This window comes from Streptomyces sp. NPDC048600 (assembly GCF_055587025.1).
Map to the genome: position 1 here is coordinate 114535 of NZ_JBVJGZ010000020.1, position 52857 is coordinate 167391.

Genomic DNA, 52857 nt, shown 5'->3' on the forward strand with positions numbered 1-52857 from the left:
GCGAACGCACGCTGCGCACGGGAGCGCTCCCCGAACGTCCCTTCGAGTACGCCGGCGAGGCCCGGCCCGTCGGCGCGGGTGCGCTGCTCGCCGAGTACCTCGACAACGGCAGCACCGAACTCGCGCCCTTCGTGGCACGGCTGGACAACGGGCTCCTCGAGGAGCTCGCCGGGCTGGTCACCGACGCGGAGAAGTCCCCGAACACGACGGTGCCCGCGCAGCGCCTGGCCGTGACCGCCGAGGAGGTCCCGCTCCTGCTGGACCCGGTCGACGACTGGTACACCGCCGCCCGTGCCACCGTCGCCTTCGCCGCGCCCGCCACCGCCGCCGCCCGCGGCGCCGCACGTGCGGTCCGGCCGGCCTGGACCGCGCTGTCGCATTCCGCCGAGGCCGAGGTGGAACGCGCCCTCGCCACCGCCCGGCAGCTCGTCGTCGACGTGGGCCGCGCCCAGCCGCCCGCCGTCACCGTCTCCGTCGACGTGCTCGGCGCGGCCAACCCCTCCCAGGTCGCTCCGCATGCCTGCGCCGCCGCCGTGGCCCTGACCTACCTCGCCCATGAGGGCGGTCTGCCCACCCCCGCCCAGCTCGGTGTGCTCCCGCTGGCCGGATGTGCCGACGGCAGCATCTGGCGGCCGTACGACCGCGTCGAACGCACCGCGGCCGTCGCCACCGAGGCCGGACTGCGCCGGCTGTGGCGCGACGAGCGCGGCTGGCGGCTGGAGAACGACGCCGACACCGACCCCACGCTGGAGGGCGCCGCCCGGCTGCTGTGGGGCGAGAGCTGGGAGCGGACCCGCCGCCGCTGGGCCCAGGAGACCCTCGACGTCAACGAGTGGAGCCTGCTGCACAGCACAGGCGAGGACGACGACTGGCTGCGCGGCGACGGCACCCCGCTGGTCGCCCTGAACCAGGCGGAGCTGCTCGCCGCCCATCTGCGCAAGTGGAACACCGCCCGCGTCATCCAGTCGGGCACCCGCAACAGCGGCAAGAGCGTGTGCGCCCGCCAGCTGGTCACCAAGCTGGAAGCCCTCCAGTGGCAGACGGTCGTCATCTCGCCGCGGCAGCGCCATCTGCCCACCGACGGCAGCCTGCGCGGCATCGTGCGGGCCGCGCTCATCGACGCCGCCGTGGTGCCCGGACGCCCCACCCTCGTTGTCCTGGAGGACCTGCACCCCCTCAACGACGGCCGGGTCGGCGAGGCCCTGGAGTCCCTCGGTGACCTCAAGGTCGGAGTGCTCGCGCTCACCCGCTACGTCGACGGCGCCACCAGCAACTGGGAGAGCAACGGCGTCATCGGGCACATGACCCCGCTGCCCCCCGACGAGATCCCCGACTTCGCCCACCGGCTGGTCAGGACGTACCCCAAGGTCTACGGGGCACCCGGCGGCGACGCCGACATCACCCTCGCGGTCGACGCCGCCCAGGGCGATCTGAGCGTCCTGGTGGAGCTGCTGCGCGACGGTGTCGGCGCCGGCCCGGCGCCGGACACCGGGCGCTGGGAGGCCGCCGCGCGCGTGATGCGCGCGCGGGCCGAAGGTGTCTGCGCCGGCCTCGGCGACGAGGCCCGTACGGCGGTGTGCCGGCTCGCGGCGGTCTCGATGGTGGACGACGGCGTCCCCGTCGCCCAACTGGCCGCCGTACCGCGGGAGACACTCACCGCACTGGGCGTCACCGAGTACCGCGGGCTCGCCCGGATCCCCAGCGAGGTGCGCGCGGAGGCCGTCCTCGTGTGTGCCGGCGGCGACGAACCGCTCGTCGGCCTGCTGCTCTCCCACCTGGAGAGCTTTGTGATCGACATCCTCCAGGAGGAGAACGGTCACGAGCGGGTGCGTGCCCTGCTCGCCAACCGGGCCGCCTACGCCCCTCTGCAGTTCGCCGACCTGCTGGACCGGGAGCCCGTCCGCAGGGCTCTCGCCGACTGGGCCGCCATGGCGCCGGCGCCCACCGCGCTGCGCCTGCTGCGGCTGTGCGGGCGGCGGAGCAAGTCGGACTGGATCGGCGCGGCCCTGTCGCCCGTCGTCACCCGGATCCCCACCACCCCCGGCCTGGCCGTGCGCGACCTGACCACCGCGCTGAAGTCGCTGTGGGACCACGAGTACCAGATGCCCGGCACCGAGGTTGCCGACCTGCTCACCTGGATCGGCCAGGAGCAGGACGGCGGCCTCGACGCGGTGCTCGCGCGGCCCGCCACCGTCCGGGACCGCTACCAGTTCGCCCGCTCCCTGCTGCGCCTCGCCGGCGACGACACCGTCCCCGTCGGCACCGTCTGCACCTGGCTGAAGAACCGGGCCGACGCCCTGGTCCGAGGGGCGAACCCGCAGCGGCCCGAGGATCTGATCAACATCCGCAAGCTGGACGACCTGATCCACCGCTGGTCCCGGGAGGCGGAGGGCCCGAGCCCCGAACTCGGCACCCAGCTGCGCCCGCTGGAGAAGCCGGGCGTGTCGATCCTGGACCACAACAAGCCCACCCGCGAGACGCCGCTGGCCGCCGTACTGGCCTGGATGTCCCTCTATCTGCACTACCGCAGCGCGGACAGCTGGGACGACCTGATCAAGGAGTACGAGGGCCAGCTCAAGGCCGGTCTGGCGCACGCCGACGCGATCCAGATCAGCAGCGCCCTGCACGACCTGGCCCGCAACAACCGCGGCCTGTGCAACCGCCTGCTGAACAACCTCCAGCCCGGCAAGGCGCTGGCGCGGGTCCTGCGTGCCGCCACCCCGGCAGAGGCGGCCATCCTCATCTCCACCGTGCGCAACATCCACGGCGCCACCATCAAGGGCCTGCTCTACCGGGGCGCCGCCGGTGGCAGCCCCACGGCCGACCCGGAACTCGCCCGCGACCTCGCCAGGTCCATCGACCACAAGGACGGACGCGGCGCCGGCATGCTCCTCAGCAGTGTCGCCAAGGCCGACGATCTGTACTGCGACACCCGCGACGGCTTCGGCCACCGGCTGGCCACCGAACTCGGGCCGGAGTTCGCCCGCAAGGTCATGAAGCACGAGCGCCGGCCCGCCGTGACCTACTACTTCCTGCGCGGCCTGTGGGAGGCCGGCGCCGACTACCGGGGCGAACTGGAGGAGCACGCCCTGGACCTGGTCGTCTCCAGTATCCAGGCGCAGCGCGGCACGGCCCGCCCGTGGGGTCCGCGCCTCGCCATGCTGCTGATCGAGGACGACTACTTCGGCCAGCGCTTCCTGGAGCGGCTCGCCGAACGCCTCGACAGCCGCCTGCTCGTCGACCGTATGCGCAACGCCTCGCTCGATCCGCAGAGCATGGTCCACACCCACCGGCTCGGCCTCGCCCTCGACCCGGACATCGGCAAGGAGTTCGCCAAGCGGGTCGAGCTGGACCGGGCCGTGGACACCAAGGTGAAGTGGGGCGCCGGTGACGTGGCGCAGAAGCTCCAGGTGATGGCGAGCACCCTGCGCGCGGGCGGCCGGCAGGGCGCGGCCTCCCTGGTGCTCAAGGTCTTCCGCGAGGTCAACCCGCAGTGGGACTGGGCACGCCGGCTGCACGACGTACGCGGCATCGGCGCCTTCACCACGGGCCTGAGCCAGCTGCGCAAGGTGGCCCCGCACGAGGCCGCGACCGCCGTGAAGGAACTGAGCACCCCGCAGGGCGACCAGGAGATCTCGTATCTCACCGATCTGCTGATCCGCAGTGTCGTCCACCCGCCCATCGCCGCCGACCTGCTGAGCGTGCTGGAGCGCTGCCAGCCCGGCCTCGGCAGGAGGGAACTGGCGTCCCTGCGCACCTCGCGGGGCAGCCGCTGGGCCACCTTCACCGAGATCTTCAAGTTCGGCCAGGACCCCATCACCCAGGGCGACGTCGGCCGCAAGCTCGCCCGGCTCGGCGTGGTCCCGGCCACCGAGCCCAAGGCGTGGATGCGGACCCTGGTCAACGACGTGTGGCACTCCACGCTGCACCTGCTGGCCAGCCCCCGCGCCATCACGGAGATCCTGCTGCTCAGCTACACCTGGCAGCCCCAGTGGGGCGAGCAGCTCGCCGAGACCGTCAACCAGGACCGGCTGCTGCGCCGTCTGACCCTGCGCATGCGGGCCGACCTGCGGGAGCTGCCCGCACTGGTGACGGGCCTGTGGCTGACCGGCCGGGACGACATCGTGGAGGAGATCGTCCGCGATCTGCGCCGGGTGGAACCCGCCGTGATCGTCGAGGCGATGGGTCTCGACGGCTCTGGCCCTCTGCTCAAGTCCCTGCGCCACGCCCAGCAGCCGGTGGAGTTCCTGCTCCCCGCGGTCGGAGGGCTGCTGGACCGCACGCTCCGGCGTCCGCTGGCGGTCGACGCCGAGAAGCACTGGACGCAGATCGGCTGGGCCGCGCAGGCGCTCGCCGACTGCGGCGGCGGGGAGTACCTGCCCCGCACCGAGCCCGCGCTGCGCCCGAACACCACCGCCTACCCGGCCGCGGTCGCCTGGGCCACCGCCTGGCTGCCGCGCACCGACTGGTCGGACGCCGCGGCCGCCGAGGCGCTGGACGCCTTTGCCCGCGAGGGCACCGCCCACTGGCACTCGCGGGACGCCTGCATGGCCCTGATCACGGCGGCCCGGCTGGGCCGGGTCCCAGCCGGCCTGCCCCTCGCCACGCACTGGCTGACGGCCACGGACGCGGGCCCCGAGCTGATCACCCTGCTGTGCCGGGAGGCGGACACCACGCCCGCCGTCACCGCGCACCTCAGGACCGCCGTGGTCTCCGGCCGGCTGCGCGGGCTGGTGAAGGCGCCCGGGGTGTCGACCCACACCGCCTACGAGGAACTGAAAAAGGAGATCAAGCGCCTCTGCCCGCCGCCCGTGACCCCGACTCCGGGGCCGCGACCGGGACTTGGGCTGTGAGCGGGGACCGCTGAGCCGGGCACCCGTCCGGTCGCGGACCGTGTCGCTGTTGGGCCGAACGGGTGACTTGGCGTAAGAATTGGCCGTGCAGGCGATGAGTGCGAGTCAGATCGGGGGGAGCCGGTGAACAGCCACGATGTCACCGATGAACAGTGGGAAGGGCTCGCCCAGGTCGTGCCGCTGCGTGGTCGCGACGCATGGCCGTCGTCGGTGGGCCACCGGGCCCTGCCGGAGGCGGTGACCGAGACCCGGCGCCGTTTCGTGGTGCTCCGGGTCAATGTCTTCGCGGACGCGCGTGAGGTGGCCGAGACCCTGATGGCCGGCATCCCGGTGCTGCTCGACCTCACCGGCGCGGAGAGCGACACCGCCAAGCGTGTGCTCGACTTCAGCACCGGTGTGGTCTTCGGCCTGTCCAGCGGGATGCACCGGGTGGACCGCAATGTGTTCCTGCTGACGCCGCCCGGCACCGAGGTGCGGGGGCTGATGGAGAGCGCGGGGGTCCCCGGCGTGTGACGGGGGTACCCCTGTGGTCGCCCGATCGTAGGAAGGCCGGGTTCCCGGCGTGTGACGCGGGTGCCCCTGTGGGCGCCCGATCGTAGGAAGGCCGGGTTCCCGGCGTGTGACGCGGATGCTCCCGTGGTCGCCCGATCGTAGGAAGGTCGGGCTTCCCGGCGTGTGACGCCGGTGTCCCCGTGGTCGCCCGATCGTAGGAAGGTCGCCCGGGTGGAACGGTTCGCCTGACGGCGGAGCCATACGGTCCGGATATGGCCGTACCCCCCGGATCCCCCTTCCTCCCGCCGTCCCGCACGGCGCGTTCCCGTCCCGAGTCCGTCCCGCTGCCCCGCGCGGCGGGCCCGGACGAGGGCATCGCCTCCCGCGCCCGAGAGACGCCGCCCGAACCGGCCGGCGACTTCGGCGCACCGCCGCGGACGGCGGCACCCGGGTCCTCACTCCCGCCCGCCGACGGCCAGGACCTGCGGCCCCGGCTCACCGAGCTGCGGCTGTCCGCGTTCGCCGGGCACCGCGGCGCCTCGTTCCCGCTCGGTTCCTGCACCCTGTTCGCCGGGCCCAGCGGCAGCGGGAAGACCACCGCGCTGCGTGCCTACGAGGCGCTGGCCCGGCTCGGCGGCGGGGCCGGGCTGTACGACGTCTTCCCCGACCCGGATTCCTGTGTGCCCGAGCGGGCCCGGCCCGACGCCCAGGGGCGGCGCGGATTCCGCATCGGCTGCACGGCCGACGGCCCCGAGGGCCCGGTGCGGCTCGACGTCGCCGTGCAGGCGGAGCCCGAACTGCGTGTCGTGGGGGAGCGGCTGAGCGCCGACGGGGTGGTGCTGCTGGAGACCGCCCTGCGCGACCCCGGCCGGCCCGTCGTGCACGCCGCCTGGCACACCGCGGGCAGCGCGCCCGTCACCCGGGCCCCGCTGCCCGACGACCGGCTCGGCACCGCGCTGCTCCCGCTGCGCGTGGCGGGCCGGACGGACGGGCAGCGCCGGGTGCTGGCGGCCGCGGAGCAGATGGTGGTGGCGCTGCGCTCGGTGTTCGCCTGCGACCCCCGGGCCGGCCGGATGCGCGAGCCGGTGCCGAACGGGCCCGGGCTGCTGCTGCCCGGCTGCGACAACCTCGCCGACGTGGTGTGGCGCACCCGCGCCGAGTGCGGGCGGCGCCATGCCCGGTTCGTCACGGCCGCCCGTGCCGGGTGCGCCGGACCCGTGCTGGACGTCCTCGCCGAGTCCGACGGCCGGGGCACGGTGCGGGCCCTGCTGGACCGGGGCGCAGGGTCGCGCACCGAACTCGGCAGGCTGGGCGACGGCGAACTGCGCTACCTCGCCCTCGCGCTGGTCCTGCTCACCGGGCCCGGCGTGCTGGACGCCGACCCGCCCGGCGAGGTGCCCGACGCGATGCGCGCGCTCACCGTGCTGGCGGACGGCTTCGACCGCTCGCTCGACCCCCGTCAGCGGACCGAACTGCTCCGGCTCGCCGCGCGGATGTCCCAGCAGGGTCACATCCGGTGCGTCGGCGCGGTGAGCGACGCGTCCTGGGCGGCGGAGGTGCCCGGTGTGACAGTGGTACACCTGGACAGGTGACAGACGATCAGCGGCCGCCGGACGTGGCCGGACTCCAGCGCAGGCTCGCCGCGTTCGCGGCCGCGCGCAACTGGCAGCCGTACCACACCCCCAAGAACCTGGTCGCCGCGCTCAGCGTCGAGGCCTCCGAACTGGTCGAGATCTTCCAGTGGTTGACCCCCGAGGAGTCGGCCCGGGTGATGGACGACCCCGACACGGCGCACCGGGTCACCGACGAGGTGGCCGACGTGCTGGCGTATCTGCTCCAGCTGTGCGAGGTGCTCGGCGTCGACCCGCTGGCGGCCCTCGACGCGAAGATCGACCGCAACGAGCTCCGTTTCCCGCCCCCTTGAGGGTCGACAGCCGCTGAGGAAACCACTCCACTTTCACTCTCCGCAGTCAAAATCCGACCTGAATCCGAATTGTTGTCCACAGATTTCCGTCTTCCTCTGGCTTTTCGTCGCACACGCCCTCACTCTGGGTAGTGAGCAGTGGAGTTCGGGCGGGCGGGTGCGGAGCACACGTCCGGACAGACGGGGGCAGCGCATGGACGCGGTGCGGCTCATCCTGACGAGCAGGCGCGCCCTGGCGGGGAGCGGCGAGGAGCACCAGATCATGGTGGAGGTGTGGCAGGCGCAGTCACTGGCCCAGGCGATCGGCAGCCGCCTGGCGGTCTTCGGCCCGCCGCAGTTGCGGGGCGAGGCGCTGGGCCTGACCGAGCTGGCGGGCCGCGGCTGCGGAGTCCTGGGCCAACCGGAGCTGGGACCGGGCGAACTGCGCGCCGCCCAGCTGACCGACCTCGGCGACGCCCGCCAGGCCCTTCTCGGCCTGGGCGGCCTCCTCGGCGAGGTGGGCATCGCCCTGGTGGGCGTCGCCAGCACCGCCGCGGACGAGGGCACGTACTGGCAGTGCATGGAGGCGATCGACGCGGCGGACGAGTCGAGAGACCGGGTCCTGGAGATGCTCAGACGCCTGGCCGACGGCGAGGAGGCCCTGGCCGCGACGTCCTAGACACGCCGCACGACGTCCTGGACACGCCGCACGACGTCCTGGACACGCCGCACGACGTCCTGGACACGCCGCACGACGTCCTGGACGCCCGGTGCGACGTCCTTCCCGCCGGGGGCATCTGCTGAAGCAGCCCCTTCGGCCCGGCTCCCTCGGACATCCACGGCCTCCGCCCCCCTGCGCACCGGACGGTCCGGCCCGCTCCGCCCGAGCCGACGATCATCGTCGGGGCGGGTCACGGTGCAGGATGGGGCGTATGGATCTACGCATCTTCACCGAGCCCCAGCAGGGCGCCACGTACGACACCCTGCTCGCCGTGGCCAAGGCCACGGAGGAGCTCGGCTTCGACGCCTTCTTCCGTTCCGACCACTATCTGAAGATGGGTTCCGTCGACGGACTCCCCGGCCCCACCGACGCCTGGATCACCCTCGCCGGACTGGCCCGCGAGACCAGGCGCATCCGGCTCGGCACCCTGATGACCGCGGCCACCTTCCGGCTGCCCGGCGTGCTCGCCATCCAGGTCGCCCAGGTCGACCAGATGTCCGGCGGCCGGATCGAACTCGGCCTGGGCGCGGGCTGGTTCGAGGAGGAGCACACCGCGTACGGCATCCCCTTCCCCAAGGAGAAGTTCGGCCGGCTGGAGGAGCAGCTGGAGATCGTCACCGGACTGTGGGCCACCCCGCCCGGCAAGACCTACGACTTCCACGGCACCCACTACGACCTCAGCGACTCGCCCGCCCTGGCCAAGCCCGCCCAGGGCAAGGTCCCCGTCCTGATCGGCGGCCACGGCGCCACCCGCACCCCGCGGCTGGCCGCCCGGTACGCGGACGAGTTCAACATGCCCTTCAGCTCTGTCGAGGACACCGACCGGCAGTTCGGCCGGGTCCGCGCCGCCGCCGAGGCAGCGGGCCGTGAGGCCGACGACCTCGTCTACTCCAACGCCCTCGTCGTCTGCGTCGGCAGGGACGAGCGGGAGATCGCCCGACGGGCCGCCGCGATCGGCCGCGAGGTGGGCGAGCTGCGCGCCAACGGCCTGGCGGGCTCCCCGGCCGAGGTCGTCGACAAGATCGGCCGCTACGCCGCGGTCGGCTCCAGCCGCGTCTACCTCCAGATGCTCGACCTTCACGACCTGGACCACCTGGAGCTGATCGCCTCCCAGGTGCAGCCGCAACTGCCGTGACCCCTGCCGGAGGTCCGGACGGCAGCCCCCCCCACGTCGGCCGCAACCCCGGCGAGAGGTCCGCACGCAGCCCCGCACTCCGGCCACAACCCCGGCGAGAGGCGCCGTGGACGGGCCCGGAAACCGCCCCGGAATAACCGAAGGCGCCGGTCACAGCCCTGTGCGACAGTAGAGCCGTCGTCCTGCCGAGCCCCCAGGATCACCGCGTCCCGGGGGCTTCGCCACGTACGGCACCACTCACTGTCCATTGGCCTGAGAGGCCCCGCCCATGTTCCTGACGATCACCACCACCGGCACGGCCGAACGCCCCGCCACCGACCTCGGTTTCCTGCTGCACAAGCATCCCGAGAAGGCCCAGGCGTTCTCCACGTCCTACGGCACCGCGCACGTCCTCTACCCCGAGGCGAGCGAGCAGCGCTGCACGGCCGCGCTGCTGCTGGAGGTCGACACGGTGGCGCTGGTCCGCAGGGGCAAGGGCCGGGGCGGCGCGCCCGACGCCGCGCTCGCCCAGTACGTCAACGACCGCCCGTACGCGGCGTCCTCGCTGCTCGCGGTCGCCCTCAGCGCCGTCTTCTCCAGCGCCATGCGCGGGGCGTGCCACGCCCGCCCCGAGCTGCCGGAGCAGCCGCGGCCGCTGAGGATCGAAGTGCCCGCGCTGCCCGCCCGGGGCGGCCCGGCACTCGTCCGCGGGCTGTTCGAGCCGCTCGGCTGGACCGTCACCGCCGATCCGATCGCCCTGGACGGCGAGTTCCCCGAATGGGGCGACTCGCGCTACGTCCGCCTGGTGCTCGAGTCGGAGTCGCTCACCCTCGCCGAGGCACTGCGGCACCTGTACGTCCTGCTGCCGGTGCTGGACGACGCCAAGCACTACTGGGTCGCCCCGGACGAGGTCGACAAGCTGCTGAGGGTCGGCGAGGGCTGGCTGCCCGGCCACCCCGAGCACAAGCTGATCACCAGCCGCTACCTCTCGCGCCGCTGGTCGCTGACCCGCCAGGCGCTGGAACGCCTGGAACTGGTCCGGCTCGCCGAGGCCGACGACAGCGAGGTCGAGGACCTCGACAACGCGGTCGGGGCGGAGACCGAGGAGGAGGAGCGGCCCACCCCGCTCGCCGTGCGGCGCCGGGAGGCCATTCTGGACCGGCTGCGCGCGTCCGGCGCCACCCGGGTGCTCGATCTCGGCTGCGGACAGGGCCAGTTGGTGCAGGCGCTGCTCAAGGACGTCCGCTACACCGAGATCGTCGGCGTGGACGTGTCGGTGCGGGCCCTGACCATCGCCTCCCGGCGGCTGAAGCTGGACCGCATGGGCGAGCGCCAGGCCTCCCGCGTCCGGCTGATGCAGGGCTCGCTCGCGTACACCGACAACCGGCTCAAGGGCTACGACGCCGCCGTGCTCAGCGAGGTCGTCGAGCACGTCGACCTGCCCCGGCTGCCCGCCCTGGAGTACGCGGTGTTCGGCGCGGCCCGCCCGAGGACCGTGCTCGTCACCACACCGAACGTCGAGTACAACGTCCGCTGGGAGAGCCTCCCGGCCGGGCACACCCGCCACGCCGACCACCGTTTCGAGTGGACCCGCGAGGAGTTCCGCGCCTGGGCCGCCACGACCGCCGAACGGTACGGCTACGCAGTGGAGTTCGTCCCCGTGGGACCAGAGGACCCCGAGGTGGGACCGCCCACCCAGATGGCCGCGTTCACGCTGTCGGACAAGGAGGAGAAGGCCGCATGACCGAGACGAACGAGCCCCGCCCGCAGGGACGCACCCTGCCCGTCACCGACCTCTCCCTCGTCGTGCTCGTCGGCGCCTCCGGCTCCGGCAAGTCCACCTTCGCCCGGCGCCACTTCAAGCCGACCGAGGTGATCTCCTCCGACTTCTGCCGGGGCCTGGTCTCCGACGACGAGAACGACCAGAGCGCCACCAAGGACGCCTTCGACGTCCTGCACTACGTCGCGGGCAAGCGCCTCGCGGCCGGCCGCCGCACGGTCGTGGACGCCACCAGCGTCCAGTCCGACTCCCGCAAGCAGCTGATCGCCCTGGCCCGGCAGCACGACGTGCTGCCCGTCGCGATCGTCCTCGACGTGCCGGAGGAGGTGTGCGCCGAACGCAACGCGGCCCGCACCGACCGCGCGGACATGCCGCGCCGGGTCATCCAGCGGCACATCCGCGAACTGCGCCGTTCCGTACGGCACCTGGAGCGCGAGGGCTTCCGCAAGGTGCACGTCCTGCGCGGCGTCGAGGAGGTCGAGCGGGCCACCGTCGTCACCGAGAGGCGCTTCAACGACCTGACCCACCTCACCGGCCCCTTCGACATCGTCGGCGACATCCACGGCTGCGCCGCCGAACTGGAGTCCCTGCTCACCAAACTGGGCTACGTCGACGGCACGCACCCGGAAGGCCGTACGGCCGTGTTCGTCGGCGACCTCGTCGACCGCGGGCCGGACAGCCCCGGTGTGCTGCGCCGGGTGATGTCCATGGTCAAGTCCGGTGACGCGCTGTGCGTGCCGGGCAACCACGAGAACAAGTACGGCCGTCACCTCAAGGGCCGCAAGGTCCAGCACACCCACGGACTCGCCGAGACCGTCGAGCAGATGGCGGGCGAGAGCGAGGAGTTCAAGGCCGAGGTACGGGAGTTCATCGACGGGCTCGTCAGCCACTACGTCCTGGACGGCGGACGCCTGGTGGTCTGCCACGCCGGTCTGCCGGAGAAGTACCACGGCCGCACCTCGGGCCGGGTGCGCTCGCACGCGCTGTACGGCGAGACGACCGGAGAGACCGACGAGTTCGGGCTGCCGGTGCGCTACCCGTGGGCGGAGGACTACCGCGGCCGCGCCGCCGTGGTCTACGGCCACACCCCGGTCCCGCAGGCCACCTGGCTGAACAACACCATCTGCCTGGACACCGGCGCGGTGTTCGGCGGCAAGCTCACCGCGCTGCGCTGGCCGGAGCGGGAACTGGTCGACGTACCGGCCGAGAAGGTCTGGTACGAGCCGGCCAGGCCGCTGCGGTCGGAGGCGCCCGGCGGACAGGACGGGCGGCCGCTGGACCTGGCGGACGTCAACGGGCGTCGTGCCGTCGAGACCCGGTACCAGGGGCGGGTCGCCGTCCGCGAGGAGAACGCGGCCGCCGCCCTGGAGGTCATGAGCCGCTTCGCGGTCGACCCGAGGCTGCTCCCGTACCTGCCGCCGACCATGGCCCCGACCCCCACCAGCCGGGTGGAGGGCTACCTGGAGCACCCGGCGGAGGCCTTCGCGCAGTACGCGGCGGACGGGGTCGGGCGGGTCGTGTGCGAGGAGAAGCACATGGGCTCGCGTGCCGTGGTCCTGGTGTGCAGGGACGCGGACGCGGCCCGGGAGCGGTTCGGTGTCGACGGGCCGTCGGGCTCGCTCTACACCCGCACCGGACGGCCGTTCCTCACCGACGGGGCGATGACCGAGGAGATCCTCGGCCGGGTGCGGACCGCGATCGGCGAGGCCGGGCTGTGGGACGAACTCGCCACCGACTGGATGCTGCTGGACGCCGAGCTGATGCCGTGGTCGCTGAAGGCGTCCGCGCTGCTCAGGTCGCAGTACGCGGCCGTCGGCGCCGCGTCCTCGGCCGTCTTCCCCGGCGCGCTGGCCGCGCTCGAGGGCGCGGCGGAGCGCGGGGTCGACGTCGGCGAACTGCTGGCCCGCCAGCGGGAACGCGCCTCGGACGCCGCCGCGTTCACGGCCGCCTACCGCCGCTACTGCTGGACCACGGACGGCCTGGACGGCGTGCGCCTCGCGCCCTTCCAGATCCTCGCGGTCCAGGGCCGCAGCCTGGCCGGACTCCCGCACGACGAGCAACTCGCCCTGCTGGACCGCCTCGTGGAGCACGACTCCACGAGCCTGCTGCGGACCACCCGACGGCTGTACGTCGACACCGGCGACGCCGAGTCGGTCGCGGCGGGTATCGACTGGTGGCTGGAGATGACCGGCCGCGGCGGCGAGGGCATGGTCGTCAAGCCGGTCGGCGCCGTGGTCCGCGACGCCAAGGGACGGCTGGTGCAGCCCGGCGTCAAGTGCCGCGGCCGCGAGTACCTGCGGATCATCTACGGCCCGGAGTACACCCGCCCCGACAACCTCACCCGGCTGCGGCAGCGCTTCCTGAACCACAAGCGCTCACTCGCCCTCCGCGAGTACGCGCTCGGCCTGGAGGCCCTGGACCGCCTGGCCGAGCGCGAGCCGCTGTGGCGGGTGCACGAGGCGGTGTTCGGGGTGCTGGCGCTGGAGTCGGAGCCGGTGGATCCGCGGTTGTGAGCCGCCCGGCTCCGGCGGGCCGGCACGCCAGAGCGATCGATTCCGGCCGTGGGTGACCGATACGGGATCCCTTGGCCGGCGTCGGCCAGGGGACCATCTCCTGATTCCCGGCCCCGGCCCCGACCGGGGTCGGTGATCCGTGATTCCCTGATGAACCGCAACCGGGCCGGGCCTCGCGCCGCCTGCCGGCCCGGCCGGAACGGCTGCGGCCGCGCGGGCGCGGGCCGTCGTAGGGCGCGGAACACAGGCGGCAGAACGCAAGGAGCAGACGCCAAAGGCAGAACGCAGCCTCACCCCACCAACCGCAACCGCTCCCCACACACCCCGACCTCCACCCCCTGCCCCCACGTCAGTTCCAGCGCGTCCGCCTCGATGCCGTCGCCGAAGACGATGAGGCGTTCGGACTCGACGGTCAGCCGGAGCCTGCGGGAGGCGGGGAGTTCGCCCGCGACCAGGGAGGTCCCGGTGGCGGGGGAGGGCCAGGCCTCGCGGACGAACCACAGCAGCCGGTCCTCGGTCGGCGCGGGCAGCGGGAGCCGCGCGCCCCGTTCCTGCCAGACGGACCGCAGCCACCCGGTCGCGCCGGTACCCGTGCCGACCAGCACCCCCGAGGAGGCCTGGGCCTCGACGACACCCCCGTCGTCCTCCAGGTCCAGGCGGTAGCGGGCGGTCTGGTGGCCGGCCGCGCCGAGGTAGATCTCGTTCAGCGCGACCAGCCGCTGGGTGTCGTCCGCGACGGCCTCGACCATGGTGAGCTCCTCGGCGGCCGGGCCCCCGGTGAGCAGCGCGGCGGTGTCCTCGGGGCGGTGGCGGACCAGGACGCCGGGGTTGCGGCCGGGGTCGGTGTCGATGCCGACGACCGGCTGCCCGGCGAGGTACTTGGCGACGTTCGCCACCAGCCCGTCCTGGCCGACCACGACCACGACGTCCTCCGGCGCGAACAGGAACCGGTCCAGGTCGGCCCGCTCCACCCGGGCTTGCCGCCAGGCCGCCGGCACCGCGGCGGCCACCTGCGCGAGCGCCCGGTGCGTACGGCGGTGCCGCTCGGCGACCTCCTCGATGTCCCGGCCCCGGGAGGCGAGGAAGAACGCGGCCTGGCCGTGGGTGCCGTGCCGGGCGACGAGCTCCTCGTACTCGGTGGTGCGGTGCACGAGGACCGCCCGGGGCGCGAGGCTCATGCTCCGTCCCGGCCGCTCACACCCAGCCTGGCGAGCAGGCCGGTGAGCACGTCGGGAGTGATGGTGACGCTCTCGATGCTGGGCAGGTTCTCGGCGAGCCGCGTGCCCGTGAGGGCGTGCAGGGTGGCCACGCCGTCCACCCCGGCGTCGGCGTGCACCCGCAGCCAGGCGGCCTGGGCCTGCGCCCGCGCCTCGCCGACCTCCCGCGCGCTCTCCGCCTCGGCCCGCGCCAGCCGTACGGCCCGCGCCGCCTCCGCCTCGGCGAGCTGCGCGGTGCGCCTGGCCTCGGCCTCGGTGAGCCGCAGCGACCGATCGGCCTCCGCCTCGGCCAGCTTCACCGACCGCGCGGCCTCCGCCTCCGCCAGCTTCACCGAGCGAGCCGCCTCCGCCTCCGCCAGCCGCACGGTCCGCGCGGCCTCCGCCTGGGCCCGTACGGCGTCCGCGGCCGCGGCCTCCTCCGCCTCCCGGCGGGCGTTGGTGCCGCGCTGCTCGACCAACTGCTCCTCGCGGCGGGCCAGTTCGATCTTGCTGGCGAGCTCGTTCTCGGCGATGGCGCGTTCGCGCTCGACGGCCACGGCCCGGCGCTCGTAGGTCGCGCGGTCCGCCTCCTGCTGGATCTGCTCACGGGCCGGGGTGCGCAGCGCCCGCTCCACCTCGGGCTCCGGACGCAGCGCCATCACGCGTACGGCCACCACCTCGATGCCGGTGGCCGGCAGCCGGGGCTCGGCGGCCAGACCCGCAGCCACCCGCTCGCGCACCGCCGCCACCCCGTCGACCAGGGCCGAGGACAGCGCTGTCCGGGTGAGGACGTCCAGCGCGTGCTGCTGGGCGGTCTCGGTCAGCAGCGTGCCGAGCTGCTCCAGCGGGGTGCCGCGCCAGGCGCCGGTGTCCGGGTCGACGGAGAAGTCCAGGCGTGCGGCGGCCAGCGCCGGGTCGGCGATACGGAAGGTGACGGTCGCCTGCACGGCGACGTCCTGGAAGTCGGAGGTGCGGGCGTGGAAGGTCATCGCCAGTTCGCGGTCGTCGACCGGGACCTCGGACAGGGCGGCGGTCAGCGGCCGGAACCAGAAGCTCAGCCCCGGCCCGTCGTGCACCAGGCGGCCCGAGCGGTGGTGGCGGATGTGCGCCGTGGGTGCGCCCCGCAGATGGCGCCAGCCAAGGCGCCGCGTGATGTCGGCCATGTGAGCCCCCCTCGCCAGTTTTCGTCATGGAGACGATAAAACGGAGGGCCGGTTGTCGTCAAGGGGACGAGAACAAGCGGGTACGGAAACGCGCGAGAAGCGGGTGAAGGCGGTCGCGGGTGGTCAGGATGGAGACATGGGATTCCAAGTCGACTCCGAGGCCGGGCGGCTGCGCCGCGTCATCCTTCACCGGCCGGATCTCGAGCTCAAAAGGCTCACCCCCAGCAACAAGGACGCCCTGCTCTTCGACGACGTGCTCTGGGTGCGCCGGGCGCGTGCCGAGCACGACGGGTTCGCCGATGTGCTGCGCGACCGGGGCGTCGCCGTGCATCTCTTCGGGGACCTGCTCACCGAGGCCCTGGAGATCCCGGTGGCCCGCGCGCTCGTCCTCGACCGGGTGTTCGACGAGAAGGAGTACGGCCCGCTGGCCACCGACCATCTGCGGGCCGAGTTCGAGTCGTTGCCGGCCCGGGAACTGGCCGAGGCGCTGGTCGGCGGCATGACAAAGCGGGAGTTCCTGGAGGGGCACGCGGAGCCGGTCTCCGTGCGCTTCCACGCCATGGACCTCGACGACTTCCTGCTGGACCCCCTGCCCAACCACCTCTTCACCCGGGACACCTCCGCCTGGATCTACGACGGCGTCTCCATCAACGCCATGCGCTGGCCCGCCCGGCAGCGCGAGACCGTGCACTTCGAGGCGATCTACCGGCACCACCCCCTCTTCCGCGACCAGTCCTTCCATCTCTGGTCCGAGGGGCAGGCCGACTACCCGTCCACCATCGAGGGCGGCGACGTGCTGGTCATCGGCAACGGCGCCGTCCTGATCGGCATGAGCGAGCGGACCACCCCGCAGGCGGTGGAGATGCTCGCCCACAAGCTGTTCGCCGCCGGGTCCGCCCGCACGATCGTGGCGCTGGACATGCCCAAGCGGCGCGCCCTGATGCACCTCGACACCGTGATGACCATGGTCGACGGCGATGTCTTCACCCAGTACGCCGGGCTGGGCATGCTCCGCTCGTACACCATCGAGCCGGGCGCCGGCGAGAAGGACCTGAAGGTCACCGACCATCCGCCGGAGCACATGCACCGCGCCATCGCGGCCTCGCTCGGGCTGAACGAGATCCGGGTGCTGACCGCCACCCAGGACGTGCACGCCGCCGAGCGTGAGCAGTGGGACGACGGCTGCAACGTGCTCGCCGTCGAGCCGGGCGTGGTCGTCGCCTACGAGCGGAACTCCACCACCAACACGCATCTGCGCAAGCAGGGCATCGAGGTGATCGAGATCCCGGGCAGCGAACTGGGGCGGGGCCGGGGCGGGCCCCGCTGTATGAGCTGTCCCGTAGAGCGAGACGCTGTGTGAGGGAAGGCGGGAGGGCTGTATAAAAATTCTAGCGGTCGTATAGAATTCCGCAGTCCTACCGCAGTCCTGCCCTCGTATCCCTGGAGCGCCCCATGGCGAATGTCCCGACCGCCCTCGCCGGGCGCGCATTCCTCAAAGAGCTGGACTTCACCGCGGCGGAGTTCCGGGGCCTGGTCGAGCTCGCCGCGGAGCTGAAGGCGGCGAAGCGGGCAGGGGCGGAGCAGCGGCGTCTGACCGGCAAGAACATCGCGCTGATCTTCGAGAAGACCTCGACGCGCACCCGCTGCGCGTTCGAGGTCGCCGCCGCCGACCAGGGCGCCCACACCACCTACCTGGACCCCTCCGGCTCGCAGATCGGGCACAAGGAGTCCGTCAAGGACACCGCCCGCGTCCTAGGCCGGATGTTCGACGGCATCGAGTACCGCGGGGACAGCCAGGCCAAGGTGGAGGAACTGGCCGCGCACGCGGGCGTCCCCGTCTTCAACGGCCTCACGGACGACTGGCACCCCACCCAGATGCTCGCCGACGTGCTCACGATGACCGAGCACAGCGCCAAGCCGCTGGACGCGATCGCCTTCGCCTACCTCGGCGACGCCCGCTTCAACATGGGCAACTCCTACCTGATCACCGGCGCACTGCTCGGCATGGACGTACGGATCGTCGCCCCCAAGACGTACTGGCCCGTCCAGGAGATCGTCGACCGCGCCCAGGAGCTGGCCGAGACCAGCGGGGCCCGCATCACCCTCACCGAGTCCGTCGCGGAGGGCGTGAGCGGCGCGGACTTCGTCGCCACCGACGTCTGGGTCTCCATGGGCGAGCCCAAGGAGGTCTGGGCCGAGCGGATCGCCGCCCTCGTCCCCTACGCCGTGACCATGGACGTGCTGCGCGCCACCGGCAACCCGGACGTGAAGTTCCTGCACTGTCTGCCTGCCTTCCACGACCTCGGCACCAAGGTCGGCCAGGACCTCCACGACATCTACGGCCTGACATCCCTCGAGGTGACCGACGAGGTCTTCGAGTCGGCCCACTCGGTCGTCTTCGACGAGGCGGAGAACCGCATGCACACCATCAAGGCGGTACTGGTCGCGACCATGGCCTGAACGCCCTCCCGGCGATCATGGCCTGACCCGCTCTTCCCGGCGGCCATGACCTGAGCCGCACTCCCCGGCGGCGGCCGGTGAGGCCCCCGCGACCATGGCCCGAGGCAACCATCGGCGTCCGGGGACTTACCCGCGCCTTATGCTGTCCGGCGGCCCGGCCCCACCCCGTCCGAGGCCGTCGCGCGACGACCCCGTCGCACCCCGCACCACCAGAAACGAGCACCACCCGCATGCCCGCTCCCCGTATCAAGTCCCCTGCCCTGCTGGTGGCAGAGTCGGGCGCCGACCGTGAGGGCCACGGTCTGAAGCGCACGATGGGACTGTTCCAGCTCGTCTGCTTCGGCGTCGGCGCGGTCGTCGGCACCGGCATCTTCGTGGGCCTGTCCGACTCGGTCGCCCAGGCCGGACCCGCGGTCGTCGTCTCCTTCGTCCTGGCCGCGATCACCTGTGTGTTCACCGCGTTCGCCTTCGCCGAGCTGGCCGGCGCGATCCCCGTCTCCGGCTCCTCGTACTCCTTCGCCTACGCCACCCTCGGCGAGACCACCGCCTTCCTCATCGGCTGGTGCCTGCTGCTGGAGTACGGCATCTCGATCTCGGCGGTCGCGGTCGGCTGGAGCCAGTACGTCAACGAGCTGCTCGAAAGCCTCCTCGGCGTGCAGCTGCCCGCCGCGCTGTCCGCCGGACCCGGCGAGGGCGGCGTCGCCAACGTCCCGGCCGTGCTGGTCATCGCGATGGCCTCCGCGCTGCTCATCCGCGGGGTGCGCGAGAGCGCGCGGGCGACGGCCGCCATGGCTGTGCTCAAGCTGGTCATCCTGATCGCCTTCTGCGCGATCGGCTACAGCGCCTTCAAGGACGGCAACCTCAGCCCCTTCACGCCGGCCGGCCTCGGCGGCATCGGCGCGGGCACCACCGCCGCGTTCTTCTCCTACATCGGCTTCGACGCGATCACCACCACCGGTGAGGAGGCCAAGAACCCGCGCCGGGACGTGCCGATCGCGATCCTGGTCTGCATGGCCGTCGTCACCCTGCTGTACTGCGCCGTCGCGCTGGCTGCGATCGGGGCCGTCGGCGCCGACGAGGTCGGGGGCCGTCCCGCCGCGCTGTCCCACGTCGTCAACCAGGTCACCGGCTCCACGGTCGGCGGCGGGATCGTCGCCTTCGGCGCGGTCGTCGCCATCGCCTCGGTGGTGCTGGCCGTGATGTACGGACAGACCCGCATCCTGCTGGCCATGTCCCGCGACGGCCTGATCCCGGCCGTCTTCGAGAAGGTCTCCCCGCGCACCGCGACGCCCGTCGCGGGCACCCTGATCGTCGCGGTCGTCTTCGCGCTCCCGGCGGCCTTCGCCTCCCTGGACGCGGTGATCAACCTGAGCACCATCGGCACGCTCGCCGTCATGGCCGTGGTGAACATCGCGGTGATCGCCCTGCGCCGCCGCGAGCCGGACCTGCCGCGCACCTTCCGGGTACCGCTGGTCCCGTTGTTCCCGCTGCTCGGCGTCGGTTTCTGTCTGTACCTGATGTACGAGACCGGCTGGACGACGTGGGTCCAGTTCGCCGTGTTCCTCGCGATCGGTCTGGTGGTCTACCGCCTCTACGGCCGCCGCAACTCGCGGCTGACCGCCGTCACGCCGGACGAGGACGCCGCTGAGGCGGTACCAGCGGCAGTCTGAACCACACCGCCTTGCCGGAGCCGGTGGGGCGGTGCCCGCAGGACGAGCTCAGGGCGCGGATCAGCAGCAGTCCGCGCCCGTGCTCCTGCCAGGGGTCGGGCATGGTGTCCCCGGCGTGCAGCAGATCGCCCGGCGGCGCCGGGTCGGGGTCGTGCACCTCGACATGGCAGCCGGTCGGCAGCAATCGCACGACCAGCTCTATCGGGGCGTCCCCGGAGGTGTGCTCCACGGCGTTCGCCACCAGCTCCGCCGTCAGCAGCTCGGCGGTGTCACAGTCCGCGCCGTTCTCCAGCTCGGCCAGGGCCGCACGGACCAGCGCACGCGCCACGGGCACGGCCGCGGTCGAGTGCGGCAGCGCGATGCGCCAGAAGGCCGGTGCGGCGGGGCGTTCGTGCAAGGCGAGTCCGTTCATGGCGCAGGCTTTCCCGAAGTAGACATCAGGCCGTCCTGCTTTCAATCTCAGGAATGGTACGGCGCCCCCCAGCCGGTCGCACGGCGGGCGTCGCACGGGACCGTCCGTCCCGCTACCGGGGCGCTTACCCCGGGCGACGCCAGGCCTCCCGCGCGCGAGCACACTGTTACCGCGTTATCGACTGGCCGAGGACGGGTGGTGACGTGTGTGACAGAAGCGGAGCACGACGGTCCGGGTGAGACCTCCCCGGACCCGGCCTCTCCCCGGACCGGGACTTCTCCCCGGACCGGTAGCTCTCCCCGCCCCGGGCCCCGGCCTGGACCTCTCGCCAGAAACGCATATCGCGTGACCCTGACGACAGTCACGAATCGGTGATACGTTCAGGGTGTAGAGCTCAGTGAGGCAGTGCCCGCCCGAGGAGGCCGCACCCCATGAGTCCCTTCACCGGCTCCGCCGGCCGCACGGCCGACTGGCGTCATCTGCGCCTCGACGTCACCGACGGCGTCGCCACCGTCACCCTCGCGCGCCCCGCCAAGCTCAACGCCCTCACCTTCGGCGCCTACGCCGACCTGCGCGATCTGCTCGCCGAGCTGTCGCGCGAACGCGCGGTGCGGGCGCTGGTGCTGGCGGGGGAGGGGCGCGGCTTCTGCTCGGGCGGTGACGTGGACGAGATCATCGGCGCCACCCTGTCGATGGACACCGCGCAGCTCCTGGACTTCAACCGGATGACCGGTCAGGTGGTCCGCGCGATCAGGGAGGCGCCCTTCCCGGTCGTCGCCGCCCTGCACGGGGTGGCAGCGGGCGCCGGCGCGGTCCTCGCCCTGGCGGCGGACTTCCGGGTGGCCGACCCGACAACCCGCTTCGCCTTCCTCTTCACCCGCGTGGGCCTCTCCGGCGGTGACATGGGCGCGGCCTATCTGCTCCCCAGGGTCGTGGGCCTCGGCCACGCCACCCGTCTGCTGATGCTGGGCGACCAGGTGCGGGCTCCCGAGGCGGAACGCATCGGCCTGATCAGCGAGCTGACCGACGAGGGCCGCGCGCACGAGGCGGCCACCGCCCTCGCCGGGCGCCTCGCCGCCGGCCCCGCCCTCGCCCACGCCCAGACCAAGGCCCTCCTCACCGCCGAACTGGACATGCCCCTGGCGGCGGCCGTGGAAATGGACGCGGCGACCCAGGCGCTCCTGATGAACGGCGAGGACTACGCGGAATTCCACGCGGCGTTCACCGAGAAGCGCCCTCCGAAGTGGCAGGGGAGGTAGCGATGTTCCCGACGCGGGGCACGGCAGCGCACCCCCCACGCATCGCGATCATCGGCGGCGGCCCCGGCGGCCTCTACGCAGCCGCCCTGCTGAAACGCCGCGATCCCACCCGCCAGGTGACCCTCTGGGAACGCAACGCCCCCGAGGACACCTTCGGTTTCGGCGTCGTCCTCTCCGACGAGACCCTCGGCGGCATCGAACACGCCGACCCCCAGGTCTACACGGCCCTCCAGGAGCACTTCACCCGCTGGGACGACATCGACATCGTCCTCCGGGCCGCCCGCCAGACCTCCGGAGGACACGGCTTCGCCGCCCTCGGCAGAAAACGCCTCCTCCAGATCCTCCACACCCGCTGCGAGGACCTGGGCGTCACCCTCAACTTCCGTACACCCGCACCCGATCCGGTCGGCCTCATGGCGACCCACGACCTCGTCATCGCCGCCGACGGAGTGCACAGCACCACCCGCGAGAAGTACGCCGACGCCTTCCGCCCCACCGTCGAACCGCACCGCTGCCGCTACATCTGGCTGGCCGCCGACTTCGCCTTCGACGCCTTCCGGTTCGAGATCGCCGAGACCGAGCACGGCGTGATGCAGCTGCACGGCTACCCGTACTCCGACGACGCCTCCACCGTGATCGTCGAGATGCGCGAGGAGGTCTGGCACGCGGCCGGTTTCGACGAGATGGACCCGGCCGAGTCCGTCGAGCGCTGCGCCAAGATCTTCGGCGACGCGCTCGGCGGCCGGCCGCTGCGCTCCAACAACTCCGCCTGGACGACGTTCCGTACGGTCGTCTGCGAGCGCTGGTCCCACGACAACCTGGTCCTGCTCGGCGACGCCGCCCACACGGCCCACTTCTCCATCGGCTCGGGCACCAAGCTCGCCGTCGAGGACGCCCTCGCACTCGTCGCCTGCCTGGAGGAACAGCCGGACACGGCGAGCGCGTTGGCGGCGTACGAGGAGGAGCGCAGGCCCGTCGTGGCGTCCACCCAGCGCGCGGCCAGGGCCAGCCTGGAGTGGTTCGAGGACCTCGCGCGCCATCTCGACCAGCCGCCACGCCAGTTCGCGTTCAACCTGCTCACCCGCAGCCGCCGGGTCACCCATGACAACCTCCGGCTGCGGGACGCCCACTTCACCGAGTCCGTGGAGCGGGAGTTCGGCTGTCCGCCCGGCACGCCTCCGATGTTCACCCCGTTCCGGCTGCGCGGGCTGACCCTGCGCAACCGGGTCGTCGTGTCGCCGATGGACCTGTACTCCGCCCAGGACGGCGTGCCCGGCGACTTCCACCTCGTCCACCTCGGCGCGCGGGCGCTCGGCGGGGCCGGGCTGGTGATGACCGAGATGGTGTGCGTGAGCGAGGAGGGCAGGATCACCCCGGGCTGCGCCGGCCTGTACACGGGACGGCAGGGCGAGGCGTGGAAGCGGATCGTCGGATTCGTGCACGGGCAGTCGCCCGGCACCGCGATCGGTGTCCAGCTCGGCCACTCCGGGCGCAAGGGCTCGACGAAGCTGATGTGGGAGGGCATGGACGAGCCGCTGCCCGACGGCAACTGGCCGCTGGTCGCCGCGTCCGCGCTGCCGTACCGGCCGGGCAGCCAGACCCCGCGCGCTCTGTCGCGGGCCCAGCTCACGGACATCCGAGAGCAGTTCACGGCCGCCGCGTCACGGGCCGCGCGGGCCGGGTTCGACCTGCTCGAACTGCACTGCGCGCACGGCTATCTGCTCTCCGGCTTCCTCTCCCCGCTGACCAACCGTCGCACCGACGCCTACGGCGGCTCGCTCCCGCGGCGGCTGCGCTTCCCGCTGGAGGTCTTCGACGCGGTGCGCGCGGTGTGGCCGCCGGAGCGGCCCATGACCGTCCGTATCTCCGCCACCGACTGGGCCGAGGGCGGCACCACCGCCGAGGACGCCGTCGAGATCGCGCGGGCCTTCGCCGCGCACGGCGCCGACGCGATCGACGTCTCGACCGGGCAGGTGGTGGCCGAGGAGCGGCCGGAGTTCGGGCGGTCGTACCAGACGCCGTTCGCCGACCGGATCCGCCACGAGGCGCGCGTCCCGGTGATCGCCGTCGGCGCGATCTCCTCCTGGGACGACGTCAACTCCCTGATCCTCGCGGGCCGTACGGACCTGTGCGCGCTGGCCCGTCCGCACTTGTACGACCCGCACTGGACCCTGCACGCCGCCGCCGAGCAGGGCTACGCCGGGCCGGGAGCCGTATGGCCCGCCCCCTACCGCGCCGGCAGCCGCCGCCCCAACACGGGCCGCACGGACGCCCCCAAGCCGCGCCTGGGCCTGGGCCGTTCATGAGGACTCCGTCCTCCACGCGGCGTACACCGTTCGTCCGCGCCACCGCCGTGCCCAGTCGCGCAGTTCCCCGCGCCCCCAGGAGGGGCGTCGGGCACGTGCCCTGAAGGGGCGCGGGGAACTGCGCGGGCAACCACGACGTGCCCGCGGCTTGAACGGGCCGGCGGCGTGCGTGACCCGCGCCCTCAGGAGGCGCTTCGGGCATGTGCCCCGTAGGGGCGCGGGGAACTGCGCGAGCGACCACCACGCACCCGCGGACCGAATCACGCACCCCGCGCCCCGGGGACGCCGACGTGGCCGTCAGCCGCGCAGACCAGCGAACCCCGCCCCCGCCTCCCGCAACCGTTCGTCCAGCGCATGGAACACGCCCGCCGAGCGGACGCCCGGCCAGTCCGCGGGCAGCAGGTGCGCGGGCAGGCCGGGGTCGATGTACGGCAGGTGCCGCCAGGAGTCCAGGGCGAGCAGATAGTCGCGGTAGGCCTCCTCGGGAGGCGTGTCCGCGCGCCGCTGCCAGGCCTGCAGCACCGGCCCGTGCCGGTCGAGGAACGCCTCGTGCTCCTTGGCGACGGCCGCCAGGTCCCACCAGCGAGCGACGGACTCCACGGTCGGCGCGAAGCCGAGATGCTCGCCGCGGAAGAGGTCGACGTACGGCTCGAGCCGCAGCCGCTGAAGCGTGTGCCGGGTCTCCTCGTACAGCCGCGCCGGCGCGATCCACACCCCGGGCGCCGCCGTGCCGAAGCCCAGTCCGGCGAGCCGGGAGCGCAGTACATGCCGCTTCTGCCGCTCCGACTCCGGCACCGAGAACACCGCGAGCACCCAGCCCTCGTCCCCGGGCGGTGCCGTGGCGTACACCCGGCGGTCGCCGTCCTCCAGCAACTGGCGGGCGTCCGGCGAGAGTTCGTAGCCCGCCGCGCCCTCGGCGGTACGGGCGGGCAGCAGCAGCCCGCGCCGTTTGAGCCGGGACACCGACGAACGCACCGAGGGCGCGTCCACGCCCACCGCCGCGAGCAGCCGGATCAGCTCGGCGACGGGCACGGGGCCGGGGAACCGGCGGCCGTACGCGCCGTAGAGCGTGACGATCAGAGACCGTGGTGCATGCTGGTCGGACACGTTGATCATCTTAGGTCGTCGGCATCACGGCTGGTCACCCTCGGTGCGCAGCCGGAACCTCTGGAGCTTGCCGGTGGCCGTGCGCGGCAGCGCGTCGAGGAACACGATCTCCCGCGGGCACTTGTACGGTGCGAGCTCCCCCTTGACGAAGGCGCGCAGGGCGTCGGCGTCGCGCGGGGCGCCCTCGCGCAGCACGGCGAAGGCCACGACGACCTGGCCGCGGTCCTCGTCCGGCCGGCCCACCACGGCCGCCTCCACCACGTCCGGATGCCGCAGCAGCGCGTCCTCGACCTCGGGTCCCGCGATGTTGTAACCGGCCGAGATGATCATGTCGTCCGCGCGGGCGACATAGCGGAAGTAGCCGTCCGGCTCGCGGACGTAGGTGTCGCCGGTGACGTTCCAGCCGTCCCGCACATACACGCTCTGGCGGGGGTCGGCGAGATAGCGGCAGCCGACCGGGCCGCGCACGGCGAGGAGTCCGGGTTCCCCGTCGGGCACCGGCTCGCCGTGCTCGTCCTGCACACGCGCCTGCCAGCCGGGGACGGGGACACCCGTGCGGCCGGGGCGTACGGCGTCGTCGGCGGCCGAGATGAAGATGTGCAGCAGTTCGGTGGCGCCGATGCCGTTGATGATCCGCAGGCCGGTGCGCTCGTGCCAGGCCCGCCAGGTGGCCTCGGGCAGGTTCTCCCCGGCCGAGACGCAGCGGCGCAGCGAGCCCAGGTCGTGCTCGTCGGCCGCGGCGAGCATCGCGCGGTACGCGGTCGGCGCGGTGAACAGCACCGACACCCGGTGCTCCGCGATCGCGGGCGGCAGCTGTCCGGGCCCGGCCTGCTCCAGCAGTAGCGCGCTGGCACCGGCCCGCATCGGGAAGACGACCAGCCCGCCGAGGCCGAAGGTGAAGCCGAGCGGCGGACTGCCCGCGAACACGTCGTCGTGGCGCGGCTTCAGCACATGCTCCGAGAAGGTGTCCGCGACGGCCAGGACGTCACGGTGGAAGTGCATGCACCCCTTCGGGCGGCCGGTGGTGCCCGAGGTGAACGCGATCAGCGCCACGTCGTCGGCCGCGGTGTCCACCGCCCGGTAGGGCCCGTCCGGCGCCGGACGGCTCATCAGATCGTCCGGCCCGTCACCGCCGTACGTCGTGACCGACAGCCCCGGCACCTCAGCCTTGGCGAGGTCGTCCACCGCGCGGACGTCGCACAGGGCGTGGCGCACACGGGCGATCTCACACATCGTGCGCAGCTCGTGCGGCCGCTGCTGGGCGAGCACGGTGACGGCGACCGCACCGGCCTTCAGCACGGCCAGCCAGCAGGCCGCCAGCCACGGGGTGGTGGGGCCGCGCAGCAGCACCCGGTTGCCGGGCACCACGCCCAGCTCGCCGGTCAGGACGTGCGCGATCCGGTCCACGCGGGCGCGCAGCTCGCCGTACGTCCAGATCGCGTCCGGGGTCCGGAACACCGGACGGCCGTCCGGTGGCCCGTGCAGCAGCTCGGCGGCGCAGTTCAGTCGTTCGGGGTAGTGCAGCTCCGGCAGATCGAACAGGAGCTCCGGCCACTGTTCGCGCGGCGGAAGGTGGTCGCGCGCGAAGGTGTCGAGATGGGCCGACTCGTTCATGGCGGTTCGCCCCCTGGATCGAGGTGGCTCACACACGGCTCGGATGGGCAGCGCCCTTGGAGCGTATCGCCTTGGTGACGGCAGTCAAGGGAGCGCGATATGGTCGGGAGCAGGCCTGGCAGAGGGGACCGGCGATGACCGCATTCTCGCTCGAACCAGCACAAAGCGCCTGGTGTGCCGAACTGCGCGCCCTGGCCGCCGAACGGCTGCGCCCGCTCGCCGAGAAGGGCGAGGAGGGGCACGTCAACCGCGCGCTCGTGGCCGAACTCGGCCGACTCGGGCTGCTGGAGCGCCTGTTCACCTCGGGCGCCCTCGATCTCTGCCTGATGCGCGAGTCCCTCGCCTACGCCTGCACGGAGGCCGAGACCGCGCTCGCCCTCCAGGGCCTCGGCGCCCATCCCGTGCACGCGCACGGCAGCCCGGCCCAGCGCGAGCGCTGGCTGCCCCTGGTCACCGACGGGTCCGCCGTCGCCGCGTTCGCGCTGACCGAGCCCGGCGCGGGCTCCGACGCGGCCGCCCTCGCGCTCGCCGCCACGCCCGACGGCCCCGGCCGTCGGCGCCTCACCGGCGAGAAGCGCTGGATCTCCAACGCCCCCGAGGCCGACTTCTACACCGTCTTCGCCCGCACCGCGCCCGGCCCGCGCGGCGTGACCGCCTACCTCGTCCCCGCCGACCGGCCGGGCCTGACGGGCACCGCCCTCGACATGCTCTCCCCGCACCCCATCGGCAGCCTCGCCTTCGACGCCGTACCCGTCACCGACGCCGACGTCCTCGGCGAGACCGGCCGCGGCCTGCGCGTCGCCCTCGGCACGCTCACCCTCTTCCGGCCCAGCGTCGGCGCCTTCGCAGTCGGCATGGCCCAGGCCGCGCTCGACGCGAGCGTCACCCACACCGCCGAGCGGGAGGCCTTCGGCGGCACGCTGAGCGACCTCCAGGCCGTCGCCCACCAGATCGCGGAGATGGCTCTGCGCACGGAGGCGGCGCGCCTGATGGTCTACGCGGCCGCGGCGGCGCACGACCGGGGCGACAGCGACGTCCCGCGCCGTGCGGCGATGGCGAAGCTGCTCGCCACGGAGACCGCGCAGTACGTCGTCGACGCAGCGGTCCAGCTGCACGGCGCCCGGGCCCTGCGGCGCGGGCACCTGCTGGAGCACCTGTACCGCGAGGTGCGGGCGCCCCGGATCTACGAGGGCGCCAGCGAGGTGCAGCGCGGAATCATCGCCAAGGAGACCTACCGGGCGGCGGGGACCGACGGATGAGGCCTGCGCGGGACGTACGGGACGCGGACAGGCGGACGGGCGGACTGGTGCAAGGGGCTACAGGCCCGGGACGCGGAGGGTGGCCGGGTGATGGCGGATGTGACGAGGAGGGTGGCCGGGTGATGGCTGACGTGACCAGGAGGGCGGTCCGATGAGTGCCGAGCGCGTCAATCCTCCGGAGCTGTCCCCGCCCACCGGCTTCTCGCACGCCGTCGTGGCCACCGGCTCCCGTGTCGTGTTCCTCGCCGGCCAGACCGCGCTGGACACGGACGGCAAGGTCGTCGGGGACACCCTGCCCGAGCAGTTCGAACGGGCTCTCGGCAATCTGCTGGCCGCCCTCGAGGCGGCGGGCGGCACCCCGGCAGACCTCGCCCGGGTCACCGTCTACGCCACGGACGTCGCCGAGTACCGGGCCCGAGCCGCCGAACTGGGCCGCGTATGGCGGCGGTTGGCCGGACGGGAGTATCCGGCGATGGCCGTCGTGGAGGTCGTACGGCTGTGGGACGAGGCGGCGCGGGTGGAGCTGGACGGGTTCGCGGTGCTGCCGTGAGGCACCGAGGCCGGTCGCGCGGGACCGGCCCGGCCACGGCGGTCAACACGCCGACGAAGGGGTGACGGTCACCGCGGCCGGGCGGGCCGCCGGGTACCACAGGAAGCCCCCGCAACAGGAGGTTTCCCCTGATGAAGTACCGCTCCCTGCTCGGCGCCGCGGCCGGTGCCGCGCTGCTGCTCGCCGCCCCGGCCGTGCCCGCGACGGCCGACGCCGCCGAGAGCGTCACCGTCGACTCCGTCGGCCGGCTCGCGACCGACGGCACGGTCACCCTGTCCGGCACCTACCGCTGCACCGGCGCCGCCGGGCCGGTGTTCGTCTCCTCCAGCCTCAGCCAGGACCGGCCGTCCGTACGCCACGGCATCGGCGGCTCGCGGGCCGTCTGCGACGGGGCCGAGCACCGCTGGGTGAACTCCGGCCTCACGACGGACGGTTCGCTGCACGCCGGAGCCGCCGGGGTCGAGGCCGCGCTGATGGAACTGCACCCCGAGGGCGGCCTGCCGTTGCCGCGCTTCCACGCGACGCGCACGCAGGAGGTCGTCCTGACGGAGGGCTGAGCGGTCACACGAGGACGCGCACGACGCGCACGACGCGCACGACCGGCGCGACCTGCACGACCGGCACGAGGCGGCCGTCGGACTCCACGGAGCCGACGGCCGCCTTCGCGTGAAGGTGCCCGCCTGCGCGTGAAGACGCCCGCCTGCGCGTGAAGACGCCCGCCCGATCTGCGAGGCTCCGTGAGCGGTCCGGTCAGGTTCCGGCCCCCGAGGAAGTCGAGGACATGGTGGATGGATCCGGTTGGCGCGTCGGTACCGCCTCGGCGCCCGTACATCACGGCGAAATCCTCCAGGGCGTCTTCGCACACCAGGGCCGGCTCACCCGGGGACTGGTCACGCTGCCCTGCACCGTCCACACCACCCGGGCCTCCTTCGTCCCCGCGCGGGGCGGGGAGCTGACCGTCCTCCCCGCCTGGAAGGCCAAGGCCCGGCGTGCCGCGCGGCTCGCCGTCGAGGCCTGCGCCCGGCCCGGCGACGGACCCGTCGGCGGCCGTCTCGAACTGACCGGGGACGTGCCGCTGGGCCGCGGGTTCGGCTCCTCCACCAGTGACGTCCTGGCCGCGATCCGGGCCGTGCGGGACGCCCTGGGGCGCCCGCTGCGGGCCGAGACCGTCGCGCGGATCGCGGTCCGCGCCGAAACGGCCTCCGACTCCCTGATGTTCGAGGGGAGTTCGGTGCTGTTCGCGCAGCGCGAGGGCGAGGTCATCGAGGACTTCGGCCACCCCGTGCCGGCCGTCCGGGTCCTCGGGTTCGGCTCACGCCCCGAGAACGGGGGCAGAGGCGTCGACACCCTGTCCCTCCCGCCCCCGCGCTACGACGACACGGAGATCGGCGTCTTCGCCGGGCTCCGGACCATGCTGCGCGAGGCCGTCCACACCAAGGACGTCGCCCTGATCGGCGCGGTCGCCTCCGCCAGCACCGAGATCAACCAGCGGCATCTGCCCGTCCCGCTCCTGGACGACCTGCGTACCGTCGCCCGGGAGACCGGCGCCCTCGGCATCCAGACCGCGCACAGCGGCGACATCGCCGGACTCCTCTACGACCGCGACGACCCCGGGACGGATGCCCGCACCGACCGCGCCCGCGCCCTTCTGCACACCATCGGCATCCACGAGCAGTGGAGCTTCACGACGGGCGGCTGACCGGCATCGGATGTCCCGGGCATCGCACGGAGAGCCATCAGAGGGTAGAGGTGCGACGTGATCACCACGACCGAGACCGGACCCCTGTTTCCGGCCGACCGATGGTGAACCACCGGGGCGGGCCGATCGAGGTCGATGTGCCAAGTCCGTTGCAGATCAGTCGAGTTGGTGTTCGGTGACGGATGCTGTGCGCCAGACTGGCCCCCTACGTACCGCCGGACGGCGGGGCACGTCCCAACGGGTGGGGGCTGGGATGACCAGACGGGGACCGGTGGTGACGGCGGTGGCGGGGACCCTGCTGCTCGCCGGGTGCACGAGTGACGGAGACGGCGGTTCCGCCAGGTCGGCGACGACCGCTCCGACGCCGAGTGCGGCGGACGGGGCGGGCGGCCCCTCGTCCCCGGCGGCCACCGGGGACGAGGACGAGCCGTACACGATGGACGAGGAGCGGGCACCGAAGACCCGCGCCGAGGCGGTGGCCTTCGTCAGGGGGCTCACCGTGCGGCCGGACAACTTCGGGCCGGGGTTCCGCAAGGCGCAGCCGTTCGAGAGCGACCCGGCCGAGTGGGCCGTGCTGGACGGGGACTGCTCATGGCAGCGGCAACCGCTGCCCGGCACGGTCCTGGCCAGTCTCACCCGGAGGTTCGTGCTTCCGGGCGGAGGGGACAAGGGTCCGGTGCACGTGTCCCTGACCGTGACCGTCCACCAGGACACCACGGCCGCCCGCAGGGACATGGCCAGGTCCCTGGAGGAGGCGATGCGCTGCCCCGACCAGCGGCTCAACGCCACCGAGCGGTTGCGCGGACTGTACTCGCGGGCCGATCCGTTCTCCGAGGCGCGCAACGGGATCACCGACGACGACCTCGTCGAGACGGGCGAGTACCTGGTGGACGGCACGAAGGGCGCCCTGCAGTTCGACTGGTTCAAGTACCGGCTCGGTCCCGTCACGGTCGCCGCGACGGACCGGATCGGGGCGGGCCACAGTACCGAGGAGGCGACCGACATCGCCGGGGGCGTGGCGCAGGGAGTCGGTCACACCTCCGCCGAGATCGACAGCATCGGCGGCAACACGGCGAAGGACGCCGCCACCGCGGGGAGCGAGGAGAGTACGGGCACCGCCGAGGAGACGGAGGGTTCGCGATGAGCGAGCCGCTGAGGCCGACCGACCCGTCCCGTATCGCCGGCTTCCGGCTGCTGCGGCGCCTCGGCGCGGGCGGCATGGGCGTGGTCTACCTGGGACGCGACGAGGACGGCACACTCGCCGCGGTGAAGGTGATCCGGGGCGACAGCGCCCACGACCCCGCCTTCCGGGCACGGTTCACCCGCGAGGCCGAACTGGCCCAGCGGGTGACGAGCCGCTCGGTGGTGCCCGTGCTCGGCGCGGACGTGCAGGCGGACGAGCCGTGGCTGGCGACGGCGTTCGTGCCCGGCCCCTCGCTCGCCGAGGCGGTCGCCGCGCACGGCCCGCTGCCCCAGGCCGCCGCCCGCTCGCTCGGCAGGCTGCTGGCGGACGCGCTGGCGGACCTCCACGCGGCCGGGCTGGTCCACCGGGACGTCAAGCCCGGCAATGTGCTTCTGGCCCTCGACGGGCCCCGTCTGATCGACTTCGGGGTGGCCCGGGCCGAGGACGACACGGCGCTGACGGCCTCCGGCATGGTCGTCGGCAGCCCCGGCTTCCTCTCGCCCGAACAGGCCCGCGGCGAATCCGCGACCCCCGCGAGCGACGTCTTCGCCCTCGGCGGCGTCCTGGCCTACTCCCTGACCGGCCGCCCGCCCTTCGGCACCGGCGCGCCGGAGGCCCTGCTGTACCGCACGGTCCACGACGAACCCGGACTCGAAGGGATCGACGACGGCTCGCTGGCCCTCGTCTCCCGCTGCCTGTCCAAGGACCCGGCGGACCGGCCGACGGCCCGGGACGTACGACACCTCCTGGCCGACGACGCCCCTCTCGACGGGGCCTCGGCCGACGACGCCCCTCCCGACGGGGCCTCGGACGACGACGCCCCCGGCGGCGGAGCCCCACCGCCCGCCCCGGACGGTGCTCCCGGCGGCGGAGCCCGACCGCCCACCCCGGACAGTGCCCTTCACCTCCCCGACGCGATCGCCCGCATGATCGCCGCGCGCTCCGCCGAGAGCCTCGCGCTGCCCGGGATCGAGCCGACCGAGATCGACGGCTCCGGCAGCGCGACGGCGACCACCGGCGACGAACCCCGTGACGCGACGGCTCCCCGGCCGAACCGTCGTCGACTGCTGCTGGCCGGCGGGGCGTTGCTGCTGGCCGGGGGAGGCGCGGGTGCCGCCGCGCTGCTCACCGGCCGCGACGACGAGGGCGAGAAGCCCGCCGCCGCCCGCCCCGTGTACACCCTGGGCGTGCATGTCACCGACTCCGCCGAGCCGATCAGCCGGGTCAGCGAACGCGCCGCCCTGCTGGCCGTCGCCCAGCACAACGCCGTCCGCAACCGCCGGTACGACCTGAAGGTCCGCGTGCTGCGGGACCGCGGCGACGTGGCCGGCGCGCAGGACGTGGCCGGCCGGTTCACCGCCGACCGGAACGTCGTGGCCGTCCTCGGGCCGGTCACCGAGCTCCCGATGCGGTCGGCGGCGAAGGTCTACGGCCAGGCCGGGCTGACCCATGTGTCCAGCAGCACGGGCCAGTTGGACTACTTCGTCACCTCGCCCACGGCGTCCTTCCAGACCGGCGTGGCACATGTCGCGCTCGGCGGCTGGATCGCCCTGCACGCCCTGATCACCGAACGGCTGGGACACATCGGCGTGGTTCTGGACCGCTCCGGGGGTACGACCATCCAGGACCAGGCGTCCCTGCTCGTGCGGCAGTGGCGCGACACCCTCGGCGGCCGGGTGGTGCCCCGTGTCGTGGCCGAGGAGACCGGCGACGGCCCGGACGCCGTACGCGGGCTGCTCGCCTCCGGAGTGACCGCCTTCGCCTACCTCGGCCCGCTGGACGCCACCGTCGCCGCGGCCCGGCAGCTCGCCACGGCCGGCTTCACCGGTCCGCGCTGGATGCAACACCTGCTGTACGGCTCGGAGTTCCCGAGTCTGGCGGGCGCCGCGGGCGAAGGCTGGTACGTCGTCGACTCCGCGGCCGACCCGTCCGCGCTCACCACCAAGGCGGCGCGGGACTTCACCGCCGCGTGGCGGGCCCGCTACAGGGCCGCGCCGGAACCGTACGCCGCGGAGGCGTACGACTCGGTGCGCATGCTGCTCGGCGAGTTCGCCCGTACGGTACCCGCGAAGCGCGGCGCCCGCCCGGCGAGGGCCGAACTCGGCGAGCGCATGGCGAAGGCCACGTACCAGGGCATGGACCGGACCTACACCTTCGGCGACTACCACCAGTTCAACAGCGAAGGGGAGGGGTGGATGACCAGCACCTACGTGCATGAGGCGCGCGACGGCCGCTTCCGCCAGCTGGGTTCCCTCGCCGACCTCCAGGCCGCGACCGGCGCCGAGGGCTGAGCCCCGGGCGCACAGGCGGGCACGACCGGCGAACTGGAGAAGACCTGCAGAAGGGAGGTCCGCGGCGTGGACCGGCTGCTGCCGTCCGACCCGTCCATGATCGGCGAGTACCGGCTGGCGGCGAGGCTCGGCGCGGGCGGGATGGGCGTGGTGTACCTGGCGCGCTCCCCGCACGGCATCTGGTGTGCCCTGAAGTCGATCCGCCCCGAGCACGCCGACGACCCCGGGTTCCGCGCCCGGTTCCGCCGCGAGACGGAACTGGCGGCACGGCTGCGGGCCCGCTGGACCGTGCCGGTGCTCGCGGCCGACGCCGACGCCCGCTCCCCGTGGCTGGTCACGGCCTACGTGGCCGGCCCCTCCCTCGCCGAGGCCGTCGCCCTGCACGGCCCCTGGCCGGCGGAGCAGTCGCGCTGCCTGGGTGCCGCGCTGGCCGAGTCGCTGGAGGGGGTGCACGCCTGCGGCCTCGTCCACCGGGACGTGAAGCCCGCCAACATCCTGCTCGCCGCCGACGGTCCTCGCCTGATCGACTTCGGCATCGCCCGCGCGGTCGGCGTCACCGCGCTCACCACCGACGGGTCGGTCGTCGGGTCACCCGGCTATCTCTCGCCCGAGCAGGCCCGCGGCAGCGTGGTGGGACCGCCCAGCGACGTGTTCTCACTGGGCTGCGTCCTCGCCCACACGACCACCGGCCGCCCGGCGTTCGGCTCCGGCGGAGCGGCCGCGGTGCTGTACCGGACCGTGCACGAGGAACCCGACCTGGCCGGAGTGCCCGACGAACTCGCCGGGATCGTACGGCGGTGTCTGGCGAAGGAGCCGGAACAGCGCCCGGCGATCGGCGAACTCCGCGACCACTTCGGCCCGTTCGACGAACGGCACTGGCTGCCCGAGGGCGTGCCCGCCCTGGTCGCGGCCCGCGCGGCGCGGGTGCTGGAGCTGCCGGTGCCGCAGGGCACGGTCACCGAGGGGCATCCGGCGGCGGACGCGCTGGAGGCGCTGGACACGGTGGTACGCGAGGCCGGGCCGAGGGCAGGGGCCTCCCGGCGCCGGGCGCTGACCGTCGGCGGTGCGGTGTTCGGCGTGGGCGCGGCGAGCGTCGGGGGCTGGTGGCTCTGGAGCCGTCGCGGTTCGCCCGCGCCGACCGGTACGAAGCCCTTGCCCCGGAGGGTGATCGGACTCCTCGGCGAACGGGCCGACGCCGTGTTCACCGCGCACGAGCGCGGCGCCCGGCTGGCGGTGGGCGAACACAACCGTGCTTCGCGGCGCGCCTTCGACCTCGTCCTGCGCACCGCCGACGACGCGGGCACCGCCGAGGGGGCCGCCGCCGCGGTCGCCCGGCTGGCCGCCGACCCGGAGGTGTCCGTAGTGATCGGCGCGGGCACCAACACGACCGTACTCGCCGCGATGGATGCCTGCGCTCGGGGCCGTCTGGCCCAACTGGTCACGCGGGCCGACACCAACGAGCTCAACGCCGTCAACACCACGACGACCCTGCTGATGCGCTCGACGACGACCGCCGGACCGCCCGCGATCCTGCGCTATCTGAACCGCGTGGTGAAACCGGCCCGCGCCACCGTCGTCCACGACCTCACCGAAGCCGAGGAGAGCCTCCAGACGGTCCGCAGCATCGTCGTGCACAAGAAGCTCGACGGGAAGGCGACGGTCGAGGAGGTCGCCGCGGACCAGGACTTCGGCTCCGTGGCCCGGCGGATCGCCGACCGTGCCGACGACGCCGTCCTGCTGGCGGGTGTCGATCCCGGCCGGGCCGCGTCCCTGGCACGTGCCCTGCGCGAGGCCGGGTACCGCGGACCGTGCCTGGCGAACGAGCACGTGCTCGGCGCCCGCTTCCTCGCGGAGGCGGAGGGCTGGCTGATCGGCACGGGCTACACCGACGCCGCCGACCCCCGTCTCAAGTCCTTCACCGCGGCCCACCGCGACCGCTTCGGCACTGCCCCCGCCCCTTGGTCCGCCGAGGCCTACGACGCCGTACGCTTCGCCGCCCACGGCCTGACCGCCGCGGGCGACGACCCCCGTACCGCCCTGCGCGCCGAACTCCTGCGCGACCCCTGGCAGGGCGTCACCCGCAGGGTCAGCTACGACGACAGCTCCGAGTTCTTCAGGACCGACGAGGACGCGGGCGCCTTCCTCTACCGGGTGAAGAACCACACCCTCCACTTCGTGGCGCGCTCGGACGACATCGGCAGAACGGAGGGGTGAAGGTCAGCCCTGGGCGGCGTAGCCGACGAAGTCGTTCCACGCGGCGGGGGAGAGGGCGAGTTCGGGGCTCGACTGGTTCTTGGAGTCCCGGACATGGACCGCCTGCGTGCCGTGCGCCACCTCGACGCAGCTGTCACCCTGCGAGCCGCTGTAGCTGCTCTTGAACCAGGTCAGTTCGGACATGCTCATAGCGCTCCTCGCAATCGCTTCAGCAGGCCCACGGAATCCCCGGGGGTCAAGGAACTGGCCAGCTCCCGCGCACCCGTCACGCCGTACCGCTTCTGACTCGCTCCCATCGTCACGCTGGGCAACGCGTACTGTCCACCGTCTGTGTGCGTACGCTGACCCTGCGTACGCGGCGGGTGTCTGGTGAACGGCCCCGAGTCACCGCCAGATTGGGCGCATGACTCCACCGTCCACCCCCATGGACCGCCAAACCCCCGTCACCGTACGTGTGTTCACCAGGCGGTTCAGCTCCACGCCGCACGGCGCCCGCCTCGCCCGCCGTCTGGCGCTGTGCCAACTCGACGCCTGGGGCGTGCCGTACGGCAGCGAGGCCTCCGACACCGCCGCTCTGCTCGTCGCGGAGCTCGCGGCCAACGCCGTGACGCACGGGAGGGTCCCCGACCGGGACTTCGAGGTCGTCGTCAAGCTCGTCGGCCGGACCCTGTGCGTCGAGGTCTCCGACACCAGGGGCGAACGCCGGCCCCCGGCGCCCGGCTCGGCCCGCACCGCACCCCCACCGCTCGCGGAGACCGGCAGGGGCCTGCTGCTCGTGGAGGCCCTGGCCGACCGCTGGGAGGTCCTCGACCGCCTCCCCGTCGGCAAGACGGTCGTCGCCGAACTGGACCTCCCCGCCCAAGGCCGCCCGTCGGGCCTCTGGCCTCCTGGCCTCAGATGTCCCGGAAGATCTCGATCTGTGCCCCCACCGAGTTCAGCCGCTCCGCGAGATCCTCGTAACCCCGGTTGATGACATACACGTTGCGCAGCACGGACGTGCCCTCCGCCGCCATCATCGCCAGCAGGACGACCACGGCGGGCCGCAGCGCGGGCGGGCACATCATCTCGGCGGCGCGCCAGCGGGTGGGGCCCTCGACCAGGACGCGGTGCGGGTCGAGGAGCTGGAGGCGGCCGCCGAGGCGGTTGAGGTCGGTGAGGTAGATCGCGCGGTTGTCGTAGACCCAGTCGTGGATGAGGGTCTTGCCGGAGGCGACGGCCGCGATGGCGGCGAAGAACGGGACGTTGTCGATGTTCAGGCCCGGGAAGGGCATGGGGTGGATCTTGTCGATCGGGGCTTCGAGCTTGGAGGGGCGGACCGTGAGGTCCACCAGGCGGGTGCGGCCGTTGTCCGCGAAGTACTCGGGGCTGCGGTCGTGGTCGAGGCCCATCTCCTCCAGGACCGCGAGCTCGATCTCCAGGAACTCGATGGGGACCCGGCGCACCGTCAGCTCCGACTCCGTCACCACCGCGGCGGCCAGCAGGCTCATCGCCTCGACCGGGTCCTCGGAGGGGGAGTAGTCGACGTCGACGTCGATGGTGGGCACACCGTGCACCGTCAGCGTGGTGGTGCCGATGCCCTCGACCTTGACGCCCAGCGCCTCCAGGAAGAAGCAGAGGTCCTGGACCATGTAGTTGGAGGAGGCGTTGCGGATGACGGTGACGCCGTCGTGCCGGGCGGCGGCCAGCAGCGCGTTCTCGGTCACGGTGTCGCCGCGCTCGGTCAGCACGATCGGGCGGCCGGGCTGCACGGACCGGTCCACCATCGCGTGGTACTGGCCCTCGGTCGCGGCGATGTCCAGACCGAAGCGGCGCAGCGCGATCATGTGCGGCTCGATCGTGCGGGTGCCGAGGTCGCAGCCGCCGGCGTAGGGCAGCTTGAAGCGGTCCATGCGGTGCAGCAGCGGCCCGAGGAACATGATGATGGAGCGGGTGCGGCGGGCCGCGTCCGCGTCGATCGCGTCCATGTTCAGATCGGCCGGCGGCACGATCTCCAGGTCCACGCCGTCGTTGATCCAGCGGGTGCGCACACCGATGGAGTTGAGCACCTCCAGCAGCCGGTAGACCTCCTCGATGCGCGCGACGCGGCGCAGCACCGTGCGGCCCTTGTTGAGCAGCGTGGCGCACAGCAGGGCCACACACGCGTTCTTGCTGGTCTTGACATCGATGGCACCGGACAGCCGGCGTCCGCCGACGACCCGCAGATGCATCGGGCCCGCGTAGCCCAGAGAGACGATTTCGCTGTCGAGAGCTTCACCGATGCGGGCGATCATCTCAAGGCTGATGTTCTGATTGCCGCGCTCGATGCGGTTCACGGCGCTCTGGCTGGTTCCGAGCGCCTCGGCGAGCTGCGTCTGCGTCCAGCCCCGGTGCTGCCGGGCGTCGCGGATGAGCCTGCCGATGCGTACGAGGTAGTCGTCTGCCATGAGGTTGAGGCTATCTCAGATATGAGATGCCGCTCGCCGACAGGGCCATTCGGGTGACGTGTCGTTTGTTTACGGTACAAATGGGTTGAAGTCGGATTTCGTGCGTCGCCAACTCGCCCGCGATTCCTTGCCGCCACAACTCCCCTGATCCGCAAGCCAGTTGCTGTGACTCACGTCACTTGGCGTTCTCTTGGCGACGAGTTGGCGGCCGTGTCACGATTCCTGTACGCGCACCCTGCCCGAAAACAGTCGCTCGGCAGTGGACTGCGTTCTCCTGTGAGCCCGCCCGCTCCGGCCGTCGGCCGTGACCGCGCCACGGGCCCGATTTCCCCCTCCTCTCCGCCCGGACCCCGGGCGCCCTCGTCTCCTCGAACTGGAGACCGATTTGACCTGCCGTCGATCGCGTCCGAAGTCCCGAACGGCGGTCGGAACTGGAGAAGCCCATGAAGATATCCGTGTCCGGAACGTATTCCTCGGGCAAGACCTCGACCGTCATGGCGTTGTCGCACTACACGGGCGTCCCACGCTCCCTCGCCCGGACCATCCGGGAGATCATGCCCGAGGCCCTGCCCGGTGTGAGGCTCGCGGACGTGACGCCGCCGCAGTTCCTCCAGCTCACCCTGCGCCGCCACACCGGCCGCGCCGTCCAGGAAGCCCTGCTCGGGGACCACTTCGTCTCCGACGGATCCTCCCTCCAGGAGTGGCTCTACGGCGCGGCCCGCGTGCGCCACGGCATGAACCCCAACGCCACCGCCGAGATCGGGAGCGGCCCCGCGACCGCCACACCCGAGGAGATGGCGTTCTTCGGCCAGGTCGTCGAGCAGTACGGCCACGCCTTCAAGCAGCACGTGAAGGCGACCTACGACGCCTACGTCCATCTGCGCCACGAACTGCCCATCGCCGCCGACGGCCACCGGCCGATGAACAACGCCTTCCGCGCCACCGTCGACGGCATGCTGCTCGCCACGCTCGACGAGCTGCGGATCCCGTACCACGTCGTCGGCGGCTCCATGCCCGAGCGGCTGGAGACCATCGCCGGCCTCTTCGGCTGGACCCCCGTCATGAGCACCGCGGAAGCGATCGAACTGGCCCGGCGCGAGTACGGCCGCCAGGACTTCCGCATGGAGCACGAGCGGGTACCGGCCGACGCGTGAACTGCCCCGACCACCACCGAAGGAGACCAGCTCATGGAGCACAAGCCGCCCGTCATCGCCATTGCCTACCACTCCGGCCGGGGCCACACGGAGGTGCTGGCACAGTCCGTACGAGCCGGTGCCGAGGGCACGGGAGCCGAGGTGACCATGGTGACCGTCGATGCCATGGATGACGCCAGGTGGGAGGCCCTCGACTCCGCCGACGCCATCGTCTTCGGCGCACCCACCTACATGGGCTCGGCGTCGGGAAGGTTCCACGCCTTCGCCGAGTCCACCAACAAGCGCTGGGCCCGGCAGGCCTGGCAGGACAAGCTCGGCTCGGGATTCACCATCGGCGCCTGCAAGGCCGGCGACAAGGACTCCACCCTCGGCTACTTCGCGACCCTGGGCGCCCAGCACGGGATGATCTGGGTCAGCCTCGGCCTCCTGCCCGGCTGGCACCTCAGCCACGAGAGCGAGCACGACCTCAACCGCCTCGGCTACTTCAACGGCGCCGCCGCCACCGCCCCCGGCGACCTGCCCGCCGACGCCGTGCACAAAGCCGACATCGCCACCGCCGAGCACCTCGGCGAACGTGTCGCCCGGCTCACGGCGGTCCACCTCGCGGGGCGTGCGGCCCTGGCCGTCCGGTGACCGGCACCCCTCTCGGCGAGAACAGGAGCACCTGTGTCAACCCTGGAACTCACATCCATCGACGACTTCCTCGGCCCACGTGACAGCCGATTCCTCGGTGAGGGATTCAAACGGGTCGAACACACGCTGACCGGTCTCACCATCACACCCCCGGCCGCCGGGACCCCGGACGCGGCGGAAGCGGGCATCGAGGCCGCCGCCCATGTCACCCTCCCCGGCCTCTGGTCCCGCAAGGGCGACCGGCACCAGAAACCCCACCTCAGCTCCATCGACGTGATGCTCTTCGCCGCCCGGCTCACCGGCCTGTACGCGGCCCACACCCACGGTCTCGCCCCGGACAGCCCGTTCGAGGTGCGGTCGGTCGACATAAAGGCCGGCTCCACCCCGGACGAGGAGGGCCTGGAACAACTGCCGGTCAGCGGCCGGCTCGTCGCCGCCGGTACGAGCGGCGCGCTCCGGTCGACCACCCTGGACTGCCGGATCGGCTCCCTCACCGCCCGGGTGCACGCCCGGCACGCCGCGGGCCGCCGGCCGAGCACCACCCGCCGCACCTACCACCTCGCGGAGGAACTGCCGGGCCCCTGGAACGACGCGCCCTACGGCGTCCCGCACGGCGCCCGGCGGCAGTTGCTCACCGGCGTCGGCGTCACGGGAGGCACCGAGGACGACCACCGTGCCTCGGCCCGGGTCGCGCTGGTCCCGGACGGAGCGGAGGCCGCCCAGGACGACGCACCCGCCACGATGGTCGACGCCCTGGTCTCCGTGATGCAGCTCGGCCAGGTGCTCCTCTACACCCTGGACGGCGTCGAGCGCGCCCGGAGCAACAACCTCTGGATGCGGCGCGCCCGCATCCGGCTGGACGACACCGGGCCCGGGACCGGCGACGAGGTGACGGCCGGGCTCCGGCAGGCCCGTCTGCTGCCCGCCCCCACCGGCACCTGGCGGTCGGCCGAGGTGGCCGGTGCCCTGCACGGCGTACGGGTCCAGGTCGCCGTGGCGCATCTGCTCGGCCCGTCCGAGGCCCCCTCGGGCAGGGGAGAGGAGGGCCGATGAACGCGCCCGCGGCCGTGCTCGCCGGGCTCGGCGGCCATGTCCCGCCGCGCGCGGTGACCAACGAGGAACTCTCCCGCAGCCTGGACACCACCGACGAGTGGATCGTCCAGCGGACCGGCATCCGCCGACGGCACTGGTCCGAGCCCGGCACGGCCACCAGCGACCTCGCGGTCGAGGCGGGCCACCGGGCGCTGAAGTCCGCCGGGCCGGGCGCTCCCGGTGACATCGGCCTGGTGGTCCTGGCCACCGCCACCCCCGACCACCAGGTCCCCTCCACCGCGCCGGCCGTGGCCGCCCGCCTCGGCCTCGGCACGGTGGCCGCGCTCGACGTGGGCGCCGGCTGCTCGGGGTTCGTCTACGCGCTCGCCACCGCGTCCGCCGTCCTGGTGGCGGGACACGCCGAACGCGTCCTCGTCATCGGCGCGGAGACGTTCCGCCCCTACCTCAACCCGGCCGACCGCGGCACCGCGGTGATCTTCGGCGACGGGGCCGGCGCCGTGGTGCTGCGCCGCGGCACCGCCGACGAGCCCGGCGCGATCGGAGGCGTCGACCTCGGCTCGGACGGCAGCCTCGACGACCTGGTCGCCATCCCGGGCAACGGTTCCCGCTCGCGCTCCACCGACCGCGTACCCGACCCGGACGACCGGTACCTCCGGATGAACGGCAGGGAGGTCTTCGCCCACGCCGTCCGCCGCATGGCCCAGTCCTCCAAGGCCGCCCTCGACCGGGCGGGCTGGGACGTCGGCCAGGTCGACCATGTCGTCGGCCACCAGGCGAACCTGCGCATCCTGCACGCCCTGGCCCGCCAACTGGGCGTGGACAGGGCCCGGGTGGTCTCCCATCTCGAGGAGGTGGGCAACACCTCGGCCGCGTCCATCCCCCTCGCCCTGGCGGACGCCGCCGCCCGCGGCCGTCTCCGGCCCGGCGACCGACTGCTGCTGACCGCCTTCGGCGCCGGCCTGACCTGGGGCTCGGCCACGCTCACCTGGCCGGGGATCACCCTCGCCTGAAAGGGACTTCAGCGGCCGCGCGGATCACCCCCGCCGGACCTCCGTCCGACCGCGCCGTGCGGATCACCCCCGCCCGACCCCCGCCCGACCGGGCCGCGCGGATCACCCCCCACGCATCCTTCCGCACCCCCTCCGGAGGGAGCCCCCCCCCCCGACGCGGCCCCGCCCCCACTCCCGTACCGCGAAAGGAATCGCCATGACCACCCGCACGCTCGAGCCGGAAGCCGTGCTCGACCTGCTCAAGACGCACTTCGACGTCCCGGCCGACACGGCCGTCGACACCCAGTTCCACCACCTCGACCTGGATTCCCTGGTCCTGATCGAGCTCAGCGTCATCCTGGCCAAGCAGTACGGCGTGGACGTGGCCGGGGACGAACTGGCCGCCGCCGGCACCGCCGAGGCGGCCGCCGAACTGCTGTCGGAGCGCGCCGCCACGGACTGACGCGGCGCGCAGCCGGACCGCATCCGACCCGGAGGGGGGCCGGCGTCCGCCGGCCCCCCTCCGACCGCCCGTGAGGAGCAACGCAATGACCGAATCAGTCGACGTCGAGACGGTGTACACGGCCATCGAGGAGGCTGCCGCACTGCTCGGCCTGACCCCGTCGCCGGACACGGTCCGGGCCGTCCTGAAGGCCTTCGAGCCGTTCGAGGGCGGGATCATCTTCAGCGCCTCGGCCGGCGAGGGCCACGCCGGGGACCTCGACCTGACCGTCCAGGTGCCCGAGGCGATCGCCGACCCCTACGCGCACGCACTGGCGTGCGGACTCGTCCCCCGTACCGACCACCCCGTGAGCACCCTGCTCGCCGACCTCCGCGAACGCTGCCGGGTCGACGAGTACCTCATCGACTTCGCGGTGATCGGCGGATTCAACAAGATCTATGTGCACTTCCCCCGCGACCCGCAGAGCGTCGAGGCGCTCGCCGCCGTCCCCTCGATGCCGCGCGCCCTCGCCGACAACGCCGGGCTGTTCGCCCGGCACGGCCTCGACCGCGTCGCGATGCTCGCGATCGACTACACCAACCGGACCGTGAACCCGTACTTCACGTTCCCGGCCGGCCTGTCGGCGGACACCGTCACCGGGATCGTGCGCGACCTCGGACTGCCGGACCCCGACGAGGAGCTGGCGCGGTCCGCCCGCAAGACCTTCCGCGCCTACCCCACCCTCGGCTGGGACTCCTCGCGGATCGAGCGGATCGGCTTCGCGCGCGCCCTGGACCTGCCGGTGGTCCGCTCCCGCGTGGAGCCGGAGATCGTGCGCTTCGTGACCGGCACCCCTTACACCTACGACGGCGAGCGCTTCAGCATCTCGATCGTCAAGTGGTCGCCCGAGGGCCAGTGGTTCAACGTCGGCTCGTACTACCGGTTCGGCCCGCTCCAGCGGGAAGTCCTGGGAAGGATCCAGAGGTGACCCCATGACCGAGCACACCAGCGGCGGCACGATGCCGCGGAAGTCCGGCCCCCAGGTCGTCCGGGAGTTCTACCGCGCCCTCCAGGCCAAGGACGCCGACGCGTTCGAGGAGCTGTGGACGGCGGACGCGGTGTACCGGGTCCCGGTCACCCCCGCGGGCGTCCCCGGGGAGTTCGCCGGGCGGGACGCCATCGTGGCCGCGCTGCGCGGCTTCTTCGCGCTGTTCGGCGACACACGGGTCGCCTGGCACGCCGAACCGATGGGCGACCCGGCCAAGGTGCTGGCCACCTGGACCCTGGAGATCGAACTGCTCTCCGGCGGCACCTACCGCAATCGGGGAGTGTCGGTCTTCCGGCTGGCGGGCGACCGCATCGCCGAGTTCACGGAGTACGTCGACACCGCCGCGTTCCTCGGGATCTTCGCCGCGAACACCTTCACGGCCCGCCGCTTCTTCGCCCTGCTGCGCGAGAAGGACCTCGACGGGTGGCGCGCCCTGTGGCACGCGAGCGCCGAGGTGCCCGACCCGCTTCCGGAGCACGGGACGTTCGACGCCGAACCGGTCGCCGTCCATCCGGCCGTCGACTCCGCGGCGGTGTGCGTCGAGTACCGCGTCCCCGGCCGCCCCGTCGGCGTCCCCGGCCGCCCGGCCGACGGCGTCGCCGTGCTGCGCTTCCGGGACGGTCTGGTCACCGAGTGGCACGACTATCCGGGGTAGGGCCCCGGTGCGCCGACCGTCCGTCGCCCCGGGCTTCGGCGCGTCGGCCGCCGTACTCACGAGAGGCGTCCGGCTCGACGCGCACTCGAAAGACTCGTGAGCAACGCTCCCCGCGCCGAGGGGCCGCCGGGCCGCCGACAGTGCGGCGGCCCGGTCGGAAAGACCCTGGTCCGCGCGGTACGGCAGCGGCTTCCGTCCGGATCACAGCAGTTGTTCACCTCGAATCCGACCGTTGCTCGACACGTGTTCGAGCCACCTGCGACCACGCGACGGGACACTGGCACCCGCCCACCGCGACACAGGAGACAGCCCGAACCGACGGAAGAAGACGCTCATGACCGCTGCAACGCCCCCCTCCGAGCGGCACGCGCGCAGTGCCGAGCTGGCCTCCCGGGCCTTCACCGAGGCGCTCTCCATGACCGGCGACGGCTCCGGGCCCGGCCGGAACAACCGGTCGGCGGGCGAACTGGCGGCCGACGCCCTGCGGGCGCACAGCGCGCTGTCCACGGGTCTCGGCCGGTCCATCCCGGTCACCGGCCTCGGGCCGGGCGGCGGCGGAGCGCGGGGGCTCGCCACCTTCCTCGCGGTCTACGCCGGCCAGTGCGAGCAGCAGGACACCAGCGACCTCGGCACGGCTGCCTGAGCCCGCCTCCGACAGGGCCCGCCCCCTCCCGGGCGCGGCCCGCACCGCAGCACCGAACGGCCCCGGACGCTGCACCCGCGCCCGGGGCCGCGCCGCGTTCCGGCGCACAAGACCCCGCCACGAGACATCGGACACGGAGGCCAGGGCATGACCATCCTGCGCCCATGTACTAGAGTTATCTCGACATCGAGATATCTGCCGAGGCGCACCCCAGCCCGCCACCCTAGTAAGGGTTACCTAACTTAGCCTCACCTTAGCGGATCGGCCAAGCCGGCGTGGCGGCAGGATGCGGTGGTACGCGCACATCAATGAAGGAGACTGTCGTGTCGGCGAACAGCTTCGACGCCCGCAGCACGCTGCAGGTGGGCGACGAGTCGTACGAGATCTTCCGGCTGGACAAGGTCGAGGGCTCCGCGCGCCTTCCCTACAGCCTGAAGGTGCTGCTGGAGAACCTCCTCCGCACCGAGGACGGCGCGAACATCACCGCCGACCACATCCGTGCCCTCGGCGGCTGGGACTCCCAGGCCCAGCCGTCGCAGGAGATCCAGTTCACGCCGGCCCGCGTGATCATGCAGGACTTCACCGGCGTCCCCTGCGTCGTGGACCTCGCGACCATGCGTGAGGCCGTGAAGGAGCTCGGCGGCGACCCGGCGAAGATCAACCCGCTGGCCCCGGCCGAGCTGGTCATCGACCACTCCGTCATCGCCGACAAGTTCGGCACCAACGACGCCTTCGCCCAGAACGTCGAGCTGGAGTACGGCCGCAACAAGGAGCGCTACCAGTTCCTGCGCTGGGGCCAGACCGCCTTCGACGAGTTCAAGGTCGTCCCGCCGGGCACCGGCATCGTCCACCAGGTGAACATCGAGCACCTGGCCCGCACCGTCATGGTCCGCGGCGGCCAGGCGTACCCCGACACCCTGGTCGGCACCGACTCGCACACCACCATGGTCAACGGCCTCGGCGTGCTCGGCTGGGGCGTCGGCGGCATCGAGGCCGAGGCCGCGATGCTCGGCCAGCCGGTCTCCATGCTGATCCCGCGCGTCGTCGGCTTCAAGCTGACCGGCGAGCTGCCCACCGGCACCACCGCCACCGACCTGGTCCTCACGATCACCGAGATGCTGCGCAAGCACGGCGTCGTCGGCAAGTTCGTCGAGTTCTACGGCGAGGGTGTGGCGGCGACGAGCCTCGCCAATCGCGCCACCATCGGCAACATGTCGCCGGAGTTCGGCTCCACCGCCGCGACCTTCCCGATCGACGACGAGACGCTGAACTACCTGCGTCTGACCGGCCGCTCCGCGCAGCAGGTCGCGCTCGTCGAGGCGTACGCCAAGGAGCAGGGCCTCTGGCTGGACCCGAAGGCCGAGCCGGACTTCTCCGAGAAGCTGGAGCTGGACCTCTCCACGGTCGTCCCCTCCATCGCCGGCCCGAAGCGCCCGCAGGACCGCATCGTCCTCGCGAACGCCGCCCAGCAGTTCGCCGCCGACGTGCTCAACTACGTCGACACCGCCGACGAGGCGGGCAAGGAGTCCTTCCCGGCCTCCGACGCCCCGGCCGCCACCAACGGCGTCCCGACCAACCCGGTCACCGTCACCGCCCCCGACGGCTCGACGTACCAGATCGACCACGGCGCGGTCACCGTCGCGGCCATCACCTCCTGCACCAACACGTCGAACCCGTACGTCATGGTCGCCGCCGCGCTCGTCGCGAAGAAGGCCGTGGAGAAGGGCCTGACCCGCAAGCCGTGGGTCAAGACCACCCTCGCCCCGGGTTCGAAGGTCGTCACCGACTACTTCGACAAGGCGGGCCTGACCCCGTACCTCGACAAGGTCGGCTTCAACCTCGTCGGCTACGGCTGCACCACCTGCATCGGCAACTCCGGCCCGCTGCCGGAGGAGGTCTCCAAGGCCGTCAACGACCACGACCTCGCGGTCACCTCGGTCCTCTCGGGCAACCGCAACTTCGAGGGCCGGATCAACCCCGACGTCAAGATGAACTACCTGGCCTCCCCGCCGCTGGTCGTCGCGTACGCCCTCGCGGGCTCCATGAAGGTGGACATCACCAAGGACGCCCTGGGCATCGACCAGGACGGCAACCCGGTCTACCTCAAGGACATCTGGCCCTCCGAGGCCGAGGTCAACGACGTCGTGGCGAACGCCATCGGCGAGGACATGTTCAACAAGTCCTACCAGGACGTCTTCGCGGGCGACGCCCAGTGGCAGTCGCTGCCGATCCCGACCGGCAACACCTTCGAGTGGGACGCGGAGTCGACCTACGTCCGCAAGCCCCCGTACTTCGAGGGCATGACGATGGAGACCACCCCGGTCTCCGACATCACCGGCGCCCGCGTGCTGGCCAAGCTGGGCGACTCGGTCACCACCGACCACATCTCTCCGGCCGGCGCCATCAAGGCCGACACCCCGGCCGGCAAGTACCTCACCGAGCACGGTGTGGAGCGTCGTGACTTCAACTCCTACGGCTCCCGCCGAGGCAACCACGAGGTCATGATCCGCGGCACGTTCGCCAACATCCGCCTGCGCAACCAGATCGCGCCGGGCACCGAGGGCGGCTACACCCGCGACTTCACCCAGGCGGACGCGCCGGTGTCGTTCATCTACGACGCCTCGCGCAACTACATCGACCAGGGCATCCCGCTGGTCGTGCTGGCCGGCAAGGAGTACGGCTCCGGCTCGTCCCGCGACTGGGCCGCCAAGGGCACCGCGCTCCTCGGCGTGAAGGCCGTCATCGCCGAGTCCTACGAGCGCATCCACCGCTCGAACCTCATCGGCATGGGCGTGCTGCCGCTCCAGTTCCCGGAGGGCGCCACCGCCGAGTCCCTCGGCCTGACCGGCGAGGAGACCTTCTCCTTCGCGGGCGTCGAGGAGCTCAACAACGGCACCACCCCGCGCACGGTGAAGGTCACCACCGACACGGGCGTCGAGTTCGACGCGGTCGTCCGCATCGACACCCCCGGCGAGGCGGACTACTACCGCAACGGCGGCATCATGCAGTTCGTGCTGCGCTCGCTCATCCGCAAGTAGGCGGATCCGAGCGGGACGGACCACGGCACGCGGTCCAGGGCCGCACCCCCTTCGCCGGGGGTGCGGCCCTCCGCGTTCCGGCCACTCCCTCCCGCGCGGGCGACGCGCCCGTGTCGCGCCGACACCGGCGCACGGCCGCCGGGTTAAGGTCGGGCGTCCCGTCGGGTTGCGATCCTCCTGGAGGGCACGACGGCCAGGATCAACCGCGAGCGTGTCGTCAGGACGCTGACGTTCTGGCTGCGTCCCGCCTTCGCGCTGCGCGTCCTCAGCCGCTTTCAGAAGGTCATCGGCTTCGACCGGGCGATGGCACTGGCCTCGAGCGCCCTCACCGCGCTCGTCCCGCTCGTGATCCTCGCCAGCGCCGTCCTCAGCAACTTCGTGCACGTCGACGCGGCCGAGCGGATCATCCGCCGCTACCACCTCAGCGGAGCCGGCGCCGACGCGGTCAACGCCCTCTTCTCCCCGACGGAGAACGCGAGCACCGGCGCGGGCGTCTTCGGCGTCGTCTTCCTGACCATCTCGGTGCTGAGCTTCGCCCGCGCCTCGCAACGGCTGTTCGAGCAGACCTGGGACCTGAGACCGCTGAGCGTGCGCAACTCGCGCAACGGCCTGTGGTGGATCCTCAGCCTGGGCGGCTACGCCGTGGTCACCGGGTGGATCACCACGGTGATCGGCGGGCGGGAGCTGGGGCTGGTGGCGGCGGTGTGCGAGGCGGCGGTGACCGCCGTGTTCCTCGTCTGGAGCGGCTGGATCCTGTCCGCCAGGCGCGTCCCCTGGCGCGGGCTGATCCCCTTCGGCGTCACCGCGGCCGTCCTGACCGGCTGCTACTCCCTGTGGGCGACCTTCTATCTGCCGCGGCTGTTCAACGCGTACGCCGCCCGCTACGGGGCGGTGGGCGCCGTGTTCGCGATGCTCTCGGCCCTGTTCGCCATCATGCTCGTGCTGGTCGCCTCGGCCGTGCTGGGACGTGAGGTGCGCGAGGAGCTCGACCGCATCCGGGAGGGCCGCCGCCCCTCCGAGCACGAGGTCCGCAGCGAGTGGGACGACCTCGTCGGCCAGACCCGCGCCCGCTGGCGCAAGGCCCGCGCCGACGTCGCCTCCCGCCGCAAGCAGGACGGTTGAGGACCGTCCGGTGAACCCCCGGACGCCGTTGACCCACCGACGCGTCGGACTCCCGGAGCCGTTGCACTCGGCGAACGTGCAGGACCTACGGAGGCGTCGGCACGCTCGGGGCGGACCCGGTGGCCGGGAGCCGAAAAGGGTCACCGGGTCCGCGAGCCGTGACGGACCGTGGGCGGGTGAGGCCCCGGGGGAGTGGCCCGTCCGGGTGGTGCAGTGGCTTGTGTGCTCGACGCCGCGTCCGCGACAACGTTGTCGAATGGTCTGTACATGACTCTACCGCCTCAACCGACAACGATGTCAAGCCGGTTGGACGCCACCCAGGCACCCCCGTCCGAATGACCCCCCTGGTGCGCCGTCGGCCGGGCAGGCGCTCTTCCGTGGTACCGCTGGCACACGCTACTGTCCCAGCGGCTTGTGCGACCCGTGGTGCGCGACCCGTCCGAAGGAGGAGGGGCCGCATCATGCGTTTCCGTCCTACGTCCTTGCTGCTGGCCGCCGTTCTGGCGCTCGGCGGCTCCGTCCCCGCCCTGGCGGCACCCGCCGGGCCGCCCGTCCTGGTGCAGGACCCGACCCCGTACGTCGACCCGCTGATCGGCACGAGGAACGGCGGCAACGTCTTCCCGGGCGCCGTCGTGCCGTTCGGCATGCTGTCCTTCAGCCCGGAGAACACCCGCGGCGACGCCACCCGCACCGCCGCGCCCGGCGGCTACCACTACGACGCCCCGCGCACGAGGGGCTTCAGCCTCACCCACATGTCCGGCACGGGCTGCGCGGGCGGTGGCGGCGACATCCCGTTCTTCCCCCACGCGGGCGAGGTCACCACCTCCCCGGCGAGCGACACCAAGGACGCCGTCTACGCGGCCGGGTTCGACCACGCCGACGAGACCGCCGAGCCCGGCCACTACAAGGTCGGCCTCGACTCCGGGGTGACCGCCGACCTCACCGCCACCGCCCGCACCGGCTCGGCCCGCTTCACCTACCCCGACGGCAAGCCCGCCTCCCTGCTGATCCGCACCGCCAACTCCGAGGTGGGCTCCACGGATTCGGCGGTCGAGATCGACCCCGGGACCCGGACCGTCTCCGGCTCCGTCACCTCCGGCAACTTCTGCGGCTACCTCGACCCCGAGGGCCGGCGCGCCTACTACACCCTGCACTTCACCGCCCGCTTCGACCGCCCCTTCACCGCCCACGGCACCTGGCGGGACGACGAGCTCGCCCCGGGCTCCACCGAGGCCTCCGGCGGCACCGGCGGCTTCGCGGCCGGCGGACGGCCCGTGGCGGGCAAGGGCGCGGGCGGCTGGGTGGAGTTCGGGCCCGGCGCCGGCCCGGTGAACGTCAAGGTCGGCATCTCCTACGTCAGCCGGGACGCCGCGGCGGCGAACCTGGCCGCCGAGAACCCGCCCGGCCGCACCTTCGACTCGGTCCGCGAGGCCGCCCGCCGCGCCTGGCGGGACCGGCTCGGAGCCGTCCGGGTCGGCGGCGGCACCGACGCCGAGCGCACCACCTTCTACACCGCGCTCTACCACTCCCTGCTGCACCCCAACGTCATCAGCGACGCCGACCGCCGATACCGGGGCGCCGACGGCCTGGTCCACCGGGTCGAGCCGGGCCACCGGGCGCAGTACGGCACCTTCTCCGGCTGGGACGTCTACCGCGACCAGGTCCAGCTCGTGACCCTCCTGGAACCGCACACCGGCTCCGACATCGCCCAGTCGCTGTACACGCTGGCCCGGCAGAACGGCGGCGTCTGGGACCGCTGGCTGCACGGCGCGAGCGGCACACACGTGATGAACGGCGACCCATCCGCCATCGCCCTGGCCGGCATCCACGCCTTCGGCGGCACCCGCTTCGACCTGCCCGGCGCGCTCGGCTCCCTGACCCGCGCGGCGACCGTCCCCACCGGCCTCGACCTCTCCCCGGCGGGCAAACCGGTGCTGTCGGTCGGCCAGCGCCCGTCCCTGGACAAGTACCTGAAGCAGCACTACATGCCCTCGGTGTCCAACGCCTGGGGCGGCGCCGCGGAGACCCTGGAGATGTCCGGCGCCGACTTCGCCCTGGCACAGCTCGCCCGCGCGGCGGGGGACCGGGACACGGCCGCCGCGTTCGCCCGGCGCGCGCAGTGGTGGCAGAACAACTTCAACGTCGCCGCGACGCCGCGGGGCGGCTACATCGCCAACCGCAAGGCCGACGGCAGCTGGGTCACCGGCTTCACCCCGGCCACGGGCAACGGCTTCGTGGAGGGCACCGCCGCCCAGTACACCTGGATGGTCCCGCACAACCCGGCGGGCCTGTTCGCCGCGATGGGCGGCCGCGAGAAGGCCGTCGAACGCCTCGACGCGTTCTTCCACGACGCCGACGGCGCCTGGGCCTTCACCGGCAAGGGCGGCGAGAAGTCCGAGCTGGACAACGAGCCGTCGATCAACGTGCCGTACCTGTACGCCTACGCGGGCGTCCCGCACAAGACGCAGGAGACCGTCCGGGCCGCCATGCGCGCCCTGTGGTCGACCGGACCCGGCGGCATCCCCGGCAACGACGACCTCGGCGCGATGTCGTCCTGGTACGTCTTCTCCGCGCTCGGCATGTACCCGCAGGTCCCCTCCCGCGCCGAACTCGTCCTCGCCTCACCGCTGTTCGAGCGTGTCGAGATCCGGCGTCCGTACGGCAACGACATCTCGATCAGGGCCACGGGTGCCGCCGCCGACGCGCCCTACGTCCGCTCCCTGAAGGTCGACGGCCGCTCCACCGACCGGGCCTGGCTCCCGGCGTCCTTCGTACGGGACGGCGGCCGGCTGGACTACGCCCTCGCCGCCACGCCCGACCCGGCCTGGGGCACGGGCCAGGCGCCGCCCTCCTTCCGCGAGGGCGAGCAGCCGTACCAGATCGGCATCGGCCCGACCACGGCCACGCTCGCGCCCGGCGCCACCACCGAGGTCGGCATCCGCGCGCTGTCCCTGAGCGGCGGCACGGGCCCCGAGGTCCGCTTCCGGGTCGAGACGCCCGACGGCGTCACCGCGAGCCCCGCCGAGGGCACGGTCACCGACGGGGCCCAGCAGATCACGCTCGGCGCGGCGGCCGGCCTCGCCCAGGGCTTTCACGACGTGAAGGTCACGGTGACCTCGGACGGCACCTCCTACGAGCAGCCGGTGTCGCTGACCGTGGCCGCCCCGGGCACCCTCCTGGCGGCCTACGACAGCACCGGCGTCTCGGACGACACCGGCGACCACGACGAGGCCGACTACGACGGCGGCGGCTGGAGCTACTCCCGCCAGGCCCTCGCGGCGGCGGGCCTCGCGCCCGGCACCGAGGGCAGTGTCGCGGGCCTGTCCTTCACCTGGCCCGCCTCCCCGCACGGGCGCCCCGACAACGCCACGGGCGCCGGACAGACGATTCACCTCGTGCGGCCCGCCGCCGGGTTGTCCTTCGTCGGCAGCGCGGTCAACGGCGACCAGCGCGCCGAGGCCGGCGTCACCTACACCGACGGCGGCACCGGCACGGTCGAACTCGCCTTCACCGACTGGACGATGGGCGGCGGCCGGGGCAGCGTCCAGTACGGCAACGAGGTCGTCGCGCGCACCGCGTACCGCAATGTCGCGGGGGCCGACCGGGACCCGGTGGCGACCTATGTGTTCGCCACGAAGCCCTTCCGGGCACCGGAGGGCAGGACGATCCGGAGCGTGACGCTGCCGCGCGACGCGGATCTGCACGTGTTCACGCTCGCCGTGGACTGACCCCGCCGGGCCGAGGTCCAAGGGACGCGTCGCGGTCGACTCGTCCCCCGGACCCGGCCCGTGCCTGCGCCGCCTCCCGTGCGCCGAGCGCCGGGGGGGGGGGGGGGGGGGGGGGAAAGGGGGGGGGGGGGGGGGGGGGAGGAGGAGGAGAAGGGGGGGGGGGGGGGAAG

At 72.9% G+C, this 52857-nt stretch carries 39 protein-coding genes (1 of these 39 only partly in view); 32 read left to right on the plus strand and 7 right to left on the minus strand.

From position 1 onward, the window contains the following. The 8 genes from ACZ6SQ_RS25590 to ACZ6SQ_RS25625 all read left to right on the plus strand — a co-directional run. Positions 1-4853, plus strand: partial view of a hypothetical protein gene (locus ACZ6SQ_RS25590; RefSeq protein ID WP_469565969.1) — the 3' portion only. The gene continues 157 nt to the left of window position 1, outside the view; 4853 of the gene's 5010 nt are visible here — the last part of the coding sequence; its start codon lies off the left edge, out of view; its stop codon occupies positions 4851-4853. Positions 4854-4976: 123 nt separating this feature from the next. Next, positions 4977-5366: a cell division protein SepF gene (locus ACZ6SQ_RS25595; RefSeq protein ID WP_386383225.1), complete on the plus strand. Its 390-nt coding sequence runs from the start codon at positions 4977-4979 to the stop codon at positions 5364-5366. Positions 5367-5617: 251 nt separating this feature from the next. Beyond that, positions 5618-6937, plus strand: a complete 1320-nt coding sequence (locus ACZ6SQ_RS25600) for an AAA family ATPase (protein WP_469565972.1) — start codon at positions 5618-5620, stop codon at positions 6935-6937. Further along, complete coding sequence (locus ACZ6SQ_RS25605; protein ID WP_389321898.1) at positions 6934-7269, plus strand: nucleotide pyrophosphohydrolase; 336 nt, start codon at positions 6934-6936, stop codon at positions 7267-7269. The genes ACZ6SQ_RS25600 and ACZ6SQ_RS25605 overlap by 4 nt, the downstream gene beginning before the upstream one ends. A gap of 193 nt (positions 7270-7462) precedes the next feature. Further along, on the plus strand, positions 7463-7927 hold the full coding sequence (locus ACZ6SQ_RS25610) for a DUF6099 family protein (protein ID WP_469565974.1): 465 nt from the start codon (positions 7463-7465) through the stop codon (positions 7925-7927). A 253-nt stretch (positions 7928-8180) separates the two neighbouring features. Next, on the plus strand, positions 8181-9104 hold the full coding sequence (locus tag ACZ6SQ_RS25615) for an LLM class F420-dependent oxidoreductase (RefSeq protein ID WP_469565975.1): 924 nt from the start codon (positions 8181-8183) through the stop codon (positions 9102-9104). Between the two features lie 268 nt (positions 9105-9372). Then, complete coding sequence (locus ACZ6SQ_RS25620) at positions 9373-10827, plus strand: 3' terminal RNA ribose 2'-O-methyltransferase Hen1 (protein WP_469565977.1); 1455 nt, start codon at positions 9373-9375, stop codon at positions 10825-10827. After that, the gene (locus ACZ6SQ_RS25625) at positions 10824-13376 is read left to right on the plus strand and encodes a polynucleotide kinase-phosphatase (protein WP_469565979.1); all 2553 of its coding nucleotides are present in this window, start codon (positions 10824-10826) and stop codon (positions 13374-13376) included. The genes ACZ6SQ_RS25620 and ACZ6SQ_RS25625 overlap by 4 nt, the downstream gene beginning before the upstream one ends. Positions 13377-13666: 290 nt before the next feature. Here ACZ6SQ_RS25625 and ACZ6SQ_RS25630 read toward each other — a convergent pair whose 3' ends face one another. Continuing rightward, complete coding sequence (locus tag ACZ6SQ_RS25630) at positions 13667-14554, minus strand: NAD(+)/NADH kinase (protein WP_469565981.1); 888 nt, start codon at positions 14552-14554, stop codon at positions 13667-13669. Then, entirely contained in the window at positions 14551-15735 is a 1185-nt protein-coding gene (locus ACZ6SQ_RS25635) for an SPFH domain-containing protein (protein ID WP_469565984.1), read from the minus strand. Before ACZ6SQ_RS25635 ends, ACZ6SQ_RS25630 begins: the two co-directional genes overlap by 4 nt. A 136-nt stretch (positions 15736-15871) precedes the next feature. Here ACZ6SQ_RS25635 and ACZ6SQ_RS25640 point away from each other — a divergent pair, with 136 nt between their 5' ends. The 3 genes from ACZ6SQ_RS25640 (at position 15872) to ACZ6SQ_RS25650 (ending at position 19865) form a co-directional block, all read left to right on the plus strand. Continuing rightward, entirely contained in the window at positions 15872-17095 is a 1224-nt protein-coding gene (locus ACZ6SQ_RS25640; RefSeq protein WP_469565986.1) for an arginine deiminase, read from the plus strand. A gap of 92 nt (positions 17096-17187) precedes the next feature. Continuing rightward, a complete protein-coding gene (gene argF, locus ACZ6SQ_RS25645; protein ID WP_469565988.1) occupies positions 17188-18195 on the plus strand; it encodes an ornithine carbamoyltransferase in 1008 nt (335 codons plus the stop codon). Positions 18196-18425: 230 nt separating this feature from the next. Further along, entirely contained in the window at positions 18426-19865 is a 1440-nt protein-coding gene (locus ACZ6SQ_RS25650; RefSeq protein WP_469565990.1) for an amino acid permease, read from the plus strand. Here ACZ6SQ_RS25650 and ACZ6SQ_RS25655 read toward each other — a convergent pair. Next, a complete protein-coding gene (locus tag ACZ6SQ_RS25655; RefSeq protein WP_469565992.1) occupies positions 19819-20277 on the minus strand; it encodes an ATP-binding protein in 459 nt (152 codons plus the stop codon). The two genes, ACZ6SQ_RS25650 and ACZ6SQ_RS25655, sit on opposite strands and share 47 nt — an antisense overlap. Positions 20278-20708: 431 nt before the next feature. Here ACZ6SQ_RS25655 and ACZ6SQ_RS25660 point away from each other — a divergent pair, with 431 nt between their 5' ends. Continuing rightward, on the plus strand, positions 20709-21536 hold the full coding sequence (locus ACZ6SQ_RS25660) for an enoyl-CoA hydratase family protein (RefSeq protein WP_386383252.1): 828 nt from the start codon (positions 20709-20711) through the stop codon (positions 21534-21536). Between the two features lie 2 nt (positions 21537-21538). Next, positions 21539-23842 (plus strand): bifunctional salicylyl-CoA 5-hydroxylase/oxidoreductase, encoded by a 2304-nt coding sequence (locus ACZ6SQ_RS25665; RefSeq protein WP_469565994.1) that lies wholly within the window; start codon positions 21539-21541, stop codon positions 23840-23842. A gap of 297 nt (positions 23843-24139) precedes the next feature. Here ACZ6SQ_RS25665 and ACZ6SQ_RS25670 read toward each other — a convergent pair whose 3' ends face one another. Further along, positions 24140-24958 (minus strand): PaaX family transcriptional regulator, encoded by an 819-nt coding sequence (locus tag ACZ6SQ_RS25670; protein ID WP_469565996.1) that lies wholly within the window; start codon positions 24956-24958, stop codon positions 24140-24142. A 15-nt stretch (positions 24959-24973) separates the two neighbouring features. Beyond that, the gene (locus ACZ6SQ_RS25675) at positions 24974-26647 is read right to left on the minus strand and encodes an AMP-binding protein (RefSeq protein WP_469566035.1); all 1674 of its coding nucleotides are present in this window, start codon (positions 26645-26647) and stop codon (positions 24974-24976) included. A 50-nt stretch (positions 26648-26697) separates the two neighbouring features. Here ACZ6SQ_RS25675 and ACZ6SQ_RS25680 point away from each other — a divergent pair, with 50 nt between their 5' ends. From ACZ6SQ_RS25680 to ACZ6SQ_RS25710, 7 genes are all read left to right on the plus strand, one after another. After that, positions 26698-27822: an acyl-CoA dehydrogenase family protein gene (locus tag ACZ6SQ_RS25680; RefSeq protein ID WP_469565998.1), complete on the plus strand. Its 1125-nt coding sequence runs from the start codon at positions 26698-26700 to the stop codon at positions 27820-27822. Between the two features lie 151 nt (positions 27823-27973). Then, positions 27974-28372, plus strand: coding sequence for a RidA family protein (locus ACZ6SQ_RS25685; protein ID WP_386383259.1), 399 nt, complete (start codon positions 27974-27976; stop codon positions 28370-28372). Between the two features lie 131 nt (positions 28373-28503). Continuing rightward, a complete protein-coding gene (locus ACZ6SQ_RS25690) occupies positions 28504-28929 on the plus strand; it encodes a DUF6299 family protein (protein WP_469566001.1) in 426 nt (141 codons plus the stop codon). A 224-nt stretch (positions 28930-29153) separates the two neighbouring features. Beyond that, positions 29154-30071, plus strand: a complete 918-nt coding sequence (locus ACZ6SQ_RS25695; protein WP_469566003.1) for a GHMP family kinase ATP-binding protein — start codon at positions 29154-29156, stop codon at positions 30069-30071. Positions 30072-30324: 253 nt separating this feature from the next. Further along, positions 30325-31215 carry a hypothetical protein gene (locus ACZ6SQ_RS25700; RefSeq protein ID WP_469566005.1) on the plus strand — a complete coding sequence of 297 codons (891 nt, stop codon included), beginning with the start codon at positions 30325-30327 and terminating at the stop codon, positions 31213-31215. Next, entirely contained in the window at positions 31212-33545 is a 2334-nt protein-coding gene (locus tag ACZ6SQ_RS25705; protein ID WP_469566007.1) for a bifunctional serine/threonine-protein kinase/ABC transporter substrate-binding protein, read from the plus strand. Before ACZ6SQ_RS25700 ends, ACZ6SQ_RS25705 begins: the two co-directional genes overlap by 4 nt. Before the next feature lie 66 nt (positions 33546-33611). After that, on the plus strand, positions 33612-35759 hold the full coding sequence (locus tag ACZ6SQ_RS25710) for a bifunctional serine/threonine-protein kinase/ABC transporter substrate-binding protein (protein WP_469566009.1): 2148 nt from the start codon (positions 33612-33614) through the stop codon (positions 35757-35759). A 3-nt stretch (positions 35760-35762) separates the two neighbouring features. Here the strand turns inward: ACZ6SQ_RS25710 and ACZ6SQ_RS25715 are convergent, their stop codons facing one another. After that, entirely contained in the window at positions 35763-35942 is a 180-nt protein-coding gene (locus ACZ6SQ_RS25715; protein ID WP_469566011.1) for a DUF397 domain-containing protein, read from the minus strand. A gap of 220 nt (positions 35943-36162) precedes the next feature. Here ACZ6SQ_RS25715 and ACZ6SQ_RS25720 point away from each other — a divergent pair, with 220 nt between their 5' ends. Further along, on the plus strand, positions 36163-36729 hold the full coding sequence (locus tag ACZ6SQ_RS25720; protein WP_469566013.1) for an ATP-binding protein: 567 nt from the start codon (positions 36163-36165) through the stop codon (positions 36727-36729). On the opposite strand, the gene ACZ6SQ_RS25725 is transcribed toward ACZ6SQ_RS25720, so the two are convergent. Then, the gene (locus ACZ6SQ_RS25725; RefSeq protein WP_386383276.1) at positions 36653-38182 is read right to left on the minus strand and encodes a helix-turn-helix domain-containing protein; all 1530 of its coding nucleotides are present in this window, start codon (positions 38180-38182) and stop codon (positions 36653-36655) included. The two genes, ACZ6SQ_RS25720 and ACZ6SQ_RS25725, sit on opposite strands and share 77 nt — an antisense overlap. Positions 38183-38625: 443 nt before the next feature. On the opposite strand from ACZ6SQ_RS25725, the gene ACZ6SQ_RS25730 reads away from it, so the two are divergent. The 11 genes from ACZ6SQ_RS25730 to ACZ6SQ_RS25780 all read left to right on the plus strand — a co-directional run bounded on the left by ACZ6SQ_RS25730 (position 38626) and on the right by ACZ6SQ_RS25780 (position 52687). Beyond that, a complete protein-coding gene (locus tag ACZ6SQ_RS25730; protein WP_469566015.1) occupies positions 38626-39336 on the plus strand; it encodes an AAA family ATPase in 711 nt (236 codons plus the stop codon). 33 nt (positions 39337-39369) lie between these two features. Continuing rightward, positions 39370-39969: a flavodoxin family protein gene (locus ACZ6SQ_RS25735; protein WP_469566017.1), complete on the plus strand. Its 600-nt coding sequence runs from the start codon at positions 39370-39372 to the stop codon at positions 39967-39969. Between the two features lie 33 nt (positions 39970-40002). Beyond that, entirely contained in the window at positions 40003-41022 is a 1020-nt protein-coding gene (locus ACZ6SQ_RS25740; RefSeq protein ID WP_469566019.1) for an AvrD family protein, read from the plus strand. After that, complete coding sequence (locus ACZ6SQ_RS25745; RefSeq protein ID WP_469566021.1) at positions 41019-42032, plus strand: beta-ketoacyl-ACP synthase III; 1014 nt, start codon at positions 41019-41021, stop codon at positions 42030-42032. Before ACZ6SQ_RS25740 ends, ACZ6SQ_RS25745 begins: the two co-directional genes overlap by 4 nt. Positions 42033-42228: 196 nt before the next feature. Then, positions 42229-42474: an acyl carrier protein gene (locus ACZ6SQ_RS25750; protein WP_386383285.1), complete on the plus strand. Its 246-nt coding sequence runs from the start codon at positions 42229-42231 to the stop codon at positions 42472-42474. An 85-nt stretch (positions 42475-42559) separates the two neighbouring features. Beyond that, the gene (locus ACZ6SQ_RS25755) at positions 42560-43441 is read left to right on the plus strand and encodes an aromatic prenyltransferase (protein WP_469566022.1); all 882 of its coding nucleotides are present in this window, start codon (positions 42560-42562) and stop codon (positions 43439-43441) included. A 4-nt stretch (positions 43442-43445) separates the two neighbouring features. Beyond that, on the plus strand, positions 43446-44156 hold the full coding sequence (locus tag ACZ6SQ_RS25760; protein ID WP_469566024.1) for a nuclear transport factor 2 family protein: 711 nt from the start codon (positions 43446-43448) through the stop codon (positions 44154-44156). Between the two features lie 334 nt (positions 44157-44490). After that, entirely contained in the window at positions 44491-44799 is a 309-nt protein-coding gene (locus tag ACZ6SQ_RS25765) for a hypothetical protein (protein ID WP_469566026.1), read from the plus strand. Positions 44800-45122: 323 nt separating this feature from the next. Further along, entirely contained in the window at positions 45123-47837 is a 2715-nt protein-coding gene (gene acnA / locus ACZ6SQ_RS25770; protein WP_469566027.1) for an aconitate hydratase AcnA, read from the plus strand. 303 nt (positions 47838-48140) lie between these two features. Next, entirely contained in the window at positions 48141-48959 is an 819-nt protein-coding gene (locus tag ACZ6SQ_RS25775) for a hypothetical protein (protein ID WP_469566029.1), read from the plus strand. 461 nt (positions 48960-49420) lie between these two features. After that, positions 49421-52687 (plus strand): GH92 family glycosyl hydrolase, encoded by a 3267-nt coding sequence (locus tag ACZ6SQ_RS25780; protein ID WP_469566031.1) that lies wholly within the window; start codon positions 49421-49423, stop codon positions 52685-52687. Positions 52688-52857: the final 170 nt, after the last annotated feature.

Coding starts and splice junctions, on each gene's coding strand:
- ACZ6SQ_RS25650 (WP_469565990.1), top strand. CDS start 18,426: ATGCCCGCTCCCCGTATCAAGTCCCCTGCCCTGCTGGTGGCAGAGTCG.
- ACZ6SQ_RS25715 (WP_469566011.1), bottom strand. CDS start 35,942: ATGTCCGAACTGACCTGGTTCAAGAGCAGCTACAGCGGCTCGCAGGGT.
- ACZ6SQ_RS25620 (WP_469565977.1), top strand. CDS start 9,373: ATGTTCCTGACGATCACCACCACCGGCACGGCCGAACGCCCCGCCACC.
- ACZ6SQ_RS25730 (WP_469566015.1), top strand. CDS start 38,626: ATGAAGATATCCGTGTCCGGAACGTATTCCTCGGGCAAGACCTCGACC.
- ACZ6SQ_RS25760 (WP_469566024.1), top strand. CDS start 43,446: ATGACCGAGCACACCAGCGGCGGCACGATGCCGCGGAAGTCCGGCCCC.
- ACZ6SQ_RS25665 (WP_469565994.1), top strand. CDS start 21,539: ATGTTCCCGACGCGGGGCACGGCAGCGCACCCCCCACGCATCGCGATC.
- ACZ6SQ_RS25680 (WP_469565998.1), top strand. CDS start 26,698: ATGACCGCATTCTCGCTCGAACCAGCACAAAGCGCCTGGTGTGCCGAA.
- argF (WP_469565988.1), top strand. CDS start 17,188: ATGGCGAATGTCCCGACCGCCCTCGCCGGGCGCGCATTCCTCAAAGAG.
- ACZ6SQ_RS25745 (WP_469566021.1), top strand. CDS start 41,019: ATGAACGCGCCCGCGGCCGTGCTCGCCGGGCTCGGCGGCCATGTCCCG.
- ACZ6SQ_RS25780 (WP_469566031.1), top strand. CDS start 49,421: ATGCGTTTCCGTCCTACGTCCTTGCTGCTGGCCGCCGTTCTGGCGCTC.
- ACZ6SQ_RS25695 (WP_469566003.1), top strand. CDS start 29,154: ATGGTGGATGGATCCGGTTGGCGCGTCGGTACCGCCTCGGCGCCCGTA.
- ACZ6SQ_RS25750 (WP_386383285.1), top strand. CDS start 42,229: ATGACCACCCGCACGCTCGAGCCGGAAGCCGTGCTCGACCTGCTCAAG.
- ACZ6SQ_RS25640 (WP_469565986.1), top strand. CDS start 15,872: ATGGGATTCCAAGTCGACTCCGAGGCCGGGCGGCTGCGCCGCGTCATC.
- ACZ6SQ_RS25660 (WP_386383252.1), top strand. CDS start 20,709: ATGAGTCCCTTCACCGGCTCCGCCGGCCGCACGGCCGACTGGCGTCAT.
- ACZ6SQ_RS25635 (WP_469565984.1), bottom strand. CDS start 15,735: ATGGCCGACATCACGCGGCGCCTTGGCTGGCGCCATCTGCGGGGCGCA.
- ACZ6SQ_RS25765 (WP_469566026.1), top strand. CDS start 44,491: ATGACCGCTGCAACGCCCCCCTCCGAGCGGCACGCGCGCAGTGCCGAG.
- ACZ6SQ_RS25720 (WP_469566013.1), top strand. CDS start 36,163: ATGACTCCACCGTCCACCCCCATGGACCGCCAAACCCCCGTCACCGTA.
- ACZ6SQ_RS25700 (WP_469566005.1), top strand. CDS start 30,325: ATGACCAGACGGGGACCGGTGGTGACGGCGGTGGCGGGGACCCTGCTG.
- ACZ6SQ_RS25625 (WP_469565979.1), top strand. CDS start 10,824: ATGACCGAGACGAACGAGCCCCGCCCGCAGGGACGCACCCTGCCCGTC.
- ACZ6SQ_RS25725 (WP_386383276.1), bottom strand. CDS start 38,182: ATGGCAGACGACTACCTCGTACGCATCGGCAGGCTCATCCGCGACGCC.
- ACZ6SQ_RS25610 (WP_469565974.1), top strand. CDS start 7,463: ATGGACGCGGTGCGGCTCATCCTGACGAGCAGGCGCGCCCTGGCGGGG.
- ACZ6SQ_RS25775 (WP_469566029.1), top strand. CDS start 48,141: ATGGCACTGGCCTCGAGCGCCCTCACCGCGCTCGTCCCGCTCGTGATC.
- ACZ6SQ_RS25615 (WP_469565975.1), top strand. CDS start 8,181: ATGGATCTACGCATCTTCACCGAGCCCCAGCAGGGCGCCACGTACGAC.
- ACZ6SQ_RS25655 (WP_469565992.1), bottom strand. CDS start 20,277: ATGAACGGACTCGCCTTGCACGAACGCCCCGCCGCACCGGCCTTCTGG.
- ACZ6SQ_RS25735 (WP_469566017.1), top strand. CDS start 39,370: ATGGAGCACAAGCCGCCCGTCATCGCCATTGCCTACCACTCCGGCCGG.
- ACZ6SQ_RS25630 (WP_469565981.1), bottom strand. CDS start 14,554: ATGAGCCTCGCGCCCCGGGCGGTCCTCGTGCACCGCACCACCGAGTAC.
- ACZ6SQ_RS25685 (WP_386383259.1), top strand. CDS start 27,974: ATGAGTGCCGAGCGCGTCAATCCTCCGGAGCTGTCCCCGCCCACCGGC.
- ACZ6SQ_RS25670 (WP_469565996.1), bottom strand. CDS start 24,958: ATGATCAACGTGTCCGACCAGCATGCACCACGGTCTCTGATCGTCACG.
- ACZ6SQ_RS25755 (WP_469566022.1), top strand. CDS start 42,560: ATGACCGAATCAGTCGACGTCGAGACGGTGTACACGGCCATCGAGGAG.
- ACZ6SQ_RS25705 (WP_469566007.1), top strand. CDS start 31,212: ATGAGCGAGCCGCTGAGGCCGACCGACCCGTCCCGTATCGCCGGCTTC.
- ACZ6SQ_RS25690 (WP_469566001.1), top strand. CDS start 28,504: ATGAAGTACCGCTCCCTGCTCGGCGCCGCGGCCGGTGCCGCGCTGCTG.
- ACZ6SQ_RS25600 (WP_469565972.1), top strand. CDS start 5,618: ATGGCCGTACCCCCCGGATCCCCCTTCCTCCCGCCGTCCCGCACGGCG.